55 protein-coding genes and 1 riboswitch (2 of these 56 only partly in view) are annotated in these 56,973 nt (G+C 62.1%); of the genes, 18 read left to right on the forward strand and 37 right to left on the reverse strand.

From position 1 onward, the window contains the following. From H9L06_RS05560 to H9L06_RS05585, 6 genes are all read right to left on the reverse strand, one after another. A protein-coding gene (locus H9L06_RS05560) for an SRPBCC family protein (RefSeq protein WP_187556204.1) crosses the window boundary here: on the reverse strand, nucleotides 1-331 show its 5' portion. It extends 662 nt beyond the left edge of the window; the window shows 331 of its 993 coding nt (coding positions 1-331); it begins with the start codon at nucleotides 329-331; its stop codon lies off the left edge, out of view. A 56-nt stretch (nucleotides 332-387) separates the two neighbouring features. After that, entirely contained in the window at nucleotides 388-714 is a 327-nt protein-coding gene (locus H9L06_RS05565; protein WP_246454516.1) for an ArsR/SmtB family transcription factor, read from the reverse strand. A 63-nt stretch (nucleotides 715-777) separates the two neighbouring features. After that, nucleotides 778-1,257: a hypothetical protein gene (locus tag H9L06_RS05570; RefSeq protein WP_223165223.1), complete on the reverse strand. Its 480-nt coding sequence runs from the start codon at nucleotides 1,255-1,257 to the stop codon at nucleotides 778-780. 180 nt (nucleotides 1,258-1,437) lie between these two features. Continuing rightward, nucleotides 1,438-1,920: an agglutinin cell wall attachment protein gene (locus tag H9L06_RS05575; protein WP_187556206.1), complete on the reverse strand. Its 483-nt coding sequence runs from the start codon at nucleotides 1,918-1,920 to the stop codon at nucleotides 1,438-1,440. 153 nt (nucleotides 1,921-2,073) lie between these two features. After that, nucleotides 2,074-2,232: a hypothetical protein gene (locus H9L06_RS11605; protein WP_223165224.1), complete on the reverse strand. Its 159-nt coding sequence runs from the start codon at nucleotides 2,230-2,232 to the stop codon at nucleotides 2,074-2,076. A 298-nt stretch (nucleotides 2,233-2,530) separates the two neighbouring features. After that, complete coding sequence (locus H9L06_RS05585) at nucleotides 2,531-5,050, reverse strand: DNA/RNA non-specific endonuclease (RefSeq protein ID WP_187556208.1); 2,520 nt, start codon at nucleotides 5,048-5,050, stop codon at nucleotides 2,531-2,533. Between the two features lie 205 nt (nucleotides 5,051-5,255). On the opposite strand from H9L06_RS05585, the gene H9L06_RS05590 reads away from it, so the two are divergent. Next, the gene (locus H9L06_RS05590) at nucleotides 5,256-5,867 is read left to right on the forward strand and encodes a hypothetical protein (protein WP_187556209.1); all 612 of its coding nucleotides are present in this window, start codon (nucleotides 5,256-5,258) and stop codon (nucleotides 5,865-5,867) included. Nucleotides 5,868-5,977: 110 nt separating this feature from the next. After that, the gene (locus tag H9L06_RS05595) at nucleotides 5,978-6,529 is read left to right on the forward strand and encodes an RES family NAD+ phosphorylase (protein WP_187556210.1); all 552 of its coding nucleotides are present in this window, start codon (nucleotides 5,978-5,980) and stop codon (nucleotides 6,527-6,529) included. 95 nt (nucleotides 6,530-6,624) lie between these two features. On the opposite strand, the gene H9L06_RS05600 is transcribed toward H9L06_RS05595, so the two are convergent. The 19 genes from H9L06_RS05600 to H9L06_RS05690 form a co-directional block, all read right to left on the reverse strand. Then, nucleotides 6,625-7,299: a DedA family protein gene (locus H9L06_RS05600; RefSeq protein WP_246454517.1), complete on the reverse strand. Its 675-nt coding sequence runs from the start codon at nucleotides 7,297-7,299 to the stop codon at nucleotides 6,625-6,627. A gap of 30 nt (nucleotides 7,300-7,329) precedes the next feature. After that, complete coding sequence (pilO, locus tag H9L06_RS05605; RefSeq protein WP_187556211.1) at nucleotides 7,330-7,911, reverse strand: type 4a pilus biogenesis protein PilO; 582 nt, start codon at nucleotides 7,909-7,911, stop codon at nucleotides 7,330-7,332. Then, the gene (locus tag H9L06_RS05610; RefSeq protein WP_187556212.1) at nucleotides 7,908-8,555 is read right to left on the reverse strand and encodes a hypothetical protein; all 648 of its coding nucleotides are present in this window, start codon (nucleotides 8,553-8,555) and stop codon (nucleotides 7,908-7,910) included. Before H9L06_RS05610 ends, pilO begins: the two co-directional genes overlap by 4 nt. A gap of 5 nt (nucleotides 8,556-8,560) precedes the next feature. Next, nucleotides 8,561-9,595: a type IV pilus assembly protein PilM gene (pilM, locus tag H9L06_RS05615; protein WP_187556213.1), complete on the reverse strand. Its 1,035-nt coding sequence runs from the start codon at nucleotides 9,593-9,595 to the stop codon at nucleotides 8,561-8,563. Between the two features lie 70 nt (nucleotides 9,596-9,665). Continuing rightward, nucleotides 9,666-10,508, reverse strand: a complete 843-nt coding sequence (locus H9L06_RS05620) for a prepilin peptidase (RefSeq protein WP_187556214.1) — start codon at nucleotides 10,506-10,508, stop codon at nucleotides 9,666-9,668. Next, entirely contained in the window at nucleotides 10,505-12,721 is a 2,217-nt protein-coding gene (locus H9L06_RS05625; RefSeq protein ID WP_187556215.1) for a polymer-forming cytoskeletal protein, read from the reverse strand. The genes H9L06_RS05620 and H9L06_RS05625 overlap by 4 nt, the downstream gene beginning before the upstream one ends. After that, on the reverse strand, nucleotides 12,721-13,314 hold the full coding sequence (locus tag H9L06_RS05630; RefSeq protein ID WP_187556216.1) for a PilW family protein: 594 nt from the start codon (nucleotides 13,312-13,314) through the stop codon (nucleotides 12,721-12,723). Before H9L06_RS05630 ends, H9L06_RS05625 begins: the two co-directional genes overlap by 1 nt. After that, a complete protein-coding gene (locus H9L06_RS05635; RefSeq protein WP_187556217.1) occupies nucleotides 13,311-13,739 on the reverse strand; it encodes a type IV pilus modification PilV family protein in 429 nt (142 codons plus the stop codon). The genes H9L06_RS05630 and H9L06_RS05635 overlap by 4 nt, the downstream gene beginning before the upstream one ends. A 121-nt stretch (nucleotides 13,740-13,860) precedes the next feature. Then, on the reverse strand, nucleotides 13,861-14,244 hold the full coding sequence (locus tag H9L06_RS05640; protein WP_223165225.1) for a prepilin-type N-terminal cleavage/methylation domain-containing protein: 384 nt from the start codon (nucleotides 14,242-14,244) through the stop codon (nucleotides 13,861-13,863). Nucleotides 14,245-14,425: 181 nt separating this feature from the next. Beyond that, nucleotides 14,426-14,650, reverse strand: coding sequence for a type II secretion system F family protein (locus tag H9L06_RS05645; RefSeq protein WP_187556218.1), 225 nt, complete (start codon nucleotides 14,648-14,650; stop codon nucleotides 14,426-14,428). Beyond that, nucleotides 14,635-15,666 carry a type II secretion system F family protein gene (locus H9L06_RS05650; protein ID WP_187556219.1) on the reverse strand — a complete coding sequence of 344 codons (1,032 nt, stop codon included), beginning with the start codon at nucleotides 15,664-15,666 and terminating at the stop codon, nucleotides 14,635-14,637. Before H9L06_RS05650 ends, H9L06_RS05645 begins: the two co-directional genes overlap by 16 nt. Before the next feature lie 2 nt (nucleotides 15,667-15,668). Then, complete coding sequence (locus H9L06_RS05655; RefSeq protein WP_281381725.1) at nucleotides 15,669-16,721, reverse strand: type IV pilus twitching motility protein PilT; 1,053 nt, start codon at nucleotides 16,719-16,721, stop codon at nucleotides 15,669-15,671. Between the two features lie 104 nt (nucleotides 16,722-16,825). Next, nucleotides 16,826-18,415 carry a GspE/PulE family protein gene (locus H9L06_RS05660; protein WP_246454518.1) on the reverse strand — a complete coding sequence of 530 codons (1,590 nt, stop codon included), beginning with the start codon at nucleotides 18,413-18,415 and terminating at the stop codon, nucleotides 16,826-16,828. A gap of 58 nt (nucleotides 18,416-18,473) precedes the next feature. Continuing rightward, nucleotides 18,474-19,379, reverse strand: coding sequence for a bifunctional methylenetetrahydrofolate dehydrogenase/methenyltetrahydrofolate cyclohydrolase (locus H9L06_RS05665; RefSeq protein WP_187556220.1), 906 nt, complete (start codon nucleotides 19,377-19,379; stop codon nucleotides 18,474-18,476). A gap of 4 nt (nucleotides 19,380-19,383) precedes the next feature. Next, entirely contained in the window at nucleotides 19,384-20,667 is a 1,284-nt protein-coding gene (gene glyA, locus H9L06_RS05670; RefSeq protein WP_187556221.1) for a serine hydroxymethyltransferase, read from the reverse strand. A 29-nt stretch (nucleotides 20,668-20,696) separates the two neighbouring features. After that, a riboswitch (ZMP/ZTP riboswitch) is annotated at nucleotides 20,697-20,776 on the reverse strand. Between the two features lie 164 nt (nucleotides 20,777-20,940). Continuing rightward, nucleotides 20,941-22,059: an extracellular solute-binding protein gene (locus H9L06_RS05675; protein WP_187556222.1), complete on the reverse strand. Its 1,119-nt coding sequence runs from the start codon at nucleotides 22,057-22,059 to the stop codon at nucleotides 20,941-20,943. Further along, nucleotides 22,052-22,867 (reverse strand): ABC transporter permease, encoded by an 816-nt coding sequence (locus H9L06_RS05680; protein WP_187556223.1) that lies wholly within the window; start codon nucleotides 22,865-22,867, stop codon nucleotides 22,052-22,054. The genes H9L06_RS05675 and H9L06_RS05680 overlap by 8 nt, the downstream gene beginning before the upstream one ends. Further along, nucleotides 22,864-23,847: an ABC transporter permease gene (locus H9L06_RS05685; RefSeq protein WP_187556224.1), complete on the reverse strand. Its 984-nt coding sequence runs from the start codon at nucleotides 23,845-23,847 to the stop codon at nucleotides 22,864-22,866. Before H9L06_RS05685 ends, H9L06_RS05680 begins: the two co-directional genes overlap by 4 nt. Next, nucleotides 23,844-25,025, reverse strand: a complete 1,182-nt coding sequence (locus H9L06_RS05690; protein WP_187556225.1) for an ABC transporter ATP-binding protein — start codon at nucleotides 25,023-25,025, stop codon at nucleotides 23,844-23,846. Before H9L06_RS05690 ends, H9L06_RS05685 begins: the two co-directional genes overlap by 4 nt. Nucleotides 25,026-25,195: 170 nt before the next feature. On the opposite strand from H9L06_RS05690, the gene H9L06_RS05695 reads away from it, so the two are divergent. Both H9L06_RS05695 and H9L06_RS05700 read left to right on the forward strand, forming a co-directional pair. Further along, on the forward strand, nucleotides 25,196-25,912 hold the full coding sequence (locus H9L06_RS05695) for a TetR/AcrR family transcriptional regulator C-terminal domain-containing protein (protein WP_187556226.1): 717 nt from the start codon (nucleotides 25,196-25,198) through the stop codon (nucleotides 25,910-25,912). Between the two features lie 75 nt (nucleotides 25,913-25,987). Beyond that, complete coding sequence (locus H9L06_RS05700; protein WP_187556227.1) at nucleotides 25,988-27,655, forward strand: amidohydrolase; 1,668 nt, start codon at nucleotides 25,988-25,990, stop codon at nucleotides 27,653-27,655. A gap of 1 nt (nucleotide 27,656) precedes the next feature. Here the strand turns inward: H9L06_RS05700 and H9L06_RS05705 are convergent, their stop codons facing one another. Both H9L06_RS05705 and H9L06_RS05710 read right to left on the reverse strand, forming a co-directional pair. Then, nucleotides 27,657-28,034, reverse strand: a complete 378-nt coding sequence (locus tag H9L06_RS05705; protein ID WP_187556228.1) for a cupin domain-containing protein — start codon at nucleotides 28,032-28,034, stop codon at nucleotides 27,657-27,659. Beyond that, nucleotides 28,031-28,345, reverse strand: coding sequence for a DUF2249 domain-containing protein (locus H9L06_RS05710; protein ID WP_187556229.1), 315 nt, complete (start codon nucleotides 28,343-28,345; stop codon nucleotides 28,031-28,033). The genes H9L06_RS05705 and H9L06_RS05710 overlap by 4 nt, the downstream gene beginning before the upstream one ends. A gap of 74 nt (nucleotides 28,346-28,419) precedes the next feature. On the opposite strand from H9L06_RS05710, the gene H9L06_RS05715 reads away from it, so the two are divergent. From H9L06_RS05715 to purU, 4 genes are all read left to right on the forward strand, one after another. Then, nucleotides 28,420-29,115, forward strand: coding sequence for a helix-turn-helix transcriptional regulator (locus tag H9L06_RS05715; protein WP_187556230.1), 696 nt, complete (start codon nucleotides 28,420-28,422; stop codon nucleotides 29,113-29,115). Next, on the forward strand, nucleotides 29,112-30,305 hold the full coding sequence (locus tag H9L06_RS05720) for a hypothetical protein (protein ID WP_187556231.1): 1,194 nt from the start codon (nucleotides 29,112-29,114) through the stop codon (nucleotides 30,303-30,305). The genes H9L06_RS05715 and H9L06_RS05720 overlap by 4 nt, the downstream gene beginning before the upstream one ends. Then, the gene (locus tag H9L06_RS05725; RefSeq protein ID WP_246454519.1) at nucleotides 30,302-33,016 is read left to right on the forward strand and encodes a multicopper oxidase domain-containing protein; all 2,715 of its coding nucleotides are present in this window, start codon (nucleotides 30,302-30,304) and stop codon (nucleotides 33,014-33,016) included. The genes H9L06_RS05720 and H9L06_RS05725 overlap by 4 nt, the downstream gene beginning before the upstream one ends. Before the next feature lie 64 nt (nucleotides 33,017-33,080). Then, complete coding sequence (gene purU, locus H9L06_RS05730; RefSeq protein WP_246454520.1) at nucleotides 33,081-34,022, forward strand: formyltetrahydrofolate deformylase; 942 nt, start codon at nucleotides 33,081-33,083, stop codon at nucleotides 34,020-34,022. Nucleotides 34,023-34,110: 88 nt separating this feature from the next. On the opposite strand, the gene H9L06_RS05735 is transcribed toward purU, so the two are convergent. The 4 genes from H9L06_RS05735 to lysA form a co-directional block, all read right to left on the reverse strand. Continuing rightward, on the reverse strand, nucleotides 34,111-34,917 hold the full coding sequence (locus H9L06_RS05735; RefSeq protein WP_187556232.1) for an amino acid ABC transporter ATP-binding protein: 807 nt from the start codon (nucleotides 34,915-34,917) through the stop codon (nucleotides 34,111-34,113). After that, a complete protein-coding gene (locus H9L06_RS05740; RefSeq protein WP_187556233.1) occupies nucleotides 34,917-35,873 on the reverse strand; it encodes an amino acid ABC transporter permease in 957 nt (318 codons plus the stop codon). The genes H9L06_RS05735 and H9L06_RS05740 overlap by 1 nt, the downstream gene beginning before the upstream one ends. A gap of 26 nt (nucleotides 35,874-35,899) precedes the next feature. Then, nucleotides 35,900-36,880, reverse strand: a complete 981-nt coding sequence (locus H9L06_RS05745; protein WP_187556234.1) for an ABC transporter substrate-binding protein — start codon at nucleotides 36,878-36,880, stop codon at nucleotides 35,900-35,902. Nucleotides 36,881-36,945: 65 nt separating this feature from the next. Continuing rightward, a complete protein-coding gene (gene lysA, locus H9L06_RS05750) occupies nucleotides 36,946-38,247 on the reverse strand; it encodes a diaminopimelate decarboxylase (RefSeq protein ID WP_187556235.1) in 1,302 nt (433 codons plus the stop codon). Between the two features lie 122 nt (nucleotides 38,248-38,369). On the opposite strand from lysA, the gene H9L06_RS05755 reads away from it, so the two are divergent. From H9L06_RS05755 to H9L06_RS05765, 3 genes are all read left to right on the forward strand, one after another. Then, entirely contained in the window at nucleotides 38,370-40,016 is a 1,647-nt protein-coding gene (locus H9L06_RS05755; RefSeq protein ID WP_187556236.1) for a PucR family transcriptional regulator, read from the forward strand. A 143-nt stretch (nucleotides 40,017-40,159) separates the two neighbouring features. After that, a complete protein-coding gene (locus H9L06_RS05760; RefSeq protein ID WP_187556237.1) occupies nucleotides 40,160-41,788 on the forward strand; it encodes an amidohydrolase in 1,629 nt (542 codons plus the stop codon). A 36-nt stretch (nucleotides 41,789-41,824) separates the two neighbouring features. Next, nucleotides 41,825-43,177: an APC family permease gene (locus H9L06_RS05765; RefSeq protein WP_187556238.1), complete on the forward strand. Its 1,353-nt coding sequence runs from the start codon at nucleotides 41,825-41,827 to the stop codon at nucleotides 43,175-43,177. Nucleotides 43,178-43,268: 91 nt separating this feature from the next. On the opposite strand, the gene H9L06_RS05770 is transcribed toward H9L06_RS05765, so the two are convergent. Together H9L06_RS05770 and H9L06_RS05775 are read right to left on the reverse strand one after the other, a co-directional pair. Beyond that, nucleotides 43,269-43,964, reverse strand: a complete 696-nt coding sequence (locus H9L06_RS05770; protein WP_187556239.1) for a TetR/AcrR family transcriptional regulator — start codon at nucleotides 43,962-43,964, stop codon at nucleotides 43,269-43,271. A gap of 28 nt (nucleotides 43,965-43,992) precedes the next feature. Further along, entirely contained in the window at nucleotides 43,993-44,877 is an 885-nt protein-coding gene (locus H9L06_RS05775) for a biotin--[acetyl-CoA-carboxylase] ligase (RefSeq protein ID WP_187556240.1), read from the reverse strand. Nucleotides 44,878-44,957: 80 nt separating this feature from the next. Between H9L06_RS05775 and H9L06_RS05780 the strand changes: the two genes are divergently transcribed. The 5 genes from H9L06_RS05780 to H9L06_RS05800 all read left to right on the forward strand — a co-directional run bounded on the left by H9L06_RS05780 (nucleotide 44,958) and on the right by H9L06_RS05800 (nucleotide 51,361). After that, nucleotides 44,958-47,066: a TPM domain-containing protein gene (locus H9L06_RS05780; RefSeq protein ID WP_187556241.1), complete on the forward strand. Its 2,109-nt coding sequence runs from the start codon at nucleotides 44,958-44,960 to the stop codon at nucleotides 47,064-47,066. A gap of 79 nt (nucleotides 47,067-47,145) precedes the next feature. Beyond that, nucleotides 47,146-47,880, forward strand: a complete 735-nt coding sequence (locus H9L06_RS05785; protein ID WP_187556242.1) for a PspA/IM30 family protein — start codon at nucleotides 47,146-47,148, stop codon at nucleotides 47,878-47,880. Nucleotides 47,881-47,975: 95 nt separating this feature from the next. After that, nucleotides 47,976-49,283 (forward strand): hypothetical protein, encoded by a 1,308-nt coding sequence (locus tag H9L06_RS05790; protein ID WP_343069266.1) that lies wholly within the window; start codon nucleotides 47,976-47,978, stop codon nucleotides 49,281-49,283. 168 nt (nucleotides 49,284-49,451) lie between these two features. Beyond that, nucleotides 49,452-51,056 carry an acyl-CoA carboxylase subunit beta gene (locus H9L06_RS05795; protein ID WP_187554326.1) on the forward strand — a complete coding sequence of 535 codons (1,605 nt, stop codon included), beginning with the start codon at nucleotides 49,452-49,454 and terminating at the stop codon, nucleotides 51,054-51,056. Next, nucleotides 51,053-51,361 (forward strand): hypothetical protein, encoded by a 309-nt coding sequence (locus H9L06_RS05800; protein ID WP_187554327.1) that lies wholly within the window; start codon nucleotides 51,053-51,055, stop codon nucleotides 51,359-51,361. Before H9L06_RS05795 ends, H9L06_RS05800 begins: the two co-directional genes overlap by 4 nt. 139 nt (nucleotides 51,362-51,500) lie before the next feature. Here H9L06_RS05800 and panB read toward each other — a convergent pair whose 3' ends face one another. From panB to H9L06_RS05815, 3 genes are all read right to left on the reverse strand, one after another. Then, entirely contained in the window at nucleotides 51,501-52,337 is an 837-nt protein-coding gene (gene panB / locus H9L06_RS05805) for a 3-methyl-2-oxobutanoate hydroxymethyltransferase (protein ID WP_187556378.1), read from the reverse strand. A 102-nt stretch (nucleotides 52,338-52,439) separates the two neighbouring features. Beyond that, nucleotides 52,440-53,342: a pantoate--beta-alanine ligase gene (gene panC / locus H9L06_RS05810; RefSeq protein ID WP_187554328.1), complete on the reverse strand. Its 903-nt coding sequence runs from the start codon at nucleotides 53,340-53,342 to the stop codon at nucleotides 52,440-52,442. Further along, entirely contained in the window at nucleotides 53,339-54,166 is an 828-nt protein-coding gene (locus H9L06_RS05815) for a Rossmann-like and DUF2520 domain-containing protein (protein ID WP_187554329.1), read from the reverse strand. The genes panC and H9L06_RS05815 overlap by 4 nt, the downstream gene beginning before the upstream one ends. 76 nt (nucleotides 54,167-54,242) lie before the next feature. Here H9L06_RS05815 and H9L06_RS05820 point away from each other — a divergent pair, with 76 nt between their 5' ends. Continuing rightward, nucleotides 54,243-54,920 carry an NUDIX hydrolase gene (locus H9L06_RS05820; protein ID WP_187554330.1) on the forward strand — a complete coding sequence of 226 codons (678 nt, stop codon included), beginning with the start codon at nucleotides 54,243-54,245 and terminating at the stop codon, nucleotides 54,918-54,920. 22 nt (nucleotides 54,921-54,942) lie between these two features. On the opposite strand, the gene H9L06_RS05825 is transcribed toward H9L06_RS05820, so the two are convergent. Further along, nucleotides 54,943-56,541, reverse strand: a complete 1,599-nt coding sequence (locus tag H9L06_RS05825) for a deoxyguanosinetriphosphate triphosphohydrolase family protein (protein ID WP_187554331.1) — start codon at nucleotides 56,539-56,541, stop codon at nucleotides 54,943-54,945. Between the two features lie 34 nt (nucleotides 56,542-56,575). On the opposite strand from H9L06_RS05825, the gene H9L06_RS05830 reads away from it, so the two are divergent. After that, on the forward strand, nucleotides 56,576-56,973 hold the 5' portion of the coding sequence (locus tag H9L06_RS05830) for a hypothetical protein (protein WP_187554332.1). It continues 166 nt past the right edge of the window; 398 of the gene's 564 nt are visible here — the first part of the coding sequence; its start codon is at nucleotides 56,576-56,578; the stop codon falls past the right edge of the window.

Below are 56,973 nucleotides of genomic sequence, written 5' to 3' on the forward strand. Positions count from 1 at the left end.
TGCGCATGTCGGGCATGTCGGTGTTTGGTGATCCATCGTCGTTCGAAAACCCGTCGCGCACCTCGAACGACCGGCCCTCTTCGACGGCGACCCACTTCCAGTACCCGCGGCTCACGCCGCCGTCGTCACCATTCATGACGTAGTTGCTGAGTCCACCGGGCGACCCGTCGTGGCGCGTGAACGTCGCCGGGTAGGTGGGCGGGCCCCAAAATCGCTCGATCTGACTCGGATCGAGATAGGCGTCCCAGAGCCTGCGCACGGGCGCCGTGAAGTCGGCGACGACCTGCAGGGTCAGTGCGTCAAGGTCTTTGTTGACGGCTGTGATTGGCATGATGTGTTCCCTCCGTTGGGTTCTTGCGTGTGTGGATCACCGCTGCTCTCTTCAGCTCAGGGCTCCGTCGAAAGCAGCGCGTCCAACCGGTCGATGCGGCCGCGCCACAACTGCTCAAACTGACCGAGCAGCCGCTGCGCGCGACGAATGGTCTCTGGGTTACCGCGCACGATGCGCTCCCTCCCACTCGGAATCTTCGCCACGAGATCTGCGGCCTCAAGCACCGCCACGTGCTTCTGCACCGCCGCGAACGACATGTCGTACTCCGCTGCGATCTCAGACACCGAAAGCTCGCCCACCAGCGTGCGGCGCACAATGTCGCGGCGCGTGGTGTCTGCGAGTGCTCGGAAGATCCGATCCACTGCCTCGTCTGAAAGATTCATATCTACAACCATTTGGTTGTATGTTAGATCGCGCGGATGCTGGCGTCAACCCCTAGTCCCGAACTACTGAGCTTCTGAAGCGTTCTTCCTTGCTTCCGCAAGCCGCTCCTGCAACCACACCGGGATATGCTCCTCGTCTCGAGGAAAATCTTCAAGATCAATGCCATACAACCCGGGGTGAATCGGATCTGACCATTCCGGCTCATCGTCATAGTTGAACGACACGTCTGCAGACACCTCGCCTGAAGCATCCTTCGTCAATGTCCACACCGCGGAAAACCATGTACCGACTCCAGGCCGGTACATCACTTTTCGCAGCTCGTCGATGAGCGGCAAAATGTCTCGAGGCGGAAGAGCGTACCCTTCTGTCGTATCAGGACGAACAACTTCGATCCGTCCGCCAGATAGTTTTGACAGGTTCCTATGCCTGAAATATAGGCGAGACCAGGCGCCTTCCACACGATCTGGTAGCCGAGGCGCGATCTCATCAATCAACTGCCCTTGCCTAATCATCGGGGGGACTTCGATTTCATCCGCGCTCATTATCAAACCTCATATAGTCAGGCACACCATCGATCGCATACTCGGCATCCATCGTTGTTGGGGTTCGGTTCAAGCCGTAACCAACGCACGGGTCGAATTTACCGTTGTCAGTGGGCCGAACACTCCGAATCAGGAAACTGAGCTCCACTCCGGAAACGCAGAGTCCACAACTGGATCGAACTACTCTGTCTCCGACGCGTTCTTCTCTGCTTCCGCGAGCATCTCTCGCAACCACACCGGGATATGGTCCTCGTCACGGGGGAAGTCCTCCAGATCGATGCCATACAAACCAGGATCGATCGGACGGCTCCAATCTGGCTCCTCGTCATAGTTGAACGACACATCCGCAGACACCACGCCCGAAGCATCTTTCGTCAACGTCCACAGCGCAGAAAACCACGTGCCCGTCCCCGGCCGATACATTACCTCTCGCAACTCTCGCACCAACTTTGAAGCTTCACGAGGTTCTAGCGCATACCCAGAAGTACCGTCAGAAAAAGCAACATCGATTCGGCTCTGCCCATACATCGAGAGCAATCGATGTGCGGAATCGAGACGGGACCAATCCCCTTTAACCTCCTGCGGCACAAGCGCCGTAATTTGTTCGATGAGTTCACCTTGACGAATCATCGGAGGAACCGGAAACTCACTTTCTACGGACATTCACAAATTCCTCTCTGTCCAGTACGCCGTCAACTTCATACTGAGCTTCGATTGATGTCGGTGTGCGGCCCGGATCGTTATTGGTGGATCGAATTCTCTGAGCAGGAGCAGTGAATCACAGCCCTAATCCGCTAAGCCCACAACCGGGTCAAACTACTGAGCTTCGCCCTTGCCCTCAGCTACCTTCTTACGCAACCAGGCAGGGATATGCTCCTCGTCGCGAGGAAAGTCCTCAAGGTCAAGCACATAATTGAATGCACGAATTGGTCGGCTCCAATCTGGCTCATCATCATAATTGAAAGTTATGTCCACAGCCGACTCTCCCGAAGGGGTCTTAGTTACTCTCCACGTAGTTGAGAACCAGGTTCCGCAGCCAGGCTGGTACATCAGGGAGCGCAACTCTTCAAGAAGATCGTTCTTACTCCGAGGTGCGCGAACACTTTCCCACGACCCATCAGGACGCTTAGCACGCATTTCACCCTGTCCATACATTGACAATGAGCGCTCAGTGAAGACCAACTCAACCCATTCTCCTGGCACCCGCTCCGGGAGCAACGTGGACAACTCCTGAATGATCTCACTCTGACGGACCATCGGAGGAACGGACATTTCAGAACCTTCTGACATTATCGAAACGCTCATCAAACCATTCTCCGTCGATACTGTATTCGGCATCAATTCGAGTAGGCGTGGTGTCCTCGTCGTACCGCACGTACAGATCAAGTCTGACATCACTCTTGTCGTTCAGGGCTCCACGCAGCAAACGTTCAAAATCGTAGTAATTTTCCGTCAGTTTATTCTCCGGTGAGACGGATCGGTTGAGTTCCTCGAGCATCGCAACGATATTGATCCGCTCACGGCCACCACCCGCCGCGTTCTGAATCAGATGGCCACCATCATGCCCAGGGCCAGCAGATTGGCCGACGGAACGCTGAATACTAGACGACCGCGGAGTATCCGGGATCAACTCCAATCGAGGCACATGCACCTCAACTGTGCGACTTAGAGCATCAGTGACGAACACGTGACGATCATTCACCACATACGTCGTATTCGGTGCCGGATGGTTCAGGTCAGGATTCGGCGCACTATTCGGACCATAGTCCGTCTCCACATGGGTGACGGTGCCACTCGCATCGGTGTAATACGTGCCGCGGCCCTCCACCACATAGGCCGTGTTTGGTTCCAGCCCATCATGCGGAAACTGGGTCCGGCTTCCCGGGTTCTCCACCTCGATACGATGGTTTGCCTCCGGGGGTGGGTACTCCTCCGAAGCGCTTCTACGCGGAGGCTTCTCTCCGTCATTAGTATCCGATGCCGAGGAATGATCTAGTGCAGATTCAGTGGGTGGACGAGCTCCGGCTTCGACCCCCGCCTCATCTGCGGGCTGGCCAGGTCCAGGGTGACTATGAGACTCGTTCGGGCTCTCAGGAGCATCGCCGCCCGGGACGTCGGATCCATCACCCGCAGTGTCGGGATCATTCACACCATCATTGGTGCGCACGCGACTATCGCCGCCATCCGGCCCGTCACTCCCGAGCGACGTGGGCACTTCAACATTGCTCTGCGGCACGCCCGGGCTGCCCGCACCGCTGGGGCCGCTTGCGCCACCAGAACCAGAAGCACTGCCAGATCCACCTGCTGTAGGTGCACCCGATCCAACGTCATCAGGTCCGATCGCGGGAGCTCCAGGGGCTGACGCGCCACCGCTGTGAGCACCACCGCTTGGAGCACCTGCGTTTGTAGTTGGGCTGCCGTTTAACGAGGTGCCACCCACGCTTGTCGTAGCCGGAGCGGCACCGCCAGGCGATGGAGCAGTGAATGCGTTTGTGAGGGAAGCGCTCGGGCCAACCGAGGGGTTCTTGATCGACGTCAGACCACCACCCGCAGCGCCGCCCGCAGCACCGACGAGCGTGGACATGAGGAGGTTGAAGTCTTGCCCAGTCACCTGCGATGCGGCGAACTCACCCGCAACACCACCCACCCCACCAGTAACCCCGTCAACGGTCGCACGGGTCGTAACCCGGGCACCACGGGAAGTGATGCTACTGCCAATATGGGAGAAGGGTCCCGCGATCGCACCACCAATCGCGGACGACACTGCAGCACCACCCACATCGTCCCAGGAGAAGTTCCCAAACGCGGCTGACGCGGTAGCGTTCGCGACCGCCCCTGACACTGCCGATTCGATCGCTTCGATCGACGCCCGGCGCATCGCCGCCATCGTGCGCTTCGCCGACTGAATCAGCGTCTTCAGCCTGTTAATCACGGCAATGAGTTTCGGTACCCACCTTGCGACCGTGAGCGCAGCCTTCCCCGCGGCCGCGACCGCGCCAGCCCCAAACGACACCAAGGACAGGACCGCCCCGAGTCCGATATCGAGCGCGATCTCGGCCGCTAACTGCCCGAGCATCTCGAGCAGCTCTGCCCGGATCTCCCCGACACTCTTCGCGAACGCTGCGCACCCCTCGCTCATTTCCCGAGCATCAGCGGCGAGATCATCGATAAGGCTCGACAGTTTCGTATGCACCGCCGTGACATCGCCGCGCTGCGGGAACTCCGAAGCAAGCGTGAGCGGGAGCGCCGCTTCAAGCTCTGCTTTTGCGGTGGTGAGTTCCCCAGCGTACGCATCCCACGCGTCTGCGGCTTGGGTGATTTTCCCGGTGTCTGCGGTTGGGATCACAATCCCCGCGGTGTCTTTCAGGAAGTTTTCAACCCACTCCATGATCTCGCCCTGCGGGGTACCACGCTGCTCATCACCCAAAGACGAACCAACCGACGGCGGAGACGCCGTGATCTGGGTTGGGGTCAGGGTCGCGTACGGGTTCGATCCACCACCTAAGCCCACGAGCTCCATCGCCCGGTACGCCGCGGCAAGACCCAGGACTCGCCCCTCAAAGGTCGCGACGGCTTTCGCGAGCGTGACTCCCGACTCCAGCATCGAAGCCGCCGACAGGTCGTAGCCGCCCCCGGTCTTCGTGCCGAGCGCGAATTCCTCGGCCATCGGATCGATGCCGGCCATGCCTGCGCACGAGAGAAGCGCAGACCCAGCTGTGGTTGTTGCAGTGAGAATCCTTGATGCGACCGCCCCGACCTGTTCGGCGTCAGACGCGAACGCTGCAGTATTCACGCGCACAAACACCAGAGGAGGCCTCACTCAATCACTTCACGAATTCACTCAACCCCCTCACTCGTAAACGTAATTGTCTTGCCCCGCCGAACCGCAGTCTCTGCGCAAATTGACCGACCCGCTGCAGTTTTTGCACCCAACACCCTCGAGATCCCGTTGCTTACAAGCACTATGGAGCGTAAGATTTGAAAGGAAGGAGGTTACGATGACCATCGCCGCACCACACGAGGAAGAAGTTCGACGCGCTCTCGAGATCCTTGAGCGCACAGACGCAACCTCGATCGAACGCGCTCTCCGAACCGCATCCGGCTCAGCCACAGGTTTTCTGACTTCACTGCGCGCCACCCTGACTTTCAACCGCTCAGTTGGATCGCTCGAGAACGCGCTTGCGTCACTCGACACCACCGTATCGCCCGAGATCGCTCGTGCAGCACAAGCAACCGAGAATGTGTGGCGCCAAATCGATAGAGAGTTCGGTCTACTCTCGTCTGCAGAGGTCGCAGCAATACTCGGTGCTTCGAAAGATAACCGCGCATACGCGGCTGCGCTCCGTAAACGCGGGGCACTCGCGGGTATTGAACGGAAGAACGCCTACGTCTACCCCGGCTTCCAACTGAACACCACCACCGGCACAGTTCACACCTGGGTCGCACCCCTACTGAAGCTCGCCACTGAGCACAACCGCTCAATGAGCGATGCGCTCCTCTGGATGGTTTCACCATCGACGTACTTCGACGGCGCTCGTCCCGTCGACCATCTGGATGATGCTGAGCGCATCCTCTCTGTCTCTGCCCGCTCCTGGGGCACCGAGTGGTGAACCCGATCCCCACTCTCCGCAGCCCAAGACCACCCACCAACGTTCCGTCGCCACCTGCACCCTTCGACGCACTGTCACACGTATTAGAGGCTGGAACCCTCCTACATCGCGTGCACGATCCACGCCGTGAGGGCAACGCTTTCAACCCAGGCATGGGTTCACCAACACGTTTCGCACATTTCTATGCTGGTGCTGGTGTCGTATCGTCGCTCTACGCCGCGGCAACAACGGAGGCAGCTATCTGCGAGTCCCTCCTTCACGACACTCCACTCACCGGCGGGATCCTGCCAATAGCGGGCTATGCAACTCGCACGATAACGGCCCTTCGTCTCAAACGTGAGCTCAGTCTCGCAATGCTCATGGGCCCTGGCCTTCGGCGCCTGGGCGTTGAGACGCAAGACATCATCGCCACCAATGGCGACGTCTACGATAAGACCGTCCTCTGGGCACAGGCAGCTCACACGGCAGGCTTCGAAGGCATCGCGTGGATGAGTGCCCGCGACAACACCGCTGAGGCATACATATTCTTCGGGGATCGCGTCAAAGAAAGCGACCTCACCGTAACTGACGAGGGCCTGGGGACATTCGCCCCAGGAAGTCACGGCTTCACTTGGCTTGAAGCATACTGCTCGCTCGTCAACGTCGAGCTACTGCTCGCCTGACACCAGCACCAGCATTCAGGCAGGAATTCCTAATTCAAACAGGAGGAACTGGCAAAAATGGTCCTGTTTGACTGCAGAAAACCGCGTGAGTGATGCTAGCCCTCGTTGGCGAGCTCGCGCTTGCGCTTCTGGTTGCGGATCACGCGGGCGACGATAAACCACACCACTAACAGTCCGATCACCACGAGCACCGCGTCGCTAATCACGCCGCTCCACTGCTCAAGGATCGGCTTGATTGCGGGGCCGAAGGCGAAGCCGAGGCCGATCCACAGACCATTCCATGCACCCGAGCCAATGAGCGTATACAGAGTGAACTTCACGAAGTTCATGCGCTCAATACCCGCAGGAATCGAAATGAACGAGCGCACGAGCGGCACGCAGCGGCCAAACAAAACGGCTGCCGCGCCCCACTTCGCAAAGAAGGCCTCGGCCTTGTCGAAGTCTTCGTGATCCATCAGTGGAATCTTGCCCACGACCCACCGCGTGCGGTTTCGGCCGAAGGCGTAGCCGATCCAGTACCAGATCCACGCACCGACCAGCGCGCCGAGCGTCGCGAACAGCCACGCCAGCCAGAAGTTCATGCGGCCGTCGTACGCCAGGAACCCGGCGCCCGGCAGGACCGCCTCTGATGGGATCGGCGGCACGAAGGTCTCGATCAAGACCGCGAGCCCCACCCCGACTTCGCCGAGGGTCTCCATCAGGTCGAGCACCCAGCCGATAAACCCCTGGTACTCGGTCTGCGCAAGGCGCGCGAAAATAAGTGCGATCACGGAATCACGCTACCAGCTATAGGTGACCGCTTATTCCCTCGTCGCTATCGAGAACACATCTCCCTCGACCACCGCAATCGATTCCTCTGGCGTGCCAGAGATCTCCACTGAGTGCACGAGCACGAATCGGGGACCGGTCTGGAGAGAATGCACGAAGTCAGCAACCTGTTGCTGTGTTCCGACCGCAACTAAGTTCACTGGAATCTTTACAATGTTCGCCGAGACCGATGATTGCGCTCCAGCACTCTCCGTCGCGGTCTCAACGTCGCCGCTCTGGGGATCTGAGAGTGTGAAATCAGAGACCGTCGCTCCTGACACCGTCTGCAACTGCCGCAACTCTCCAAGAAATGCCGCAGTGTCAGCGCTTACCGGGATTGCACCCACCAGATCCGCATACTGTTCATTGAGTATCGAGCTCCCGCCCTCAGCGGATTCAAGCTCGGCTATCTGCTCGCGAAGCAACTCATTCTGATCTTCTATGTCGCCAGCAATCGCCGTCGTCGACTGCGCAGTCACAACCTGCGGCATGAGTCCACCGAAAATACCGATGAACAGCATGCCCGCGCATACGACCACAGTGCCAAGCACCCATAATCTCGTCTTCAGACTCACGGGGTCTCCTCATCCGAGCGCGGCCCAGCTAGTGTGTCGTCAAACATCACCTGCACGGTGGCAATGACTGGTGCTTCAGCCGCACCTGACGAGAGTGACGTGAGCTCAGCGCAAACACTTGCCTCGAGTCCGGAGAGCGAGCCCACAAAGGCACTCGCCTCTGCAATACTCGACAGCTGGGCAGTTACCGTGACTGCAAAAGCCCCTGTACCGCACAGGGAAACTGCAGCGTCACTCAACGCAGGGGCTGCCTGGAAATCCTGAACCGTCGACGCCTCAGGGAGCACACCACGAACACGCTCGAACACCTCAACGTATAAGGCTTGACCAGCATCAGACTCTTCGAGAAACTTCGAGATCATCTCGATGTCTTGCCTCGTATGGTGCAGTTCTGAGTGCTCCGCGAATGCGAGATTCAGTTCTTCAGTCGCTTGCTGAGCCTGACTCAGCTTCGTGTCGGCGTGACCGGTGAACCACATTCCCGCCATAACGAGTGCCACCGCGACTATGCCCACAGAAAGCACCGCGATGAGCAGTTTTGGCAGCGTTCGATCATGAATAATTTCTGCTCGCTGCTGCATAGGCAGAAGATTGGCTTTCGGAGTTCCCCCGAAGACCGGTAGCTGTCGTGATTTCTTAGACATGTGAATCACCGCCCCCTCAACGCGAGACCAACAGGTACCGAGAGAAGCTGCGAAAACTCTTCAATAAGTTCTCCTGGCTCAGCACCAGTCAGATCGACGCCCCGTATCGGATCCCCTATCTCAACAGGAATATCGAACTCCTCGGCAATCAGATTCTCGACGCTGGTACCAATCGCACCGTATCCGAGTAGAAGCACGCTCGATATTTCCTCGCCAGTGTAGGTTGCGGAGTAGTACTCCACTGTGCTGCGAATTTGCTCGATCACTGGAACGATCGCGGCCGTCAGATCAGGATCCTGGTTCGTGTCCATGCGCCGCATTATTGCGATATATTCTGCGAGCGTCTCGGCCCGCGCAACCGCTTCGTTATCCATCTTGCGCAATGCGTCGAAAATGTGCCCAACGCCAAGAGGCACGATCCGCACAAATTGGGGCACCCTATCGCGCACCACGAGGATATGGGACACCCGCCAACCCAGCGACACTATGAGCCGCGTGCCAAGCAAGGTATCGCCCACATCTACACTGCGCAACACTGCAAACGAATTGAGATCGAAGCCCACAACCTTCAACCCGGCATTCGACACCGCCGCGGCTTCGCTTTCGACGCTCGATTTGAGTGCGGCGATGAGCAGCCCGTCCATCTGCGGCGGAACGCTGCCCTCGACCGGTGCGATTGGATAGAAGTCGAGGATCGTGTCGGTGACAGGCACCGGCAACATGTCTTCAACCTGATATCGAAGCGCTCGACTCAACTGTGCTTCACTCATTTGAGGCACGGTGTGATTGCGCACGAGAGTGCGCTGGTTGCCGATGCCACAAATCACTCGCTTCGAGGAGAAGCCGGCTTGCTCCCACAGTTGCACGAGTACGCGTGTCACAGCGTTCGCGTCACGAACCTCGCCGTCACTCACAACGTTCTCAGGCAGCTCGACCATTCCGACCCGTTTAAGCCTTGGCAGTTTCTTGCGACGGTGCTCTACCTCTGCGGCGAACACCGCCCGACTCGAAATGACGAGCCCCACCACGTCTTTCGCCATTACGCACCTTCCCCTTGGCACATCCAACGCCTCAGTGTAGCGGCAGCCAGACCCAGAGATCTCCGCGAAATCACGCCGACCACGCAAAGTCAATATAAATGTTCATAAGCGCGTCGCCCCAGACCAAACCAACCCATGCACCAATGAGCATCCATGGGCCGTAGGCGATAGCACTGCGCCACCGCGCGCGACGCCCGAACATCAACACAACTCCGACGAGCGCAGCAAACAAAAAGCCCGAAAATGCGCCAACACCCACGGCACTCCAGCCGAGATACCCGAGCACTCCGCCAACGAGCGGTGCCAGCTTGACATCACCACCGCCAATACCTCTCGGGTACACAAGTGCAATGCCGAAATACAATGCGAACAAGGCCGCACTCGCACCGAGCGTAACCCCGAGCCTCGACCAATCTCCGACGAGCAAAGATGACACGCTGAGTAGCAACAAGACGACCGCAGCACTCGGCAAGACAACTGCATTGGGCAGTCGCTGATGTTTGGCATCAATAGTGGTAAGAGCAATCGATGCGGCGCCAAACCACAGAAACGCTACAAGCGCAAACAACCCGGAGATGAATTGATTGCCGGCCGCGTTGGGCCACGCAAATTCTACACAGTACCACCAGGTAATGAGCACGAACGCAGCCGCGGTACCGAGTTCGATCAGTGGATAACGAATGCCAATGGCGACGCCGCAGTGTGCGCAACGACCCCTGAGCGCGATATATGACACGACGGGAATGTTGTGCCACGGTCGCACTGGTGCGTCGCAACTTTGGCAGTGACTCCCAGCCAGCAGTGACTCCCCGCGCGGCACACGCCAAATAACTACATTCAGAAACGACCCGATCGCGAGGCCAAGCACTCCAGCGAGCGCGAGGAGCCACCCGAATTCGGCCGAACCGATCATGCGACGGACTCCGACTCAATATTGCGAATGGAAAGTGGTGCGGCCGAAATGCCTCCGATGATCTGCGGAACGCTGCTCTCAGAATTATCTGATTCGGAACCGCCGTCACCATTGCCGTTGGAGCCACCGTCACCGCTATTGCCGCCGTCACCGATTGGCCCCCACGACGGGAGCCCCATTGGAGAAAACCACAGGGAGGTAGTGCCGCCAATACACACCGAACCAGAATAGACGTTTCCAACGAATGAGGATCCACTCAGCCTCGAACCTGCCGGGGTGTACACCATCGTGCGCAAGGAGTCGTCGAGGTGCACATTCTCGAGATTCACTGCTGGCCTATTACAACCCGCAGTCGCTTGGTTTTGCACCCCCGGATTCACCACCCAAAGACTCGGCGTCGTACCTGACTTAGCTGACCAGTCCATTCCGTTGAGATTCGCACGTTCAACGATCAGCGCGACATCGACACCGAGTTTCGGTCGAGAGTTTTCACCGCTCCAGGCGCTGTACTGCAGATCGCCGCACGCGCGCAGATCAATAACTGTGTTGGTATCGAGAGCGCTGAGCGAACCCCACCCGTCCCCCGGGTACCGTTTCCAATCATTACACTCCGACCCGGTCACGATCTGCGAGGCAAATCCGAGCCAATCACTCTGTGCAAACTCATAATCACGCCAGGGTTCGATTTCAGGTGGGTTCACACTTGCGACCGGGTTCACGGTCGGAATGCTCGGGAACACCGGGAAGCGTGACTCATCGCACACAGTGTGTCCGTTGGAGGCTCCATTTTGCGACCACGGAGACCCCTGACCCGACCCACGAGTTACGTGGCAATCGGTGCCCGGGCGAGTACCCCGCACTTTGGTGTTGTTAAAGGCCACCGTCTTGCCCGCCTGCACATAGCCACGGAACGTGAGCCCCCAGCCATCTACCTTCATCGCACCGGTGACCTGAACGTTGCCGTTCGGCGCGGTTCTAAAAGTGTTCTCGCCCGCACCAAGCGCGACAATGTTTCCCTCAACCCGACTTCCATGGTCGAGGAGCACGGTTCCGTCGGTACGAATATCGCCGCTCACCGTGCCTGTAATGCGCAACACACCTGTGCTGCGCGATTCGATGTCGCCATGCACGGTACCCGTCACCGCAAGGGCGCCACTCGTGTGTACGTTGCCCTTCACGGTGCCGGTGATCTTCGAATCACCCGACCCAAGTGCAGTGAAGTTACCCTCAACCGTGCCAGGGATTTCGGCTGTACCGTTCGTCATGAAATTGCGCTTCACCGTGCCGTTAACGTACGAGCGGTCGGTGCCTGCCACATTCAAATCGCCGTACACAGTAGACGCACCGTCATGAAGTTTCACATTGCCATTTGCATAGACGTTGTTGCGACCAATTGCGCTCGCATCACCCATGGCGCCACTCAACACATGCGAAACAGCCGGATGGTTCCCTGAGACCTTCTCGCTCCCCGCAAGATACACATTGCCAGTTATCTGGTTCGTATCAGAGTTGTTCGTCTTCAGCTGTCCCCCGATGTGCAGATCTCCATTCACGACACAGGGCGTCGTGAACACATCGTTCGCGGCGAACACTGTGCCGGGTATGACCAGCCCGTTGCAGGTGAAAGTTGGTTCGCGGGTCACCACACGGGTCGGTTTGCCGTCAATCGTCGCGAGCTTCAATTGTGGGCCATTTGCGAAGCCACCATCACCGCCCCCGACGCTCACGATCGCATTGCCCGCGGAGCCCACGGGTTGCTCTACTTCGTCGTTACCGTCAGCTGGCGGGTCAATCGCAAATACTGCTTCGACGGTAGCGGTGTCACCATTTTGCGCTTCACCAGCAGATGTTATCGTCAAGGTTGCCGGTGTCGATGTGAGGTCGCACGAGCCTGTCACCGAGAACCTCGGTTCGTTCGTGCTCTCGAGCTGCGCGGTGGGAAACGACGAACAGATATCCACACCATCCGCTGCCAGTGTTGGAAGCTTCACCTGCGCCGCCGCGATTCCAGCCTCAGCTGCCGCATGTGCTTGAATGTTCGAGCGCGTCGTTTGACTCACCTGCGCCGAGCTCAGGATCGCGACGAGAAATGACGATACAAGCGCAAACCCAACAAGAAAGATGACGAGCACAAGTGGAAGCGCAGCGCCATCTTCGCTCCGACCCAGCACGCGGAATCCCCGGCGCCTCAGTCCGTGCATGAAGCGAATCATCACGCACCTTCCCAACACGATGTTCCCGCAGACGAGAGCCGGTTAGTCACCTGGCCAGCAACATCAATCGAGTGCTCATCCGATGTCGCGATAGTAAAACGATACTCGAGCGTGCCCGTCGTGGATCCACTCGCAGTTGATGACGATCCACCCGTAAAGAAATCTTCGGTGCCGAACGCGCCGACGCCCTGAGCCAGTACACCTGATGCCGGAGCTGCGGCCATTCGGGCCCCACTCTGCGCTCCATCGGGCCACCGCTCGCGAACGAGCTTGCCCGATGCAGGATCAATTTCCCAGCGCACGCACTCCCAGCCCATCTGAGCCTGTGAGGTACTCACGGACGCAGTGACCGAAGTAGGTGTAGTGATGAAGCTGCGCGCGTTTCGCATGTCATCTGCGATCGCGAGCGTGACAACCTGGCTGTCATTCGACGACGCCGAGATACCCTGTACTGCCTGTTCACTGCGAAATATCGAGACCATAAATGTCGAAACAATCAATGCAATGATGCCGAGCACCACCATGGTCACCGAGAGCTCAACCAGGCTGATACCGTCGTCGCGGCGCAGCCCGCGCATGATGCGAAGTTTCACGATGCAGTCACCACCTGTGTCGTCGCGCTGACGAGCGGGTCAGGTGCCGCGCTGGTTGCGTTCCTGTCAAACACCGAGATCGTCACGGTTGCCAGACGATCAGTACAGGTCACGTCGCGCGTCACTCGCAGTTTGTGGATCGCGCCTTCGGCGCCTCCACCAGTTGAAATGGCGAGATCTGAAGCATTCAGATCTGCCACTGACTCACACGCCGCACCTCGCACGACCGAACGTGTTTCGTCGAGCTGCGCTGCGGCAACCCGATTCGCCTCACCGACGTTCGCGTTCTTTTGTGCGAGCAGCACCGAATTCACCATGAGAGGTGCGAGCCCAGCAATAACCAGGCTTAGCAATACAATCGCAACAGCGAGCTCGGTCATAGTTAACCCGGTCTCGCCGCGCAGTACACCAGCGACCCGACGCATTGGTATCCCTTTGGTACTCAACGAAAAGGCATGTCTGCGGCAACACCGCAAGACGGGCACGGTGGGTGCCTTAGAGTGACACCCACCGTGAAGAGTGAGTCCAGCGACTCAGCGTTGCTCTTTAGGCGCAGCCCGGGCCGCTTGTTGCATCACCTGCAGTGACGCAGTAATTTTCGAGTGTGACCGCTTCTGTCGCAGGCGCCGTGAGTTCCACGGCCTCGGCGCTGTCCTTGACCTCGAGCTTCTCCAAAGCCGCTTCCGCATCGGCGACAGCAAGCGATCCACCCGATGAGTTCGCGACGGCGGCCGCAATCATCGAGCTACCGTTCGCAGCATTCGCTTCGTTTGTCGCTGCGGTCGCGTTCGACTGCATGTTTGCAAAAACAGGAACGGCGATCGCGACGAGAATGCCAATGATCACAATGACCACAGCGAGCTCAACGAGCGAGAAGCCCTTCTGACCCTCTTCGCGGTTGTTCAGAACAGCTTGAATACGTGTACGCAAAATAATCCCCCTAGAACAGTGCTCCCCCCAGAGCACAGAATATTGCAGTAAAAAACCCTCGAGCGTTCAACAACGAGGGCTGCACTATGAATACTGCCACACTATAAAGCTCGGTCTCTAGATGAATTCTCAAACGTGCATTGAACCTACAAGCAACCTGGGGGTTTATGTGAACTTTATGTCAAATCCCTTGTACTGCGGTGCTCATCGTGAGGATCGGGAGATAGAGCGCCACCATCATGCCACCGATAATGATTCCTATTCCCACAATGAGCAGAGGTTCGATCATGCTCGTGAGCTGTTCCGAGGTCGATTCAACCTCAGAATCGTAGTAGTCACCAAGAGAGGTCAGCATCACGTCGAGCGACCCAGATTCCTCACCTACCGAGATCATCTGAGTGACCATAGGGGAAACACTTCGTGCTCTGCGAGCGGGCCTGCGAGGCTCCGCCCATACCGCACCGAATTCTCTGCGTCACGAAGCGCTTCTTCAACCACCCAGTTGCTGGAAACCCGGCGAACAAAACCGAGGGCCTCGAGCAGAGGCACCCCCGCCTTGATCATTACCGCAAGGTTGCGGCTCACTCGGGCAATTGCGACTTTGCGAAATAGCGGACCAAAGACCGGCATGTTCACCTTGAACGTCTCAATCTTGCGTCGCACCGCATCTTCGCGTTTGTGGCGGGAATACCAATACCATCCAGCGAACACGAGTACTGCGAGTGCTGGCACCCAGAACACCGCAGCACGCGAAATCGACACGAGAACCTGGGTGATAAACGGGAGCTCTGTACCGAAACCCGCAAAGAGCTCTTCGAAGATCGGGACAACGAACAGCATCATCGCTACCACCGCGATGATGGCAACAATGAGCACAACGATTGGATACGTCATCGCTGCCTTAACTTTTTGCTGCAGTCGCAACTCGGTCTCAAAGTTCGTCGTTACCGAGCGCAAGGCCTGAGCCAGGAATCCGCCGACCTCACCGACACGAATGAGATTCACCATGAGCTCCGGAAACACCTTCGGGCGAGTTTCAAGTGCGGCCGACAGTGATAGCCCCTGCCCTACCTCGCGGCTCACCGCATCGAAACTTTCGGCCAGTACACGGTTCTCGGTCTGATCCGCCGCCACTTCGAGCGCACGCAAGAGGGGAACCCCAGCGTCGATGAGTTCACCCAGCTGCCTCGAGGCAATGGCAAGATCTTGAGTCGTCGGAGGTTTAGCAACACCGAAATCTAACTCTCGATTAAACAAACCAAGGCTCGCATTATTGCGCACCGCAAGTGGAACTAAACCCTTTGCCTCAATCGCCTGAACCGCTGCCGACTCATTCGGCGCACTTACCGTTCCGCGCCTTACCCGGCCAGAAGTATTCAACGCTCGGTACGAGAAGAGCGGATCTGTCTGCGTCTTAGCCACGGTCAGTACTCCCACATATTATTCGTCACGGCAACCTGCCGATTCACACCATTCGCCGCCGCGGATTGCACCGAGTCATCGAAGGAACGTGCGTGTCCAGCGTATTCACGCGCCTCAGAGGCCTCAACCTCACCCGTGCGCACGAGTTCGAGTAGCGACTGATCAAGCGTATGCATATGATTCTCAGACCCCGACTGCAGAACCGAGTAAATCTGGTGCGTCTCACCCTCTCGAATGAGATTCGCAATAGCAGACGTCATGCGGAGCACTTCGGTCGCAACCACTCGACCGCCCTGCTTCCTACGAAGTAGCGTCTGAGAAACGACGGCCTTCAAGCTACCTGAGAGCTGCACGCGCACCTGATTCTGCTGGTGTGGTGGAAACGCGTCAACAATTCGGTCGATCGACTGCGCCGCATCAACGGTGTGCAGAGTGGCGAACACAAGATGGCCCGTCTCCGCAGCCGTCAGTGCCGCCGAGATGCTCTCGGGATCGCGAAGCTCGCCGATAAGAATCACATCAGGATCCTGCCGGAGTACATGTTTTAAGGCCACCGCAAAGCTGCGCGTGTCAACACCAACTTCACGTTGATGAATGAGGCTTCGCTTCGGTTGATGCATAAACTCAATCGGGTCCTCGACTGTCACGATGTGGCAGCGACGCTCAGAATTTATGATGTCGAGAACCGAGGCGAGGGTCGTGGATTTTCCAGAGCCCGTGGGTCCCGTAACGAGCACAAGACCCCGCGGAAGGAAGGCGAGGTCACGAATATGGGCGGGCACACCGAGCGACTCAAGATCGCGCACTTCATTGTCGATACGACGAAACGCTGCACCGATCATTTGTCGCTGCATGTACACGTTTACTCGAAACCGACCCACCCCGGCGAGTGAGTGAGCGAAGTCAAGCTCAAGGTCTTCGCTGAATCTACGCTTCTGCTCGCCCGTCAGCATGCCTTGAATCACATCGTTCAGGGCGTCAACCGTAAGCAGAGCATGCGCGCCCGGTATTGGTGTCAGATCACCATCAATACGAACAATCGGCGGTGAACCCACACTCAAATGCAAATCTGAAGCCCCAAGGGCCTCCAGTTGCGCCAAAGTAGCGTCGAGCACAAATCCAGGCACCACATGACCTTTCGGGTTGGAATACAGTCGGGTCACACAGTGACGCGCAAGACTTCTTCAATCGAAGTCGCACCCGCGAGTACCTTACGCCAGCCGTCCTCACGCAGCGGCACCATACCCTGCTCGATGGCGACGCTTCGTAGATCCTGATTCGAGGCTCCAGCGACGATGAGTTGCGCAATCTGTTGGGTCACTCGCATTACCTCGTGGATCGCGACGCGCCCACGGTATCCCGTTCCCGAACACCGCGAACACCCCTGCGGTTCACCGACCTGAGCCATGCCCCCTGGCACCACGAACCCTATACTCTCGAGTACTTCAGGACTCGGCTGTCGCACTATCACGCAGTCTTTGCACAGCCGTCGCGCGAGACGCTGCGCCATCACAGAATCGAGGGCAGAGGCAACCAGGAACGGTTCGATACCCATTTCGACAAGCCGGCTGGCGGCGCTCGGCGCATCGTTCGTGTGCAGAGTCGAAAGCACAAGGTGCCCCGTGAGTGCGGCCTCGATGCTTGTCTGCGCGGTTTCGGAATCGCGGATCTCTCCGACTAACACCACGTCGGGATCGCTACGCAATATTGACCGGAGAGCACTATCGAAGGTGAGACCAGCGCGAGGATTCACCTGCATCTGGTTCACACCATCCATGCGGTATTCCACCGGGTCTTCAACTGTGATCACATTGATCTCGGGACGCACAATTTCATGCAATGTCATGTACAGCGTCGTTGACTTACCTGACCCAGTGGGACCGGTCACAAGCACCATACCGTGGGGTTTCTTGAATGAGGCCTGAAACACGTCGTAATTGCGTTCCGACATCTCGAGGTCGGTGAGGCGCAATTGTTCGGCTGGTGTGTCAAGAATGCGCATCACCACCTTCTCACCCCAGAGGGTCGGAAGTGTTGCAACGCGAAGATCAACCTCACGGCCACGATGCTTCACAGTCATGCGGCCATCCTGCGGCAAACGGCGCTCTGAAATATCAATATTGCTCATGATCTTCATACGCGAGACCACTCCGCTTGCAATCGATGCCGACGCATTCTGCACTTCCCGCAACACTCCATCGATGCGATAGCGCACTCGCAGCACACCATCAGCCGGTTCGATATGAATGTCCGAGGCCCGATCCTGAATTGCCTGCGAAATGATGAGGTTTACAAACTGAACGATCGGGGCGTCTTCAAGCGCGCCACTGTTCTCATCTGCCGCACGGTCGAGGTCAAGTGCAGCAGCCTGTGCACTCAATTCACTTGACAACTCAGCGATCTGCTGGTCGAGCCTCGCAAAGCGAGTGAGCGCATACTCCATAGCTTCCGCTGACGCGACGAGCGGAGTAACGGTGCGCCCAGTCGCACTCGCAACATCGTCGATTGCGATGATGTCGCTCGGATCCACCATCGCCAATCGCACCCGGTGCTCTGAAATCGTCACAGGGATCACACGATGGCGTCGACAAAGATCTGTGGTCACCAACTCAACCATCTGCAGATCGATGTCAGTCTCGAACAAATTCACGTATCCGAGACCACGGTCCGTTGCCAATTGCTCGGCAGTCGACACTGGTGCCGCACCATGCGTTCCGCGCGGGTGTTGCCACCCCTCAGCAATGCTCACAGCTCCCCCTTAGTCGATCGACCCCTCGCCCCCACGAGAGTAATCGCTTACTTCGGGATCATATCTGATAAGCCGCGCGCTCAGCCATCTCGACGACGTTCTTGAGCAGCAGCGCACGCGTCATGGGGCCGACGCCGCCGGGGTTCGGCGAGATCCACGAAGCTACCTCGGCGACAGCCGGGTCGACGTCGCCGACAACGCGGCTCTTGCCGGTTTCGGGATCGACCTTGCGCGACACACCCACATCGAGCACGATCGCGCCGGGCTTGACGTTCTCAGCCTTCACGATGCCCTCGACACCAGCGGCGGCAACGATGACGTCAGCGCGACGCAGTTCGGCCGCGAGGTCAGCCGTGCCAGTGTGGGTGAGCGTCACGGTCGCGTTGTACTCGCGGCGCGTGAGCAGCGGCCCGATCGGGCGGCCAACGGTCACACCGCGGCCAACGACGACCACGTGCTTGCCAGCCCACGAGAGGCCGTTGCGTTCCACGAGCTCAATCACACCGCGCGGGGTGCACGGCAGTGGGCTCGTGATCTCGGTGTTCGCGTTCAACACGAGTCGACCGAGGTTCGTCGGGTGCAGCCCGTCGGCATCTTTGTCAGGGTCGATGAGCTCAAGAATTCGGTTCGTATCGATGTGCTTCGGCAGCGGAAGCTGCACGATGTACCCGGTGCACTCGGGATTGCCGTTGAGCTCGTCAATGACGGCCTCAAGCTCTTCCTGCGTCACCGACTCAGGCAGCTCGCGCTTGATCGACGCGATACCAACCTCAGCGCAGTCACGGTGCTTGCCCGCAACGTACCACTGTGAACCCGGGTCTTCGCCCACGAGCACGGTAGCGAGCCCAGGCACGACGCCGCGTGCAGCGAGGGCCGCAACGCGCTCGGCGAGCTCGGTCTTGATGGCTGCGGCAGCCGCGGTGCCATTGAGCTTTTGCGCGCCGGATGTCGACTGTTCAGTCACCGGCCTACCACTCCTCGAGGCCGGGATACAGCGGGAACGCGTCAGCGAGCGTCTTCACGCGCGCCTTCAGCGATTCCACGTCGCCCGACTCGGTGAGCGTCTGCGCGATGATGTTTGCAACCTCGGCAAACTCGGTGTCGCCAAACCCGCGGGTAGCGAGCGCGGGCGTACCAATGCGCAGGCCGCTCGTGACCATCGGCGGGCGTGGATCGAACGGAACCGCATTACGGTTCACGGTAATGCCGACCGCGTGCAGTGCGTCTTCGGCCTGCTGACCGTCGAGCTTCGAGTTGCGCAAGTCTGCGAGCACGAGGTGCACGTCGGTGCCACCGGTGAGCACGTCGACGCCAGCCGCCTTTGACGCCTCCGAGGTGAGCGCTGCAGCGACGAGCTTAGCGCCCGAGAGGGTGCGCTCCTGACGCTCCTTGAACTCGTCTGTCGCGGCGAGCTTGAACGCGGTCGCCTTTGCTGCGATCACGTGCATGAGGGGACCACCCTGCTGACCCGGGAACACGTTCGAGTTGAGCTTCTTGTGCAACTCGAGGTCGTTCGTAAGGATGAAGCCCGAGCGCGGGCCACCGATGGTCTTGTGCACGGTCGACGAGGTGACGTGTGCGTGCGGCACCGGGTTCGGGTGCAGACCCGCAGCGACGAGACCGGCGAAGTGCGCCATGTCAACCCACAGCGTCGCGCCAACCTCATCAGCGATCGCACGGAACGCAGCAAAGTCAAGCGTGCGCGGGTACGCCGACCAGCCCGCAATAATGACCTTCGGCTTGTGCTCAAGCGCCTTCTCGCGCACCACGTCCATGTCCACGAGGAACGTCTCCGGATCCACCCCATACGAGACCACGTTGTAGAGCTTGCCCGAAAAATTGAGCTTCATGCCGTGCGTGAGGTGGCCACCGTGCGCGAGCTCGAGACCGAGAATCGTGTCGCCCGGCTCAGCAATCGCGCTGAGCACCGCGGCGTTCGCCGATGCGCCCGAGTGGGGCTGCACGTTCGCGTACGCCGCACCGAACAGGCTCTTCGCGCGCTCGCGCGCGAGCTCTTCAGCGATGTCGACGAACTCGCAGCCACCGTAGTAGCGGCGGCCCGGGTAGCCCTCGGCGTACTTGTTAGTGAGCACCGAGCCCTGTGACTCGAGCACTGCGCGAGGAACAAAGTTCTCGCTCGCGATCATTTCGAGTGTGGATCGCTGACGCCCAAGCTCGTTCTTGAGCACCTCGGCGATCTCGGGATCGACGACCTCAAGTGGCTCGTTAAAGAATGCTGACTGGTTTGACATGTGCGGTTCCCTTGTGTGGTGTTGCCAGGATCTGCGGCCCAGGCGAGCGGCCTATCAAAAATGTCGCTCCCCGATGGTTTCCATCTGCACGCCAGTCACGACGAGTTCATACTACCAGCAGCGCCGAATCACTAGCTCGGGTTAGGAGAAGGCGTGTGGATCCACACACAAGTCGACCCGGCAGTTGTGGCTGCTTCAGCTCGCGCGAAACAGCCACAACTGCCGGGTCAACTCGGGTTGATCAGCCCTCACCTGGGTAAGAGTGGATCGTGACTAACCCTTGAAGGTCTCGAAGATCTTCGTGTAGTTCGTCATCTCCTCGTTGTTGCACGGGGTAACCGGCAGAGCGAGGTCGTAGCCCTCAGGGATCGAGATCGCCGGGCTGTTGCGCAGCTCGTCGCTCATGAGCTCATCGGTTCCGGCAACACCCGAGGCGTAGGCCTGGAAGTTGACCGCAACGGCCATGTTCTCTGGTTCGAGCATCCAGTTGAGGAATGTCTTGGCCTGATCCACATTCTCTGCCCCAACCGGGATAGTGAAGTTGTCTTGCCAGAGCGCGATGCCCTCTTCTGGGTACACGTACTTCAGCGATGGGCGCTCGAGAGCAGCGCGGTGGCCAGCGCCGTTCCAGATCATCGCCATTGCCTGCTCGCCGTTCGCGAGGCGCTCAAGAATGCCGTCGCTGTTGATCGTGCCGACGCGTGGCTTGAAGTCGAGCAGCAGATCTTGCGCCGCCTGCAGCTCCGCGCCCTCGGTCGTGCAGAATTCGCCGCCGGTGACGCGCAGTGCCGAGTTGATGACCTCGGTCTGGTCGTTCATCGTGCCCACGCGGCCCGCCGACTCTGGTGGATTGAAGTAGTCAGCCCACGAGGTGAGGTCTTCTGAGATGACGTCGGTGTCGTACATGAATGACGTCGTGCCGTAGAGGTACGGGGTCGAGTACATGCGGTCCTGATCGAAGTAGACATCAAGGAACTCGGGCTTGATGTTGCCGCCGTTTGGCAGGGTCGACGAGTCGAACTTCAGCAGTAGGCCGTCGTTCGCGAGGATCTCGACCATGTAGTCGCTCGGAACCACGACGTCGTAGCCCGCACCGTTCGACGCACGGAGCTTCGCTTCGAGGCTCTCGTTGGAATCAAAGTAATCAACGTTGAGCGTGATTCCTGTGTCGTCGGTGAACTTCTTGATGAGTTCTTCTGGGTAGTAGTCGCTCCAGGTGTAGAGGTTAACCTCGCCACTCGTTGCTTCTACGTACTCGCCGGAGGCAGTGTCGTCGGCGACCTCGCCTCCGCCGTCGGTGACTCCCCCGCCGCAGCCGGTGAGGGCGAGGGCACCTGCGGCCCCTAGCGCGAGCACTGAGGCGGCTCGTCTTGTCCATCGGGTATTACGCATTCTGCTTACTCCTTCGTTGTGATTGCAGGAATGTGATGGTGGTGACGACGATCGCGAGCACGAGCAGGAGCGTCGCCACGACGTTCACCGCAGGGCTTGCGCCGCGTCGGATCAAACTGAACAGGAACACCGGAAGCGGGGTTGCGCCCGCAGCCGACAGGAAGTTCGAGATGATGAAATCGTCGAGCGAGATCACGAACGCAAGAATTGCGCCCGAGATGATGCCCGGGGTGAGCAGCGGCAGCGTGACCCGGCGGAACAACTGCCAGGAACTCGCACCCAGATCGGTCGCGGCCTCGAAGTAGTCCGTGCCGAGACCCTTGAGCCTCGCCCTCACTGGCATGAGTGCGAACGGAATACAGAACGAGGTGTGCGCGAGTATCAACGCGAGCATTCCGGGCGTGAGGCCGATCATGCGAATGAACCCGAGTGTTGCGACCGCGAGCACGATCTCCGGGATCACGAGTGGGGCGGTGAGGATCGCCGTCGTGAGACCACTGAATTTGGAACGCAGGCGATCCACTGCGAGGGCGAACAGGATCGCAAAGATCGTCGCGCCCGTCGTCGCTACGACCGCGATCTGCAGCGACACCCACACCGCGCTCAGCAGGTTCGCGTTTTGCGCGACCTCGCCGAACCAGCGCACGCTGAACCCGCGCCAGATTAGGGCCGAATCGCCGTCATTGAACGCGTAGATCGTGGTGATGATGATGGGAATGTAGAGGAAGACGATGCCGAAGATCGCGATCGGCCCGATGCCCGGGAAGTCGCGCAGGCGGAGCACCCGTGAAGGCTTTTTCATGGTCATAGCGAGATCTCCACCTTCTTGCCAGATTTCTTCGAATAGAACGCGATGAAGATGAGCGCGATCATGAGCATGATGAGGATGATCACCGAAAGCGCAGCACCAAACGGCCAGTTGCGCGAGTCGCCAAACTGCGAGGCGATGAGGTTACCGATGAGGAGCACCTTGCCGCCACCGAGCAGCACGGGCTGCACATACGAGCCGAAGGCCGGCATGAAGACAAGCAGGATTCCCGACACAATGCCGGGGGTGGCGAACGGGAGGATGATCCGCCGCACAACCGTGGTCTTCTTCGCGCCGAGATCGTAGGCCGCCTCGGCGAGCCTGAAATCGAAGCCCGCGAGCGCCGAGTACATCGGAAGCACCATGAACGGGAGGAACGTGTAAATCAGACCGAGCTGCGACGCGAGCGGCGTGTACAGCAGTTCCATCTTCGGCAGCCCGAGCGCCGCGAATGCATTGTTTACGATGCCGTTGTCGTTAAGAATGAGCATCCAGGCGTAGGTGCGCACGAGGAGGTTCGTCCAGAACGGAATCGTAATGAGCAGCACAAGCACGTTTTGAATCTTCTCGGGCCTCGTCGCGATCCACAACGCGATAGGGAACGACAGCAGGAGGCACACGACCGTGGTGACGGTGGCTTGGAACAGAGACGTGCCAAACACCTCGAGATAACGCGAATCGAACGCGACGTTACCTAAAAAGTCTGACTGGAACAGAAAGTTCACATACGGCTCGAGCGTGAACTCGTAGATCACGCCGCCGCCTTGTGGCGGACGTGACATGAACGAGAAGATGACGATGACCACAAGCGGGCCAATCGTGAAGAGCGCCGCGACGATGAGCGCGGGAATGACTGCGAACCACGGGAACGAACCCGGTGTGCGCAGGCTCTTTCTGGGCCTGGTCACCGGCACCATGTTGACGCCGGTGCGGTCTGGGTCGGTGCGATTCAGATCTGCACGGTTCAGTTCGGTGGTCATGCTTGTGCCTCTGGGGCGAGTGGCCTGAGCGACTCAGCATCGGCGTAAAGTTTGACCTCAGAGCCCGGGCGGTACCCCTCGTCGAACGGGGGCGGCACCCGCAGCGCGAGCTCGGTGCCGTCACTCAGGGTCACAGTGCACCGCAGGTCGGTGCCCATGTAGACGAGGCGCGAAATCTCACCGGTCGCGAAGTGCACGCCGCCCGGGGTGAGTCGAATGCGCTCGGGGCGGATCGTGAGCGTCACCCGGTCACCCGGCGTGGGCACGGTCTTCGTGAGGGTGACTGGATCGCCACCGGGAAGCGTGACCACGAGGCGCTCGCCCTCGGCATTCTCGGCGCGCTCTGCACCGACTGCTCCAGCCTGGCGCTCGACCTGCGCTTCGACGAAGTTCGTCTCACCGATAAAGTCGGCGACGAACCGGCTCGACGGCTTCTCGTAGATCTCCTCAGGAGTGCCGATCTGCTCAGGGCGACCCTGGTTGAACACGGCGATGCGGTCACCCATACTCAGTGCTTCCTCCTGGTCGTGGGTGACAAATACGAAGGTGATGCCCGTGGTGCGCTGCAGGCGCTTGAGCTCGGACTGCATGCCGCGGCGCAGCTTCAAGTCGAGCGCCGCGAGCGGCTCATCAAGCAGCAGTACCTGCGGCTGCTTCGCGAGTGAGCGCGCGAGTGCGACGCGTTGCTGCTGACCACCAGAGAGTTGCGCAGGCTTGCGGTTCGCCATTTCTTGCAGCTGCACGAGTTCCAGCATCTCCTGCACCCGCTGGTGCACTTCTTGCTTCGGGCGCCGCTCCATTTCGAGCCCGAACGCAATGTTCTCTGCGACCGTGAGGTGCGGGAACAGTGCGTACGACTGAAACACAGTGTTGACCGGGCGCGCGTGAGGTGCGAGGTTGTCGATGCGCTGTTTGCCGAGGTGGATCTCGCCCTCGTCAAGCGAGTCGAGGCCCGCGATCGTGCGAAGTAGAGTGGTCTTACCGCAGCCCGAAGGGCCGAGCATCACGAAGAATTCACCCTGGTTGATCGAAAACGACACGTCGTCGATCGCGTTCACATGCGTTTTCTCGGGGGTGACAAACGTTTTACGTGCGCCACTGATCGTGAGTTTCGTCGAGGGTGAATCCGCCGGGTTGATCCGATCATGCCCGCTGATTGTCGGGATGGGCGTGGTCATGCAATGGCCTGCTTCCTGAAAACCCGAACTTGCGCCGATGCAAGCTCTTGTGAAAGCTAAACCTAATAGGGTTAGATTAATAGCGCAAGAGTCGGGACTTCGGCTTTGCCGTGAGTTATCAAATTGAAACTTTAGAAACATTTACGCAACGTTGCGAGGGGAGGTGCGGGGTGCAGACCAAGCAGGGCAACGCCGCCGACGCCACCGGCATCACCGGCACCACGGCCGCTGCCATCGCTGCAGACACGGCCCCGCGGCGTCCCGGCCGCCCATCACGCCCCGCACTCACCGAAGAGGCGATCGCCAAAGAAGCGCTCGCGATCATCGACGAGCTCGGCTGGGCCGCTTGCACGATGAAGCTGCTGGCCTCGAGACTCGGCGTGCGATCCCCCTCGCTCTATCACCACATCGATGGGCAGCACAGCCTCATCGACCTCGTGCGCATCCTCGTGGTTCGTGAGTTCCACGACCCCGCTATCGTCGACATGCCGTGGGAAGATGCGTTCAGAACCTTTGGAATTGGTTACTACCGCGCCTTCGCACGACACCCGAATACGATCCAGGTGCTGTCAACGACCCCCGTGCGCGACGGCCTGACGCTCGAAATGTACGAGACGTTCTTGCGCTCCATGGTCGACCACGGCTGGGACCCATCGAAGGCGTTCGAGGCGATGCTCGGCCTCGAGCATCTGGCACTCGGCTTCGCCTACGAGTGGAACGCGGAAGACCTCATGCTCGATCCGGCATATATCGCAAACCATGGCGCACCGCTGCTCGCCGAGGTTACTAAAGAACGCACCGACCAGGCGGCGAGCGCTGAGACGACGTTCATGGCGCTTCTCGGTCGCCACATCGATATGTATCGCAACAACTTCGACTCCCCCTAAGCCCCGATCCACTCGAGACTCAGCCCACACATTCTTTCCCACACATTCCGATCCACCTCTTGAAAGGCACCCAGCGTGAACGACACCGCAGTCCCCACCCCCGCCGACCTCCTCATTCACTCAGCGAAGCTGTGGTCTGACGGCTCGTACCTTCCGCACAGTGTGCTCGTCGCTAAGGATGGCGCAATCGTCGCGCTCGGCGGCGACGAGCTGCGCGACGCCTACGACGCGGCGCGGGTCATCGATGCGGGCGGCGGGCTCGTTACGCCGAGCTTCGTCGACTCCCACGTGCACATGACGCAGGGCGGCATCGAGCAGCTTCGCTGCGACCTTACCGAGTGCACCTCCGCCGAAGAGGTGTATGCCGAGATCAAGGCGTACGCTGCCGCGAATCCAGATGCCGAGTGGATCCTCGGGGGCGGCTGGCGCATGCCGCAGTTCCCGGGTGGCAAGCCGACCAAGGAAGCCCTCGACGAGCTCGTACCAGACCGGCCCGCGTACCTCATCAATGCCGACCACCACGGCGCGTGGGCGAACTCGCTCGCACTCGAAGCTGCTGGCATCACTGCTGACACGCCTGATCCCGAAGACGGGCGCATTGAGCGCGATGCCGACGGCAATCCGATGGGCACGCTCCAAGAGGGCGCGGCCGACCTCGTGGGCCGCGTGCTTCCTGAGGTCACCGACGAAGAGATTCGAGCGGGCCAGATCGCTGGCGAGAAGTACCTCTTCAGCTTCGGCGTGACCGGCTGGCAGGAGGCCATTCTCGGCGACTTCCTCGGGTATGAAGATTTCACCCCCATGTTCCGCCGCCTCATCGACGAGGGTGAGATTCAGGGCCGGGTCACCGGTGCACTCTGGGTGTCACGCGGGTTTGAAGGCATGACCATTCCCGAGTTTGTCGCCGATCTCGAGCGACGCCGCGAGGAGTTCGGCGGGCGGGGCCTCACCATCAACACTGCGAAGATCATGGTCGATGGCGTTGCCGAGAACGAGACCGCCGCGATGGAAGAGCCCTACCTCAAGGCGTGCACCTGCGGTGACAGTGGATCGGGCGAGGGCAACACCGGCCTCGCCTATTTCAGCCGCGAAGAGCTGCTCGAGGTCGTGCCGCTGCTCAACGAGCGCGGGTTCAATGTTCACTTCCACACGATCGGCGACCGTGCCGCCCGCTATGCGCTCGACGCGGTTGAGCAGGTGCCCGCCGAGACCCGCGCGAAGATGCGCAACCACATCGCCCACATTCAGGTAGTGAACCCAGAAGATGTGGGCCGGTTTGCCCCACTCAACGTGACCGCTAACATGCAGGCGCTCTGGGCGAGTTACGACGCTCAGATGCTCGACCTCACCGTTCCGATCATGGGCGACGAGCGCATGAAGTGGCAGTACCTGTTCCGCTCGCTCGAGAAGGCCGGCACGACGCTCGCCTGTGGTTCCGACTGGCCGGTGTCGACGCCGGATCCGTGGCAGGCGATCCACGTCGCAGTGAACCGTCGTACCCCCGGCGTCACCGACTTACCGCAGTTGCTCCCCGAGGAGGCACTGTCGCTCGAGTCGATGCTCACCGCGTACACGCGCGGGTCGCACGAGCTCATCGGCATTCCGGGTGGCGTGCTTGAGGTGGGCGAGGCGTGCGATCTCGCAATTGCGGATCGCGATCCATTCACCGCCGACCCCGCCGACATTTACCGCACCACCAACGTAGCGACGGTGCTCGCCGGCGAAGTCGTGTACGAGGCGTAAGCTAGACCGCCAGCGTGAGCAGCAGGTGGGCGTCGGTCACGGCCTCGAGCTCGTGAAGCTCGCTCGGTTCGACGTGCAGGATCGCGCCCGCAGGCAACGTGAGTTCCTCGCCTGCGATGCGGAACGCGACCGTGCCCTCAAGCACCTGCACTACGAGGGGCGCGTTCGTCGAGTGCTCGCGCATGGTCTGCCCCGCGGCAAACGTGAGGCGGATCATGCGCACCCCAGTGCCCTGAAAGATGCGCTTGATCTGAAACTTCTCGCCTGAGACCGGCGCCGCAGCGAGCAGGTCATCGAGGTTTGCCGCGGCGAGGGTGAACGGCTTCGGGCCGTTCACCGATCTACCGTTCACGTCACCCGCGCCACTCACGGCGCTCACGCGACCCGGCGAATCAGAATGCGCCAGCGCTCAGGCCCCTCGTCGAGGTACTTCGTGTTGTAGGCGTCACCGTGCCGATCTGCGAGCTGCTGCAGCAGCGGCAGCGGATTGTGCGTCGCCGAAATAATCATGCCCGCATCGAGCAAGAGCGACTCGATCGCACCGAAGATCGATGCGTGGCGGATCGCATGGGGAATCGTCTGCACGTCGAGCTCGGGCAGCCCCTCGTCGTGTTCACCGCACGCACAGCCACCGGTTGTTGTTTGATCTACCGCTTCTTCACGCGAACGGTGAATGTCGATGTGGGCCATGTGCGCTCCTTTGAATCACGAGTGTTGATCTGAAACGAATGTCGATCGCTCGTAATTTTACTACAATTAATCCCGTGGATAAGTTTTCAGAGAACGCGGGACCAGATGTCCCCCGTCGAACGGCGAAGGATCGGCAGCACTCGGCCAGCCGAGAGCGCATCCTTCGCGCGCTCGAACTCGGTGGATCGGCGACGGTGAGTGCGCTTTCGCGATCCACCGGGCTGCACGAAAACACGGTGCGCGGGCACCTCACGCGACTCGAGGCCGATGGGTACGCTCGGCGCGAATCGGGCGCGCAGAGTGTGGATCCGCTCCCCGAAACGGGTCGCGGTCGCGGTCGCCCGACCGTCACCTGGAGCGCCGTCGCACCCGAAGAGCTCGGGCCGTATGCGGGGCTCGCTGCGACGCTCGCCGACGCGCTCGCCGAGACCGGCGACGATGGTGCCGCACTCGCCCGCGAGGCAGGTGAGCGCTGGGGCGCGAAGCTTGCTGAGGGCATTGGCGGCACGCGATCCGCCCGCGAGGCAGTGCTCAGCGTCATGCGCGAGCAGGGTTTCGCGCCCGAAGAGACCGACGACGGCGACATCGTGCTCACCCGCTGCCCGCTGCTCGCCGCGGCGGCGAAGCGCGCCGACATCGTGTGCGCGGTGCACGCGGGGATGATCGCGGGCATCTCGCGGTCGGCAGGTAACGAAGCAGTCCCCGCCTCGAGCCTGCTGCCATTTGTGACGCCTGACAGTTGCCAGATTCACCTGAAGTTCGCCTCATGAGCCGATCCACTGAGCGCGCCGCGCAAGCACCCGGCACCTCGAGCACACCGGCCGCGCCGGCACCGAGCTCGCCTGGCCCTACTCGAGACTCGGGCGCGCCAAAACGCAAGCTCCCCTCGAAACGCCTGCTCTGGATGCTCCCCGCCGGCCTCGCCCTGCTCGGCGGCCTCGACGCGGGGCTCCTGCTCATGGGCCTCCCCGCGCCGATCACGACCCGCCGCCTCCCTGAGGTGCACGGCGCCCTGCTCATTCTCGGTTTCGTCGCAACCCTCGTTTCGCTCGAGCGGGCGACCGCGCTCGGCAGGTGGTACGGCTTCATCGCACCCGCGATTCTCGGGCTCGGCGCGATTCTGCTCGTGACCGACCCGGTGCCGCTCGTCGCCGCAAAGTGCGTCGTCGCAGCGGGCCTCGCGGCGTTCACCGCGCTCTACATTCCACTCTGGCGGCGCCAGTACGACGCTTCGACGCTCACCCAATTGCTCGGCACCGGGCTCGCCCTCGCGGGCGCAATATTGTGGATCGGCGACGCCCCCTTCAGCCGCATCGTTCCCTGGCTCATCGGGTTTCTCGTGCTCACCATTGCCGCAGAGCGGGTCGAGCTCGGCAGAATTACGATGGGGCCAAACGCCGGATCGCGGCTGCTCCTCCACGCCTGGGCGCTCACTGCGGCTCTCATGATCGGGATCGTCTTCGAAGACGCTGGCGCAATCGCCCTCGGCGTGGTGCTGCTCTCGCTCGTCGCGTGGCTCGCAAAGCACGACATCGCGCGCCGCACGATTCGGACGACCGGTGTCACGAGGTACATGGCCGCGTGCATTCTCGCGGGCTACGTGTGGCTCGCGGTCGCGGGGGCGCTGCTGCTCTTCGGGTTCCCCAATGAGCAGCCGTTCTACGACTCCATCGCGCACGCCGTGTTCCTCGGGTACACGTTCTCGATGATCATGGCGCACGCAACTACGATCCTCCCTGCGGTGCTCGCGATCAACCTCCCGTACCGGGGACTGTTCTGGGTTCCCGCGATGCTGCTGCAGGTCGCGCTCATTGTGCGCCTGGGAATCGGCAACGCGTTTGGGGTACGCGAGGCCTGGCACCTGGGCGGGTACCTCGGCGTCGCGGCACTATTACTCTTCGTACTCACCGCTGTCGGCAGCGCGGTGGTCGGCAAACCCCGGAAAGGCAATCGCGCATGAGCCTGCTTTCCTACTCGAGCAACTCGGGCAAACCGAACGCAGGAGCCGGCCAGGCTCCCGATCCTGACTCCGCCGCACCCCGTGGCTTCTGGCCAATGCGCGACCTACCGACTGCGGTCTGGCTGATCCTCACGGTCGTCGCAGTGCTCTTCCACCGGCAGATTCCGATGGCTCGCTGGCTCATGATCCACCTGCTTCTGCTCGGCGCGATCACCCACGCGATTCTCGTGTGGAGCCAGTACTTCTCGTTCGCCCTGCTCCGCAGCCGCGCGACGCTGCGCGATCGGCGCACCCAGAACATCAGGCTCGTGCTCGCGAACGTCGGCGCGGTGCTCGTCTTTGTCGGCGTGCCGACTGGCGTGTGGGCGCTCACCGTCGCGGGCGCCGCCGCGCTCGTCACCGCGGTCGGATGGCACGCCGTGTCACTGGTTCGCAGGGCGCGCAAGAGCATGCCCGGCAAGTTCGGGCGCACCACGCGCTACTACATCGCATCGAGCGGGCTCCTCATCGTCGGCGCATCGCTCGGCGCGATCATCGCACGAGAGGCGACCACTGCGCTCGTGCTCGCGCACACGCTCGTGAACCTCCTCGGCTGGGTGGGACTCACCGTCGCAGGCACGGTCGTCACCCTCTGGCCAACGATGCTCCGCACCCGCGCCGACGAACACGCGGCAGGCGGGGCGGCACGTGCGCTTCCCGCTCTCGCAATTGGTGTGCTCGTCGCCGCGGTTGGCGCAGCAGGCATGTGGATCCCGATCCTCGCCCTCGGCCTCGCCCTTTACGTCGCCGGGCTCGTCATGATCGGGGTGTCGCTCGCGCGCGCCGCCCGCCGAGCGGCACCGTACAGCTTCGCGGCGCTCTCGGTGGCGAGCGCGCTCGTGTGGTGGTTCGGATGTGTCGTGTACGCGCTCGTTGGCACGGTCGTCGCGCTCGTCCAGGAGGCTGAGTTTGCGGGCGTCGCGACGCACATCAGGTCGATCGCTCCGTACCTTGCGGCGGGCTTCGCCGCGCAGGTGCTCGTCGGCGCGCTGAGCTACCTCGTTCCCGTCGTGCTCGGCGGTGGCCCGACTCCCGTTCGCGTGGGCACCGCAGCGTTCGACCGGCTCGGCGTGCTCCGCGTCGCGACCGCGAACTCTGCCCTCGCTGTGTGCGCCCTGCCGGTGTCGAGCATCACGCGCGTCGCCGCCTCGATGCTCTACCTCATCGCGATTGCTTCATTCCTCGTCATCATGGTGGGTGCGATGCGGGCTCAGCGTCGCGCGAAGGCGGCGGGGGCGCGGCTCGAGGAACCATCGCGCGGCCCGATCGTGCCGGAGGGCGAGCAGCCGCGCGGGCGTCGAGCGGGGCAAGCTGTTGCGGGTTTGCTCGCGGTCGTGCTCACCGTCGTTGTGAGCGTTGCGGCCGACCCTGTCGGGTTGCAGACCGGTGCGGCGCCGACGGGTGATGCGAACGCGCCCGTGCTGGTCGTCGAAATCGAGGCCGCAGACATGCGGTTCACCCCCGACCGTGTCGAGGTGCCCGTCGGCACCCGGCTCGTCATAGAAGTGACGAACACCGACGTTGAACAGTCGCACGACCTCGTCTTCGAGAACGGCATCACCGGCGGACGGCTCGCCCCCGGCGAGTCCGAGTCTCTCGACGTCGGCGTCATCACCACGAGTCTCGACGGCTGGTGCTCGATAATTGGGCACCGGCAGATGGGCATGACATTCGAGGTCGTTGCCGTCGACGTGAGCGGAAACCCTGTGGCAGGCGACGAGGGCAATGACGCTTCCGAGTCAGGCGGTGGATCCGAGCACGCCGGTCACACGAGTGGCGAGATCAACCTTATGGCCGATCCTGGCCCAGACTTCACCCCGTTCGACGCGGTGCTCCCGGCGCTCCCTCCCAACACCGGGCCCGTGACGCATGAACTCACCCTCAGGGCACAGGACACGCTCCAAGAGGTCGCCCCCGGGGTGACTCAGACACTCTGGACGTTCGGTGAGACCGCACCCGGCCCAGTACTTCACGGCCGCGTCGGCGACACGTTCGAGATCACACTCGTGAACGACGCCTCGATCGGGCACTCGATCGATTTCCACGCGGGTGCGCTCGCTCCCGACGAGCCCATGCGCACGATCGCTCCGGGAGAGTCGCTCACCTATACCTTCACCGCGACACGTTCCGGCATCTGGATGTACCACTGCTCGACCATGCCGATGTCGGCGCACATCGCAAATGGCATGTACGGTGGCGTCGTCATCGAGGATCCCGATCTCCCACCCGTCGATCGCAGCTATGTGCTCGTGCAGGGCGAGTACTATCTCGGAGATCACGACGGGGGCGAGGTTGATGTCGACAAGATCGCAGCACGCAACCCAGACCTCGTTGTCTTCAATGGTTACGCGAACCAGTACGATCACGCGCCGCTCGACGCCGTCGTCGGTGAACGGGTGCGCGTCTGGGTGCTCGACGCGGGCATCGAGCGGTCCTCGAGCTTCCATGTCATCGGCGGCCAGTTCGACACCGTCTGGGCAGAGGGTCGCTACCTCATCAACCGAGTCGAGGGCACCGGGTCGCAGGCGCTCGGGCTCTTCCCCGCGCAGGGAGGCTTCGTCGAACTCACCTTCCCCGAGGCGGGCCACTACCCCTTCGTCTCTCACTTCATGATTGACGCCGAACGCGGCGCGCACGGCATTTTCAAGGTGACAGATCCACTAGGTAATTGACTCGCTGGCACAACTGAGACCCGGGCCCGCCGGTCCGTCGGCTGATCCACTACCCTTGAGAGTTGTGAATACGACTGTGACGAACGACAACACTCAGTGGGTGCTCACCCTCAGCTGCATCGACGGGCCCGGCATCGTGCACGCGATCAGCGGTGCGATCGTGGCCGCGGGTGGCAACATCGCTGAGAGCCAGCAGTTCGCATCGGCCGACACCGGCCGCTTCTTCATGAGGCTCCAAGTTGAGATTGCGAACGTTCCCAGTGGATCGGCATCTGTAGGCCAAAACTCCGACAGCGTCACGGGCACTGCAACTACCCCCGAGAACTTCGAAGCGCGGTTCCGCGAATCGCTCGCCCCGGTGACCGAACGCTACGACATGAACTGGCGGCTTGACCGCGTCGGTCGCCCTGTGCGCACCCTGATTCTCGCGTCGACCGCGACTCACTGCGTGAACGACCTGCTCTACCGCCGCCGTGCGGGTCAGCTTCCGATCGAGGTTCCGCTCGTGCTCTCAAACCACGAGACCGTGCGCGACATCGCCGAGTTCTATGGGGTGCCATTCGAATACAAGCCCGTAACCGGCGCCGAAGAGAAGGCTGCGTTCGAAGCGCGCGTACTCGAGGCTGTCGAGCAGCACGACATCGAGCTCGTGGTGCTCGCCCGCTACATGCAGATCCTCTCCCCCGAACTGTGCGAGGCACTCGAGGGTAAGGCGATCAACATTCACCACTCATTCTTGCCCGGGTTTAAGGGTGCGAACCCCTACAAGCAGGCCCATGAGCGTGGCGTCAAGCTGATTGGTGCGACCGCACACTTTGTCACCACTGACCTCGATGAGGGCCCGATTATCGAGCAAGACACCACTCGGGTGGATCATGCCTACACCCCTCGCGAACTCGTACAGCTGGGGCAAGACATTGAGGCCCGCGTGCTCAGGCACGCGGTGAACTGGTTCGCCGAGAACCGAGTCCTCGCCGACGGCGACCGCACCATCATCTTCCGCTAGGCGCCCGGCAACTACCACTGAGCACCCACCGGAGGCTGCCACCCCACTCCGCCTCAATGCAAGTGCGCGAAGCGCACGCGGCAGCCACCTACAGCACGCTGTCGAGGAACCCCTTCGTGCGATCACTCTGGGGGTTGTCGAAGACATCGTCGGGGCTACCGGATTCGACGACGACGCCGTCATCCATGAACACGACCGTGTCGGCTGCGCTCCGCGCGAATCCGATCTCGTGCGTCACCACAACCATCGTGGTCCCGGCCTGAGCCAGGTCACGCATGACCTCGAGCACGTCACCGACGAGTTCAGGGTCGAGCGCACTCGTCGGTTCATCGAACAGCATGATCTTCGGTTTCATTGCGAGCGCGCGAGCGATCGCGATCCGCTGCTGCTGCCCACCAGAGAGCTGGGCGGGGTAGTGATTCGCCCACTCGCTGAGCCCGACTTTCTCGAGCAGTTCGAACGCTTCCTTGCGCACCTCAGCACGTGGGCGTCGCGCGACACCGAGAGGCGCCTCCATGATGTTCTCGATTGAGGTCTTGTGCGGAAAGAGGTTGAACCGCTGAAACACCATGCCGATCTTGCGGCGCTGCTTCGCAACCGCCCGAGGGTGCATCTCATAGAGTTCACCGTTCTTCTCGCGGTAGCCGACGAGCTCTCCGTCGACGTAGATCTTGCCACCGTTGATCGACTCGAGGTGGTTGATGCATCGAAGCAGCGTCGATTTCCCAGACCCAGAGGGCCCGAGCAGGCACGTCACTTCGCCCTCGCGCACATCCATGTCGATGCCTTTGAGCACTTCGAGCGGCCCAAACCGCTTGCGCACGCCACGCAACCGCACGAGCGACGTATCGTCGAGCACCTGGTCATTCACCCGGTCAAGCACCTGGTCACTCATCAGTTTCCCCTTCGCTTACGCTTGTGCGCGCGCTGCACCTGAATTGACCCGGTGTATTCGCGGGCCTTCTCCATGAGTGTCTGCGGCTGGTTCTTCGTGCTTCCTCGCCCGAAGTACCGTTCGAGATAGTGCTGCGGAACAGACAGCACAGACACGATCGCGAGATACCAAATACTCACGACAATGAGTAGCTCGACCTGGCGCAGGTTCTGCGCCGAGATCTGGGTCGCCTGAGTGTAGAGCTCGAGCACCGCGATGAGCGAGAGCAGCGAGGTGTTCTTAATCATCGAGATCAGCTGGTTGCCCATGGGCGGAATGATCACGCGCATGGCCTGTGGCAGGAGCACCCGCATGAAGCAGTAGGCGGGGCTCATGCCGAGCGAGGCTGCGGCTTCTCGTTGCCCCTCGTCGACAGAGAGCATTCCGGATCGCACGATCTCTGACGAATACGCCGCCTCATTGAGTGTCAGCGCAATAATGCCCGCGACCAGCGCTGTGAGCAGGGTGTTGGTGTCGGCCTGCCAGAACACGATGTCGGTGAACGGGATACCCAGCGTGATCTTGTCGAAGATCAGCCCGAAGTACCCCCAGATCACGATCTGCACGAGCAGTGGCGTGCCGCGGAATGCCCACACGTAGATCGCCGCGACCGCGACAAGTACCGGGTTTCCTGACATGCGCATCGAGGCGATGATGACGGCGAGAATCGCGGCCGCCACCATCGAGATCACGGTGATCACCAGAGTGAGTTGCACACCTGAGAGGATGCGCTCGTGAAACATGAACTCGCCGATGGTCGGAAAGTCGATGTTCTTGTTGGTGGCGATCGCTTGCACGAACGCCACCAACAGAAACAGAATCACGACGGTGCTGACCCAACGGCCGGGGCGCCGAAGCGGGTGAACGACGTTGTCGAACTCCCGGCTCGGCGCGGCCGTGGCTACCTTCGTTGCCATAGTGAGTGCCTTACTTGGTTACTTGTTTAGCTTGTTGCGGCATTCACGAGAGCCGATTCAATTGCGAGTGAGCCCATGCCGTGCTCGTCAAGAATTGACTGGTAGATGCCCTCGTCGATGAGCGACTGCATTGCGGCCTGCAGTGCGTCAGTGAGTTCGGTGCGCTCCTTGAGCAGTCCGAATCCGCTGTAGACGGGGTTGAATCCCTGTGGGTTTTCGGGATCCTGCACGAGCTCGAAGTACTCTCCGTCACCAGCGGTTTGAGCTGTGTAGGCGGCGACCGGAGCGTCAACGATATAGGCTTGCGCACGTCCAGCGCGCACGGCGGTCTGCGAGTCCTGCGCTACCGGCAGCGCCTGCACGTCGATGCCTTGTTTGCCGTCTGCCTCGCACTCGTCAGAGAGTTCGTAGAGCAGCTCGGCCTGAACGGTTGACTTCTGCGTCGACGCACTCAGGCCGCACAAATCTGTGAGCGTTGTTATGCCCTCGGGGTTGCCCTTCTCCACCACAATCGCAAATCCGGCGTTGATCTCCTCGATGAAGTTCAGGGTGCCTTGGCGCTCCTTCGAATCGTTCATTCCCATCATGATGAGGTCGTGACGGTCTGACTGCAGTGACGGAATCACTGATTCGAACGGCTGGTGTTGCACCGTGAAGTCGATGCCGAGCTTCTGGCCGAGCGCGATGGCCATGTCGACGTCGAGACCGACAAGATCGTCGGTTTCGTTCACCGCGACGAACGGTGGGTAGGGAACACCCATCGCGACGCGAACGGCGCCGCGATCGGTAACGTCGCCCGGAAGCATCGCTGCAGCGGCCTCGTCGACCTCGGTCGAGAAATCGGTCGTCTGCTGCAGGCTGAGGCCAGCCTGGCTTGAATCGGAGGTCTCCACATCGCCAGTGTCAGCCCCCTCCGCCTCGCTGCCTCCGGCACTGCAGGCTGAGAGCGCGAGCGCGGCGGCCGCGGTGAGCGCCAAGACGTGTGGGATTCGATTCTTCTTGAACATACTGTTCCTTTCGGTGAGAAACTTCTTCGTTTCGTGTGTGGCTTGGTTTGTGGGTATGGATCGGGCTAGGGCGCGCTCCAATCAATCTCGAGCGCAGGTTCGTGTGGCGCGAGGTACTCAGTCATGGTCTGCCGACGAACCGCAAGGTTTGCCACTCCGTCTCGGCAGAACACCACGGCCGGATGCAGCGCTCCGTTGTAGTTGTTCACGAAGGTATAGCCATACGCTCCGGTTCCCGCGATCACGATGGTGTCACCCTGCTTCGGGTCCTGCAACTTGGCCTGATCCACCAGCAAGTCACCAGATTCGCACTGGCGGCCCACGAGCTGGGCCGTCGTTGAGGGTGGGTCGGTGACGCGATCCGCCACAACCGCGGTGTATTGATCGTCAGTCAAAGCAATATTCATCTGCTCGGACATGCCGCCGTCGACGGCGACAAACGTCGCATGTGAGCGCTTGATATTGCGCACCCGGTACGCGGTGACCCCGCTTCGCGCGACGAGCGAACGACCTGGCTCCACGAGCAGCTGTGCCCCCTCAGGCAGCACCTTGGCGGCGGCCCCGCACACAGCATCGAGGTAGTCCTCGATCTCGGGTGCAACGTCGTCGTCTGAGTAGTTCACGCCGAGCCCGCCACCGACGTTGTAGATGTCGAACTCGCCTGCGTTCGCAATGATGCCGAGCGCCTCGACAAACGGGTCGATGTCGAGAATCTGCGACCCGATGTGCACGTGAACTCCGCGCACACGCACGTTTGGGTGACCATTGAGCTGCTCAATGAGCTGCAGTGCCTCATCAAAGGGAAGGCCGAACTTTGACCCGGCACCACCGGTCTGAATCGACGGGTGTGTGTCGGTCTCGATGCCGGGCAGAATGCGGATTAGTACATCCTGGCGCGGCCCACCGTACGCCGCGATCATTTCGATGTCTGTCTCGTTGTCTACGACGATGAGGCCCACACCCATAGAGCGCGCGAGTTCGATCTCTGCGGCGCTCTTTGCGTTTCCGTGGAGCACGATGCGCGAGGGATCCACCCCCGCTTCGAGGGCAAGTTGCAACTCGCCCTCGCCCGCGACGTCGACCGAGATGCCTTCCGCCTGCGCAATCGCGTACGCGGCAATGATGGGGAGCGACTTTGAGGCGAAGCACACGCGCGAGTTCGGCCAGCGCTCGGCGAGACCGTCGCGGTATCGGCGCATCGTCTCGCGCAGGTTTTGTTCGTCGAAGATAAAGAGCGGGCTCCCGTGCTCGGCCGTAAGTTCAGGCACCGAGCACCCACCGATCGTAAGCGCTCCCGACCCGTCAACACCTATGTGCGCGGGCAGCACTCTGGCAAGAGATTCGGGTATCGAGTGCTGACTCTTCACTTGGTGTCCTCGTCTTCATTGGCGGGTGATCTCGGGCCTATGTGCAATTGCACGGTGCCCGTGTAATCCACGCTAGAGGTGTGACCCTTTCGCATTCTTGTCGAATCCGATAAATTTCTGGAATGGTTCGTTTGAATTCGATAGATACTCGGGTCAACGACGGCCACTACGGCGTATCGCTTCGTCAAATCGAGGGTCGGCTCGGCAGCGATGTCGTGCGCATTGAATACGCCGCAGATGCCCCTGACCCGAACGTGCGCGCGCTCGACATCTATGACGCGGCGAGCAGCGAAGCGTCAGGCGAGGTCGGCGCCGAGGGCATGCTGCTCTGCCTCGTTTCAGCCGACGCGATGCGCCCCGAAGAACTCGAGCGAGCACTGGCAGCGGCCGCGAACAACAGTTGCGCGGGCGTTGCGATCAAGGTCGCAGCGGGGAGTGAGCGCGAGTCCGAGCTCATCGCCCAGATCTCACGCATGCAGCTCGCGACCGTCATTCTCAGCCCCGAAGTCAGCTGGCGCGAGTTCGACGCACTCATCACGGGCACCCTCGGCGAGAACGCACAGTCACTCAACCTCGCACCATCGGCTGGCGACAAGCTGTTCGCGCTCGCGAACACTATTGCGCGCACATTCGGTGGATCGGTGGCGATCGAAGATCACCAGCGCAGCATTCTCGCGCACTCCTCGGTCACAGGGCAGGCGATCGACGACCTGCGAACCACCGGCATTCTGTTTCGCAGGGCCGGCGACGCACCTGTGAATGAGGCCCGGTACCGCGAGGTGCTCGAGGCTGAGGGGCCGATCCGCTTCCCTCGATACGGCGATTATCTGCCCCGTGCCGCGATCGCGGTGCGAGCCGGCACGATTCCGCTCGGCTCGATTTGGGTGTTAGATCCAGACGGCGACGCAACCGGCGACACCGACGGCACGCAACTTTCAACAGAGAAGGCCGAGGTGCTCGAGCGCGCGGCAGCGATGGCCGCTGGGACACTGCTCGAGGCCTGGAAAGCGAGTAGCCGCTCGGGGTCGAGGCGGGAGTCGGCGCTTCGACGGGTGCTCATCGCGGCGGCGCAGCAGGGTGACCGGGAGGAGCTCGATCCAACCGGCGACGCCGTCGGCGTGATTCTCGCGGCGACCGTCGCGGCGGGCCCCCGATCCGCTGGCCGGATCGCCGAGGCGCGGGCCGTATTCGCGCGACACCTCGCGATGTACGTGCCCAACGTGGTCATCTCAGCAGAGGCGAACGAGATCATCGCGCTGTGCCCCACGCCGCTCGTCGAGCAGGTGCGCGAGTGGGCACTGTCTGCACTTGCGGATCTCTCTGACGACACCTCCGCCGGGATTCAGGTGGGCGTGAGCGACGCGCACAGCATCTCGAACCGACTGCCGTTTGCCGCGAACGAGGCGCGCGATGTTGCGCGTCATTCCCGCTCGACCGGTGAGCCCGTCGGAACCGTTACCCGGGTGCGCACGCAACTGTTTCTCGCGGCCTGCCGGTCGCAGCTCGAACTCGACGACCGCCTCCTCCTGCCCGAGGTGCGCGAGTTACTTGAGAGCGGCGAGAGCAAACACCAACTCGTCGACACGCTCGAATGCTGGCTCTCCGAGGTCGGCAACGTGGCCCGAACCGCTGAGCGGCTCCTCGTGCATGAGCAGACTGTGCGGTACCGACTCAAGCGACTGCGCGAGCTCTTCCCTCTCGAGGGCGCTGAGCCCGACTACCTCGTCACCTTGTGGGCCCAACTTCGCGCCATGCGCGACCGCACCTAGATCCAACCACTTTGGCATCTACGCGCAACATGCCTTATCCTTGCGGATGGATAAAAAGAACTCTGTTCATTTCTTTGAAATGCACAGTCAGGGCACAACAACGTACCTGAGGCGTAGAGTTCATTGCAGCAAGGAGGCTCAGCATGGGCGTGACAATTTTTACCGGTGGATCAGTACTTATTGCTGCCAATACAGCGGCTAGCTCACTCGTGACTCACGCGCTCGCGGTGCGCGACGGGGTCGTCGTTGCACATGGTGACGAAGCGCTCGCCCTCGCCGAGGAAAGCAATAGCACCGCAGAAATCATCGACCTTCAGGGCGGCACGCTCGCACCAGCTCCGGGCGACGGCCACGCCCACCCAATGTTCGGGGGCCTCGAGGCACTCGGCCCAAACATTCGCGCCGCCGAAGATCTGCAGGGCATCCTCGATGCGGTCGCTGAGTGGAAGGCCGCGAACCCCGACGCCAAGTGGATCGTCGGCGGCAGCTACGACTCGACCTTCACCCCGCGGGGCGAGTTCGATGCCCGCTGGCTCGACGAGGTCACAGGCGACACCCCGACGATCTTGCGCGCATGGGATTACCACACTGCGTGGGTGAACTCTGCAGCCCTCAAGGTCGGCGGCATCACGGCAGACACGCCAGACCCCGAGCTGGGGCGCATCGTGCGCCGCGAAGACGGTTCACCACTTGGCACCCTGCAGGAGTCGGCAGCGAACAACTTCCTCGCAAACGTCGTTCCGTCATTCACCCTGGAACAGCGCGTCGGCGCAATCGAGGCAGCAACACAGAGGTACGCAGCCCAGGGCACCACGTGGGTGCAAGACGCGTGGGTCGAGCCCGGCGACCTCGAGGTGTACTTCGAGGCGGCGAAGCAGAACCGCCTGCACGCTCGAGTGAATTTGGCGTTTCGCGCCGATCCACTCACCTGGCGTGACCAGGTGACCGACTTCATCGCAGCACGCAACAGAGTGCGAGAAACAGGCGCCGAACGCCTCACCGGCGAGACCGTCAAGTTCTTCCTCGACGGGGTGGTCGAGAGCCACACTGCGGCAATGCTCGAACCCTACGCAGACCGCCCAGACGAGCGCGGGCTACCCAACTGGACCCCAGACGAGCTCACCGAAGCGCTCAAGGCTTTCGATGCCGAGGGCTTCCAACTGCACCTGCACGCAATCGGCGACGCAGCAAACCGCTACGCCCTCGACGGCCTCGAGGCAGTGCGAGAGAGCAACCCCAAGCGCGAGCATAACCACGTCATTGCGCACGTCGCGGTGCTCTCACCCGAAGACGTCGAACGCTTCGCGAAGCTCGACGTCATCGCGAACTTCGAGCCCTACTGGGCCCAGTGCGACGCGGTGATGCTTGAGCTCACCACCCCGCACCTGGGCCACGAGCGCGAGCATTGGCAGTACCTCATCGGCTCGGTGTCAGGCAGCGGCGCGACCGTCTCGTTCGGCAGCGACTGGCCTGTCACCACGCCCGACTGGCGCCCGGCGCTCGCAACGGCGGTTACGCGTCATGACCCAACCGACCCCGAGGCAGAATCGTGGATCCCAGAAGAGCGCGTCAGCGCCGCAACCGCCTTCGCCGCTTACACCACCGGCATCGCGCGCCAGGCACTCGCGCCAAACCGCGGCACCCTCGAGGTTGGAAAGACCGCCGACCTCGTGTGGCTCTCGGCCAACCCGCTCGAGATCACACCAACCAACATTCCCTCCATCGAAGTTCGCGGCACCTGGCTTGCCGGCAACGCCACGTACCGCGCATAAACACCCCACCATTCCCTCCACGCAGAAAGTAACCTCATGTCAGATACCAGCCAACCGAGGCTCAAGCGCTCACTCGGGGTCGTCGGGCTCACCCTGTTCGGCGTCACCTACATGACCGTCATCACTGTGTTCACGACGTATGGCATCGTGAACCAGGTCACCGACGGGCACCTCCCCGCGGCGTACGTCATCGCCGTCATCGCGATGCTCTTTACCGCGGGCAGTTACGCCGCCATGGTGCGCCGGTATCCGGTCGCTGGATCGGCATACACCTACACACAGCAGTCGTTCGGCGGCTCGGCCGGCTTCTTGACCGGCTGGGTCATGCTCCTCGACTACCTCTTCATTCCGATGATCAACTTCATGCTCATCGGCATCTACCTGAACACGCAGTTCCCCGCGATTCCAGCCTGGCTCTTCACGCTCGTCGCACTGTTGCTCGTACTGCTGTTCAACATTCTCGGCATCAACCTCGTGAACCAGGCAAACTTCGTGATTGTTGGCCTGTCGGTGATCCTCGTCATCGTGTTCATGGCGCTCGCATTCAAGCAGTACCTTGGTGGCGACGTGTCGATTGGCCTCATCGAGCCGTTCACGTTCGGCGAGGGCGGCATCGGCGCAATCGCATCGGGTGCTGCGATCCTCGCGCTCTCGTTCCTCGGGTTCGACGCTGTTTCGACACTTTCTGAGGAGGCGAAGAACCCCCGCCGCGACATTCCTCGCGCGATCATCGGCGCGACCCTGCTCGGTGGCTTCTTCTTCATCCTGGTCTCGTGGACTGGAGCGCTCGCGTTCAACCCAGACTGGTCAACCCTCACCGACACCCAGATCGATGCGGCGGGCACCACGGTCATGGACAGCCTCGGTGTGAGCTGGTTCACCTCGTTCTTCGTCGCGATCTACGTTGTCGGCGCGTTCGGCTCGGGTATGACCGGCCAAGTCTCGGTCTCGCGTATTCTCTACGCGATGGGCCGCGACGGCATGCTGCCGAGGTCGCTCTCGAAGCTCGGTCGGCGCTTCGGCACCCCGATTGTCGCGGCCTGCGTCGTGTCGATCTTCGCGCTCTCGGCGCTCTTCCTGTCGCTCGATGTCGTAGCATTCATGATCAGCTTCGGCGCGCTCGCCGCCTTCGCAATGGTGAACCTGTCGGTGATCCGCACCTACATCTTCCCGAAGGGCGGCAGGCGTCAGCCCCTCACCGCGAAGAACGTGGTCCTTCACCTCATTTTCCCGCTCATCGGCTTCGCCCTGACGATCTGGCTGTGGACCTCACTCGAGGCCCTCACCTGGCTCGTGGGTGCGATCTGGATCGCCATCGGTGTCGTGATCATCGCGATCGTCACCGGCGGATTCAAGCGCCCGGTACCGAAGCTCGACTTCTCCGAGTAAGATCCGACGACCGAGCAGATCGATCAGCTCGCCGAGGATTACCCGCTCGAGGGCGACCGCAGCTAGCGGCTCACGCCACGCGCTCGGCCGTCTAGTGGGGCTCTCGATTCGATTGTGGATCGGGGGCCCCACTCGCGTGCGCACCGAGCTGCGCCCTGAGCCCGCCAATAAATATGCTGAGCCCAAGCTCAAAAGCCTGATCTGCGGGGCTCTGTCCCTGCTCGGCGAGGGTCTCCCCGCGCTCGCGGTACGCGGCGGTGAGTTCTGGAACGTCGTCGCGGTCTCCCGGATCCATCATGTCGGGAGCTGCCGCGGCGTCGAGCGCCGACCCGAGGATGAATGACTCGAGCGCTACGAGCACGCTCAGCGCTTCGCCTCGGGGCCACCCCTGCCCCACCAGTGTCGAGATGACTCGGTCGTAGGCGAGGCCCACCTGTGACGTTGGGTCGAACGGCATCACTGCGAGCAGAGCGATGGTTGGCGGGTGCGCCGCAAATGCGTCTCGGTAGTTGCGGGCCCAGGCGGCAATCCCTTCGTCCCAGGGCAGACCGTCAAAGATGCCGGGCGCGATTTGCTCGCCGATGAGCTCGCGTATGCCGCGGGTGATGTCGTCTTTGCCCGACACGTGGTTGTACAGCGCAGACGGTCGAACGCCGAGGCGCTGCGCGATGTCGCGCATGCCGTAGCCCTGTTCCCCGTGCTCATCGAGGAGCTCGAGCGCGGCCTCCACAATCTTGGTGCGCGAGAGCACCTGCTTGCTCGGGCGCCCCACTCGCCGATTCGCCATCTGTGTCACCTCCACTCACCACACCCCACTATCGCAGGTGTTCGATGTCGGCGGCGTTCACCTCGAGCGATCCACCGGTTGGCAGGTCGATGATGAGCGCACCGTCAGCTGCGAGCGCGCGTGCGCGACCGTCGACGAGCTTGCCGCCCGGTAGGTGCGCGCGCACCTCGGTTCCGAGTGTGAGTGAGTTTCTCGCGACTCGATTGCGGATCGCCTGAGGGCTCTCTGCCGCAAGCTTTGTGAGGCGCAACAGGTCAGACACGATGCCTTCGATCACGCGGTCGGCGAGATCCGCCCCTGCTTCGTCGGCGAACGACTCGGCCCCGCCCACGTCTGCTCCCGACGCGAGGAGCGAGGTCGCGCGATCGGTCGGTAACTCCCACTCGGGAATGAGCAGGTTGAGTCCCATGCCGAACACTGCGCTGCCGTCTGGCAAGAGTTCGCAGAGAATGCCGCAGAGCTTCTTGCCGGGGCGCCCCTCAATCGCGTCATCTTCGTCGCGAACGTGCACGTCGTTCGGCCACTTCGTGCCAACTCGCAGTGCTTCGTGATCATCAGTCGCCCGATACAGCGGCTGCAGGCCAGCGGTGACCGCCGATCCCGCGATGAGCGGCAACCAGGCCGGTCCGAGTTCGCCCCAGTCTGGTTTCCCCGTCGCGTCACCAATTTCTGCACCGAATCCCCGCACGAGCACCGACACCGCGAGCGCCTGGCCCTTCGGTGTCACCCAGCCGCGCTCGAGCCTTCCCTTACCCGCCGTCTGCTGATCTGTCACGAGTAGGATGCCGTGCGGCAGCGGCGATCCACTGCGAACTGCAGCCTGCGCCATCTCGCGCAGTTCGGCGTTCGTCGAGGGTGATTCTTCGCGCCACTCAACGCGTGGAAGCAGGGCGTGAGTCCGATCGAGGTGCATGCAAAGAGGCTACCGCGGCAGCGGCGGCAAAACGCCCAAAGAATAGACCGGTACCGCCCCCGGGCAATACACTGCGAAGTGTGGAACACTCGCAACCGAGCAACCAACAGCACAACGTCCGATCGATTCTCGCAGCGGCGACCAAATGGCTCGCTACTGCGGCCATCGGTGCAGCCTGGATGCTGGGGTCGAGTGTCGCGGCGAGCGCAACCGAGCCAGTGAGTCTCGACAGTGGGTACGTCACCGACTCGGCGGGAGTTCTGTCGGCCGACGATATTGAGTCGGCGAATGATCGACTCGCCACGACGTATGGCGAGACCGGCATCGACCTCTACGTCGTGTTTGTCGACGAGTTCACGAACCCGTCGGATCGCATCGAGTGGACGAACACGACCGCCGACATGAACGGCCTCGGCGAGACACAGTACCTGCTCGCGGTTGCCACAGAGGGCAGGCAGTACTTTATTTCGGGCTACACGAGCGGGCCGCTGAGCGACTCAGACCTCGACAAGATCGAGCAAGAGATACTTCCGACACTGCGAGATTCGAACTGGCTTGGCGCGGTGAGCTCTGCCGCCGCCGCTATCGAAAGCCAGCACTCTGCGCCGGGCCGGAATGCCGCCGTCGCGGTGGGCATCGGTGTCGGCGCGGTCGGGCTCGGCGGCGCAGCCTGGGGCGTCACCCGAATTGCGCGCAACAAACGCAAGCAGGCGTCTGCACAGGCTGACCTCACCGAACTCGATCGCACCGCGGGCGCAGCACTTGTCGCGGCCGACGACGCAGTGAAGTCGAGCGCGCAGGAGCTCGAATTTGCACGCGCGCAGTTCGGCGATGGCGCGGTTGAAGACTTCATCGCAGCACTGGAGAATGCAAGATCCGAACTGTTGCGGGCATTTGCTCTCAGGCAACTCCTCGACGATTCGGCGCCAGATACACGTGAGCAGAAAGTGGAATGGCTCGAGGAAATCATTGAGCTTTGTGACGCGGTTGACACCACGCTCGACGCACAGGTCGATGAGTTCGACGCGTTGCGAGCCATCGAGCAGAACGCTCCGGCAGTGCTGCAGAAGCTTACCCAGCGCCGGCAGCAGGTCGAGGGTATGGTTCCGCAAGTTGAGGCCGAAGTCGCGCGACTCAACGCGACGTACGCGTCGAGTGCGCTCGCGTCGTTCAGCGGATCGACCGAGCAGCTCGCGAAGCTCATTGCTTTCGCGACCGAGCGCGAGACCGAGGCGCAGTCAGTGCTCGATACACGGGGTGACGCTCCAGCCGCGCACCCGGCGGCCGTGCCCACCACGCCTGATGCGACCGCCACACCCGGCGGATCCGTAGCGATCACGATCCGTGAGGGCGAGGCCGCGATTGGCCAAGCCGAAGAACTCGCCCGCACCATTACTGAGCATGGCGAGCGACTCGCAGAGGTCGAAAAGCGATGCGCGGAACTCATCACTGAACTCGAACGCGATGTCGCGACCGCGCGTACGCTTGGCGACCCCGACGGGAGCGTGGCCGGCGCGATCGCAGCGACCGAGCAGCAGATCGCGCAGGCACGGGTACAGCTCAGCGGTACGGGCCGCGATCCTGACCGTGCCCTGCAAGAACTCGATGCAGCGAACACTCACATCGATAGCGTCGTCGAGGCCGCGCAGCAGGCAGTGCGCAACCAGCAGTTGCTCGATGCGCAGCTTGCTCAGGCTGGTGACCAGGTGCGTCAGGCTGAGGCATACATTGACGCACGGCGAGGAGCGGTAGGTGTAACTGCCCGCACGCGAGTAGCAGAAGCTCGGGCTTCGCTCTCACGAGCGATCGCGCTTCAGGGTGGGAACACTCCGGGAGCACTTGTCGAAGTGCGACGCGCATCGAAGCTAGCTTCCGAGGCTCTCTCCTCAGCCCAGTCCGACGTTTCGGGGTTCGGCGGCGGTTACAGCGGCGGTTACGGCGGGGGCTCATACTCGAGCGGCGACGCCACGCTCGGTGCGATTCTCGGTGCAATCCTCGGCAGCGGTGGATCCGGCGGCCGATCCTCAGGCCGCGGCGGAGGCTTCGGCGGCTACAGCGGTGGCTTCGGCGGCGGATCACGTAGCGGTGGCAGATCTCGCAGCGGGGGCTTTGGTGGCAGCTCGAGAAGCAGCGGCCGTCGCAGCGGCGGTGGCGGCGGACGCCGATCCCGCGGAGGAGGGCGTTTCTGATCCATCGCAAACTGACCCAGCAGACTCATTGAGTTCTCGAATACACTCTCAACACCCGCCTCGGCGAAAGGAAAACACTATGTCAAAGCAGTCCATTCTTGGTCGTGTGACCACCCTGATTCGCGCAAACATCAACTCCATCATCGACTCCGCAGAAGACCCTGAGAAGATGATCGATCAGCTTATTCGTGACTACACGAACAACATCGCAGACGCCGAATCGGCGATCGCCGAAACAATCGGTAATTTGCGACTCCTTGAGCAAGATCACGCGGAAGATGTGAAGACCGCAGGCGAGTGGGGTCGCAAGGCTCTCGCCGCGAGCGCGAAGGCTGACGAAATGCGTGCGGCCGGAAACGCGACTGACGCCGACAAGTTCGACAACCTCGCGAAGGTTGCACTGCAGCGTCAGATCACCGCTGAGAACGAGGCAACCGCTGCCGCGCCGATGATCGCAACGCAGCAGGAAGTCACCGAGAAGCTCAAGAACGGGCTCGCGGGAATGAAGGAAAAACTCAAGCAGCTGCAGACAAAGCGCGCCGAACTCGTCGCGCGCGCGAAGACCGCAGAGGCGCAGAACCGCGTCGCCGACGCTGTGAAGTCGATCGACGTGCTCGACCCGACGAGCGACCTCGGCCGCTTCGAAGAGAAGATTCGCCGCCAAGAGGCGCTCGCCCGCGGCAAGCAGGAAGTCGCTGCGTCGTCGCTTGACTCGCAGTTCAACGAGCTCGAGAACTTCGAGGTTGTGACCGAGGTTGAGGCGCGTCTCGCTGCCCTCAAGTCGGGCAACGCACCGCAGGCGCTCGAGCAGTAGTACGAAACACCAGACAGCTGTGAGGGTGTGGAATGGTCCGCGGGATTGATCCACACCCTTCGCAGTGATGACTTGACACCGGAGTAATTTGCATCGTGGGATTTTGGGGACGCCGCAGTCGCGAGGCCAACGCGGCACAAGACGCCGCCGACACTGAGTTGTCGCGGAAAGCACAACTTGCGCTCGTGGCAGCTGACGAGCGTATTCGGGTGGCGAGCGACGAACTCGCATTTGCAACAGCTGAACTCGGAGACAGCGCAACTGCGAACCTCAAGGTTGGGTTGGATGCGGTGCGCGAGCACATGACCGAAGCGTTTCAGCTGCACCAGTTGAACCACGATCACATTCCCGACACGGCAGACGAGCTTCGCACCAGAAACGCGCGCATCGTGCAGCTGTGCGAGTGGGCCGAGTCGGTGCTCGACGAGCGCACCACAGAGCTCAAGGAACGCGTCGAACGGGTGCGGCGCGCGCCCGAAACGCTCGCTCGGGTACGCGCGACCGCCGAGGCACTGCGCTCCAGGTTGCCCGATATGCAGGGCACGCTCGAGCGACTGGCCGCCATGTACTCCCCTGCTGCATTACAGCGGGTGCGCCTCAATGCCGACGATGCCGAGCAGTTGCTTGACTTCGCGGTGCGATCTGCCGACCTGTCTGAGCGGCGCCGAGCCTCGGGGAAGCTCGAAGATGCGAACCTCGCACTCGAGGCCGCTACCGAGACTCTGCGGCGCGCGGAGTCTATCTTCGACAGCATCGACGGCTTCGAAATTGAGGCACTTCGCACCCAGACCACACTTGCAGACGTCATCGAGGACTCCCGCGGCGATCTCGTCGCCGCTCGAACCGAGCGCCGCACCCCCGAGGTCGAAGCAGCGATTGAACGGCTCGACGCAGCACTCGCTGAGGTTTCAGGAAGCAGACAGCGCGATCCCTTTGCCGATCTCGCTCTCGTCTCAGCGGCGAACGCTGCTCTCGACGAAGCTCGCGAGAAAGCTGCAAAACCCGTCATCCCCCTCGAGCATGTGCGACATGCAATCTCTGCCGCAGATCACTCGATCGGCATCGCTGCGGGAGTCATCGATGGCCACCGCGGGTGGATCGGCGCAGACGCCCGCACCCGTCTCTCTGAAGCGCGACGCATTCGCTCCGACATCTCGGCGCTCCCCTCCTCCGAAGGCACACGTGAGGAGGCGCTCAGGCTCGCGCATCGAAGCTCGGCACTCGCGGAGGACGCGTTGAGTCTCGCTCAGCGTGACATTGACTCCTCGCGAAACGGCCACGGCGGTGGCGACTGGGGTAACTGGGGCGGACGTAGCGGGAGATCCGGTGGAGCTGGAAGCGTGCTCGGCCCAGTAATCGGCGGAGTCATTCTCGGCGGGCTACTCGACGACATCTTTGACTAGGGCACTCTGCGGACTCTGATCCACCGCGAACCAGCTACCGACGTCGCGCGCACGCTCACGCACGCGCGCACCCCGCGCCGGCGATTTGGCGGGTTTCGACCAAAGAAACGCAAACCCGTTGGAGGTGTTCTTACGCGAACTGAATATCTTGCGCGCTAGGCTGATCTCGTGACCCAAGAGAACACTCAGACTCCAGAGTCCCTCGCAACCACGGCTGGTCGAATCGCCGACCACCGACGCAAGTATCAGGAGGCCGTTGGAGACCGCGACGCCGCGGCTGCCGAGAAGCAGCACGCCCGCGGAAAGATGACCGCGCGCGAGCGCATCTCGAGCCTCCTCGATCCCGGCTCGTTCGTCGAGTTCGACAAGTACGTGAAGCACCGTGCCACCGCGTTCGGCATGGACAAGCACCACCCGTTTGGTGACTCGGTGGTAACGGGGGCTGGCACGATCCACGGCCGCCAAGTCGTCGTGTACTCACAAGATTTCACCGCGTTCGGCGGTTCGCTCGGCGAGGCTGCCGGCGAGAAGATCGTGAAGGCGATGGAGTTCGCACTCAAGACCGGTGCCCCGATCATCGGCATGCTCGACTCGGGCGGTGCGCGTATTCAAGAGGGCGTGTTCTCGCTCTCGCAGTACGCGAAGATCTTCAAGCGCAACACGATGTCTTCGGGCGTCATTCCGCAGATCTCGATCGTCATGGGGCCGTCGGCCGGTGGCGCCGTGTATTCGCCAGCGCTCACCGACTTTGTCATCATGGTCGACAAGACGAGCAACATGTTCGTCACCGGCCCAGACGTCATCAAGACCGTCACTGGCGAAGAGGTGGGCTTCGAAGAGCTCGGCGGCGCGCTTACGCACAACAAGACGAGCGGTGTCTCGCACTATCTCGCGAGCGACGAGCTCGATGCGCTCGACTACGCGCGCACGCTGATCAGCTACCTGCCCGACAACAACCTCGCCGAAGCGCCGGTGTACGACAGTGACACGGTGTACGAGATCACTGAGGCGGATCGGGCGCTGAACACCATCATCCCCGACAGTGCGAATCAGCCCTACGACATGAAGACCGTCATCGAGGCGATTCTCGACGGTGGCGACTTCCTTGAGGTGCAGCCGCTGTTCGCCCCGAACATTCTCATCGGCTTCGGTCGCGTCGAGGGCCGCACGGTCGGCATCGTCGCGAACCAGCCAAACCAGATGGCTGGCACGCTCAACATCGACGCGAGCGAGAAGGCTGCCCGCTTCGTGCGGTTCTGTGACGCGTTCTCGATCCCCATCCTCACCCTTGTCGATGTGCCCGGGTTCTTGCCCGGCACTGACCAGGAATACCAGGGCATCATTCGCCGCGGCGCGAAGCTGCTGTACGCCTACGCTGAGGCGACCGTTCCGCTCGTCACCATCATCACCCGCAAGGCCTACGGCGGCGCGTACATCGTGATGGCGTCGAAGGAGATGGGTGCCGACTTCAACATCGCGTGGCCCACCGCCGAGATCGCGGTGATGGGTGGCGCGGGTGCCGTCAACATTCTGTACCGCAAGGAGCTCGCTGCGGCCGAGGCTGCGGGCGAAGACGTCGAAGCGCTGCGCGCCAAGCTCACCGCCCAGTACACGGCTGATGTGACGTCGCCGTTCTTGGCCGCCGAGCGCGGCGAGATCGATAACGTTCTCGAGCCAGCGGGTACCCGTCTCGCGGTCATCAAGGCGCTCCGCGGCCTGCGCGGCAAGCGCCAAGAGGGTCCCGCCAAGAAGCACGGAAACATTCCGCTATGAGTCCCGCAGTGCCCGCGGTTCCACCCGTGCCCGCCGACGAGTCGCTTCCACCCGACGCGCTCAAGCGAGACGCGCTCAAGCGTGAAGAGGTCGGCGAGGTGTCAGATGCGCTCACGGGCGACGACATCCACTTCGTCACACGCAAGGTGAGCGACGAAGAGCGCGCGGCGGTCATCGCGGTGCTCACTGAGGCGCGGGCCGAAGAGACGAGACGCGCGAAGCGCATCGCCCGCAAGGATCGCGAACCCTGGGCACGCTCTCAGCGCGTGAACGACCGCATCATCGACATGCTCAACGAGCGGTAGGTAGCGCTCACCCATCTGTGAGCACCAGGCGAAATTTGAGCACCAGGCTAACTCCCAGTCAAAAATCCTTCGCATGATGCCGATTTTCGCCTGACGCTAACTGGGCGGATCAGCGCAGGTGGATCGGGACTGCGCCCGCTCAGCGCAGGCGCTTGAGCGCAGCGCGGGCGGCCTCGACGACCTCGTCGTCGGCACCGTACTGGTGCTCCGCCCCTGGGAATACCCCAGACCGCACCTCCGAGGTGTACGCCTCGACCGCGGCATGCAGCGCATCGCCCACCTGCCCAAACTGCTTCACAAACTTGGCCGTCTTGCCCTCGGTGATGCCAGCAAGATCGTGCAGCACAAGTACTTGACCGTCAGCTGGTCCGGCACCGATCCCAATCACGGGGATCCGCAACTCTGACGCAAACACCTCAGTAATCTTCGTCGGAACAGCCTCGACGACAACCGCAACAGCACCCGCCTCTTCGACGGCGAGCGCCTCGGTCACCGCCCGCTCGGCGGTTTCAACCGTGCGACCCTGGGCGCGCAGGCCGCCAAGTGCGGTCGCGGTCTGCGGAGTGAGACCAATGTGCCCAAAGACCGGAATACCCGCAGCGGTAATCGCGCGAATGCGGCTCAGGCGATCGGGCCCGGCCCCTTCGATCTTCACCGCGTCCGCACCGGCCTCCTTAACAAAGCGGATCGCCGTCTCAACCGCCTGCGCGTCTGAAACCTCGGTCGACCCAAACGGCACATCACACACCACTAAAGCGCGACTCACTCCCCGGCGCACGGCACCCGCAAGCACGAGCATCTCGTCGGTCGTGACCGATACCGTAGAGCTGTGGCCGAGCACCACCTGCGCGCCCGAGTCGCCGACGAGTACGAGGTCGACGCCCGCGCGATCCACAATGCGGGCTGTCGGGTAATCGTAGGCGGTGACCATGACAAGTTGTTCACCCTGCGCCTTCATTTCGGCAAGACGCAGCATCGTGAGTGGGGCACTAGACACGGGAGACACCCTTCGGGTCGAAGTGATTGACCCGGCACGACACCGGGCAGCTTGCCTTCCAGAGTACCCCGCGCATCATGCCTAGGCTGATTCGGCTCCGTCACGCAACTCAATGTTGTCGATGAGTCGCACCTCGCCGACGCGCGCGGCGAGCGCAAAAAGTGTCGGCTGGTGGGTACTCGTCACGGGCACGAGCGACTCGGGGTCGACGAACGCCAAATACTCGGCCTCGATCTGTTCGGCCGCGAGAATCTCGGTCGCAAGCGCACGCAATCGTTGTGGATCGAACTCCCCCGCCCCCACCGCAGCAGCAACCTCTGTGAGGGCTCGGGGTATGGCGAGGGCGCGCGAGCGATCTGCTGCGCTCAAGCGCACGTTGCGGCTCGATCGCGCGAGCCCGTCGGCGTCGCGCGAGGTCGGGCACACAACCACGCGGGCGGGAATGCCGAGGTCTGCAACCATGCGCTTGACGACGACGACCTGCTGGGCATCTTTCGCACCGAAGTATGCGTTGTCGGCGAGCGCGGCGAGCAGCAGCTTCGCGACGATTGTCGCGACCCCGTCGAAGTGTGAGGCTCCGCGCGAGGCGCCCTCGAGTGTTTCGGTGATGGATCCGGTCACGCTCACAGTCGTCGCGAACCCTTCGGGGTACATCTCTGCCGCACTCGGCGCAAAGACGATGTCGGCACCGGCGTCTGCCGCGAGTCGAGTGTCGCGCTCCTCGTTGCGGGGGTATGCGTCGAGGTCTGCGGGTTCGTTGAACTGGGTTGGGTTCACAAAGATCGAGACGACGACGACAGCGTTGTCTGCGCGGGCCGCCCGCACGAGCGAGAGGTGTCCCTCGTGGAGCGCACCCATGGTCGGCACGATGCCGATGCTGCCAGCCGAGCCAGTGGGGCCCGAGGAGCCGGCAGAACCGGCCGCACCCGCCAGCAACTCCTTGGTCGCGGCTCGAAGCTCGGCGACTGTGCGTACCACTCTCATGCGGTTCCTCCGTTGGCGGTGTCTTGGGCTTGATCGACACCGATGTCAGGTTCGGAATCGTGACCCTGGACCAGGGAGTCGCTGGCCGATTTCGACCTCGCGGCAAGCTCCCGCGTCGCTGCGGCGAGCGCGTCAAAAAGTCCCACCTGCTCAGGCAGCCGCTCGGCAACCGCCGCACGCTGCCGCTCTACGGTGGCCTCATCGCCCCGCACGATCGGCCCGGTGAGCGCTCCTTTGGCACCGCGCTCAGCCCAGTTCTCGACGGCGGCACGAACGAGCGGCAGTAGCGCCTCCCGATCCACCCCTGCCGACGCAGCGAGTTGTTCGGCGAACCCCTCAAGTGTGACGAGAAAATTCGACGCGATTGAGGCTGCTGCATGGTAGGCGGTGCGATCCACATCGCGAACCTGAAACGCAGTCATGCTTAGGGCGCCAGCGAGCTGCCGCGCAACCGACAGCGCGCGCTTGGTGCCACCATCGACGGCGGCGTATCCGCCAGAAAAGTCGTGCCCCGCACCGGCGACCGTCGTGAGCGGGTGCAGGCTGAAACTCTCGTGCGGCGACAAAGGCGCAAGCTCGGTCGCCCCCGAGAGGTGGCCCACGAGCCGACCCGGGGGAATGAGGCTCGCAGCCGAGGCAATCGCCGAGTCAGGCACGGCAAGTAGCACGACATCGGCGCCTTCGCCTGTCGATCCACGCCCCTCGGGCCCAAGCACATCGACACCCGCGGCGCGAAGCGCACCCGCGATGGCCGACCCCATGCGACCCGCGCCAACCACAAGCACACGCCCGATCTCGGACACTCGCTGCGACGCAGTTGACATGCGCACAAGAATAGCCCGAGTGCGGCGCTCGCCCCGAATCGCGCGGAATCACCCGGCCGACGATTATGGTTGAACTATGCCTCGTACCGCTGCCGAAGCCAGGGAAGAGCTCAGGCAATTGCTCGACCGCGGCGTCGACCTCGATTTCATGACACAGGGTCCGCTCGCAAATCTGCCGTCGCGCAGGTCGGCCGTTCTCATTCTCTTCGGCGCCCTCGATCGTGTGCCCGCCATCGCCGCCGATATGCCCGTGCCGCCCGAGCTCGATGTGCTGCTCATGCGCCGCGCCAACACGCTGCGGCACCACGCGGGCCAGATCTCGTTTCCGGGCGGCGGCGTCGAGCCCCAAGACGACGGGCCGGTCGCGACCGCGCTGCGTGAGGCGAACGAAGAGACCGGGCTCGACCCCGCGGGCGTCGAGGTGCTCGGCATGCTGCCCGAGGTGCATGTCGCGGTGAGCAACAACGTCGTTACCCCGGTTGTGGGGTGGTGGACGAAACCGACCGCCGTCGAAGCCGACGAGAGCGAATCAGTCGAGGTGTTTCGCACGCCGATTGCCGAGATGCTCAACCCGGCGGCGCGCGGCACGTCGGTCATCACACGCGGTGGATCGACGTTTCGCGGCAAGGCGTTCGTGCTTCGGCAGGGGCACGTGGTCTGGGGGCTCACCGGAATCCTGCTCGCGAACATCTATGAGCAGGTTGGGTGGGAGCTTCCGTGGGATAAGTCCCGGGAGATCCCCGTGAGCGCGTAACGCGCGGGCCGCACCTACGCCCCTACGCCCCGATAAACGTCTGGTGCGTTGCGATCGCCTGTTGGTCGCTCAGCGATGACACGTAGTCGAGAATCGCGCGCGACCGCCCCTGACGTCGCAGCGCGGCGTCGCTCGTGTCGCCGAGCAGCAACTCGGGGTGTTCGCCGCGCGCCCGAAACGACTCCTCAGTTACTTCCTCAGCCCACTCGATGATGCGGCGCGGCGCGCGAGGCGCGTCCTCCGGATCCGACAGCCAATCGTCGAACCCGAGCGCGAGATCGGTGATGACCTTCGCCATTCCCCGCTGAGGCAGGGCAAGCTCTGGCCGTTCAAGCACGAAGTGCGCGTGCACGAACTTCAGCACCATCACCTCGTGCCACGCCTGGCGGTCGAGCCTCACGTGTCCGCTGCGAATGTGCGGCCGCTCTTCGACAACGATCGATGTGCGCAGGTGCTCGATCCACCGTCTCGTGAACCCCGACATCGCGCGCTCGCTGTCAATTCCGCCGTCATACGGGGTCGCAAGTAGCGACTCTCCGAGGTCGTCGCTCACCCGCTGCACCGCTACGATGAAGGCGTCGCGGTCGGCGATCCAATCGTCTTTCATGTGCAGCCGTCGCCACAGCAGCTCGAGCGAGGCGCCGGGGTTGCGACGTCGCATCTCGAGTGAGGGCGTCGCCTCATCGGCGAACTCGCGCGACCCCGCAAGCCAGGTGCGAAACTCGGCAGCCACCGCCGCCTGCTGCAGCACCCCTGCCCGCGCAAAGTCGTCAAGGTCGTGCACGGCGTAGGCGATGTCGTCTGCGAGATCCATCACCGCGCACTCGACCGTCTGCCGCCCCTCGCCGATGCCAGGAAAGGCGGCGAGCGCCTGATCCATCGATGCTTTGTCGAGCGCGTAGACCGAGAACTTCTCGGCACCCGTGGCCGGGTCGAGGCCGACGCCGCGAGGCCGCTCAGAGACCGGAATGTCGTCTGCGCTCACGCCGATCCACTTCGCGCGCGTCCACGGGTACTTGAGCGTCGCGGCCCGCGTCGCCGCCGTGAGGTTAAGCCCCGGAAAGTCGCGGCCGAGCGTGTCGAGCTGCACAAGAATGCGAAAGCTCTGCGCGTTGCCCTCGAAACCCTCTGGCAGGCCGAGTTTCTCGCGCGCCACCCGGTCGAGCACGCGCTCGCCGAGGTGCCCGAACGGCGGGTGCCCGAGGTCGTGGGCGTGCGCGGCCGACTGCGCAATCACGGTGTCGCAGCCACCAAGCTTCGCAACGATCGCGCCGGTCGCGTCGTCTTCGCGCGCCTCGCCGCGCACGAACGCACGGTGCCGGGCCTCTGCCCCCGCGAGATTCGCCGCAATCACGCGCGCCACGGCGCTCACCTTGAGCGAGTGCGTGAGTCGGTTGTGCATGACCGGGCCGACGCCCGACTGCGGCACGACCTGCGTCACATCAGACAGGCGGGCGAAGTATGACGAGAAGCGGATCCGCTCAAGATCAATGCGAAACTCATCTGCCGCAGAGCCACTGGCCTCGACATCGTTTGCGTCAAGCGAGCCCCCGTCGACGTTCAACGCCGCATGTTGTGATGACTCAAACTCGGCGTGTGCCCTCGTGGTGCGCTCGGTCATGACTCCATTCAATCACTCGGCATACACTGAAGCTATGAGTGGCACGAGTGGTAATCAGACGCGCGCGACGAGCACACAGGCAAACGAGCGCGCGACGGGGCGTTCGTGGGGCGAGTGGATCGAGCACTTCGAATCGCACGGTGCGCAAAAACTTGGCCACCCCGAGATTGCGAAGCTCGCGCTTTCTGCGATGCCCGCGACTCTCGAGAACCCCGAGTGGTGGGCGCAGGGCACCGCGATTGCGTTCGAGCAGCACGCGGGGTTGCGGGTGCCGGGCCAATCGTCGACGGGTGACTTTCGCGTGAGTGTGAGTCGCACACTCCCAGTGGATCGCGACGCCGCACTGGAGGCCTGGAGCGAGCGATTCGGGAACACCGAATCACACCAGGACCACGCCGTCGAGAATGTGCGCGAGTCGCGCACAGAGAAGCG

It is taken from the genome of Leucobacter denitrificans (assembly GCF_014396385.1).
Classification (GTDB): domain Bacteria; phylum Actinomycetota; class Actinomycetes; order Actinomycetales; family Microbacteriaceae; genus Leucobacter; species Leucobacter denitrificans.

What these genes read in the sequence shown, in the direction of transcription:
- H9L06_RS05565 (WP_246454516.1), bottom strand. Translation starts at nt 714, where the DNA reads ATGAATCTTTCAGACGAGGCAGTGGATCGGATCTTCCGAGCACTCGCA.
- H9L06_RS05690 (WP_187556225.1), bottom strand. Translation starts at nt 25,025, where the DNA reads ATGACCACGCCCATCCCGACAATCAGCGGGCATGATCGGATCAACCCG.
- H9L06_RS05685 (WP_187556224.1), bottom strand. Translation starts at nt 23,847, where the DNA reads ATGACCACCGAACTGAACCGTGCAGATCTGAATCGCACCGACCCAGAC.
- H9L06_RS05620 (WP_187556214.1), bottom strand. Translation starts at nt 10,508, where the DNA reads ATGATCGGTTCGGCCGAATTCGGGTGGCTCCTCGCGCTCGCTGGAGTG.
- H9L06_RS05710 (WP_187556229.1), bottom strand. Translation starts at nt 28,345, where the DNA reads ATGGCCCACATCGACATTCACCGTTCGCGTGAAGAAGCGGTAGATCAA.
- pilM (WP_187556213.1), bottom strand. Translation starts at nt 9,595, where the DNA reads ATGGCGAAAGACGTGGTGGGGCTCGTCATTTCGAGTCGGGCGGTGTTC.
- H9L06_RS05740 (WP_187556233.1), bottom strand. Translation starts at nt 35,873, where the DNA reads ATGGCAACGAAGGTAGCCACGGCCGCGCCGAGCCGGGAGTTCGACAAC.
- H9L06_RS05775 (WP_187556240.1), bottom strand. Translation starts at nt 44,877, where the DNA reads ATGCACCTCGATCGGACTCACGCCCTGCTTCCACGCGTTGAGTGGCGC.
- H9L06_RS05765 (WP_187556238.1), top strand. Translation starts at nt 41,825, where the DNA reads ATGTCAGATACCAGCCAACCGAGGCTCAAGCGCTCACTCGGGGTCGTC.
- H9L06_RS05755 (WP_187556236.1), top strand. Translation starts at nt 38,370, where the DNA reads ATGGTTCGTTTGAATTCGATAGATACTCGGGTCAACGACGGCCACTAC.
- panB (WP_187556378.1), bottom strand. Translation starts at nt 52,337, where the DNA reads ATGCTGCGTCTTGCCGAAATGAAGGCGCAGGGTGAACAACTTGTCATG.
- H9L06_RS05575 (WP_187556206.1), bottom strand. Translation starts at nt 1,920, where the DNA reads ATGTCCGTAGAAAGTGAGTTTCCGGTTCCTCCGATGATTCGTCAAGGT.
- H9L06_RS05610 (WP_187556212.1), bottom strand. Translation starts at nt 8,555, where the DNA reads ATGTCTAAGAAATCACGACAGCTACCGGTCTTCGGGGGAACTCCGAAA.
- H9L06_RS05680 (WP_187556223.1), bottom strand. Translation starts at nt 22,867, where the DNA reads ATGACCATGAAAAAGCCTTCACGGGTGCTCCGCCTGCGCGACTTCCCG.
- H9L06_RS05590 (WP_187556209.1), top strand. Translation starts at nt 5,256, where the DNA reads ATGACCATCGCCGCACCACACGAGGAAGAAGTTCGACGCGCTCTCGAG.
- H9L06_RS05785 (WP_187556242.1), top strand. Translation starts at nt 47,146, where the DNA reads ATGTCAAAGCAGTCCATTCTTGGTCGTGTGACCACCCTGATTCGCGCA.
- H9L06_RS05745 (WP_187556234.1), bottom strand. Translation starts at nt 36,880, where the DNA reads ATGTTCAAGAAGAATCGAATCCCACACGTCTTGGCGCTCACCGCGGCC.
- H9L06_RS05770 (WP_187556239.1), bottom strand. Translation starts at nt 43,964, where the DNA reads ATGGCGAATCGGCGAGTGGGGCGCCCGAGCAAGCAGGTGCTCTCGCGC.
- panC (WP_187554328.1), bottom strand. Translation starts at nt 53,342, where the DNA reads ATGAGAGTGGTACGCACAGTCGCCGAGCTTCGAGCCGCGACCAAGGAG.
- H9L06_RS05625 (WP_187556215.1), bottom strand. Translation starts at nt 12,721, where the DNA reads ATGATTCGCTTCATGCACGGACTGAGGCGCCGGGGATTCCGCGTGCTG.
- H9L06_RS05725 (WP_246454519.1), top strand. Translation starts at nt 30,302, where the DNA reads ATGAGCCTGCTTTCCTACTCGAGCAACTCGGGCAAACCGAACGCAGGA.
- H9L06_RS05570 (WP_223165223.1), bottom strand. Translation starts at nt 1,257, where the DNA reads ATGAGCGCGGATGAAATCGAAGTCCCCCCGATGATTAGGCAAGGGCAG.
- H9L06_RS05645 (WP_187556218.1), bottom strand. Translation starts at nt 14,650, where the DNA reads ATGGTCACTCAGATGATCTCGGTAGGTGAGGAATCTGGGTCGCTCGAC.
- H9L06_RS05675 (WP_187556222.1), bottom strand. Translation starts at nt 22,059, where the DNA reads ATGCGTAATACCCGATGGACAAGACGAGCCGCCTCAGTGCTCGCGCTA.
- H9L06_RS05720 (WP_187556231.1), top strand. Translation starts at nt 29,112, where the DNA reads ATGAGCCGATCCACTGAGCGCGCCGCGCAAGCACCCGGCACCTCGAGC.
- H9L06_RS05825 (WP_187554331.1), bottom strand. Translation starts at nt 56,541, where the DNA reads ATGACCGAGCGCACCACGAGGGCACACGCCGAGTTTGAGTCATCACAA.
- H9L06_RS05635 (WP_187556217.1), bottom strand. Translation starts at nt 13,739, where the DNA reads ATGCGTCGGGTCGCTGGTGTACTGCGCGGCGAGACCGGGTTAACTATG.
- H9L06_RS05735 (WP_187556232.1), bottom strand. Translation starts at nt 34,917, where the DNA reads ATGAGTGACCAGGTGCTTGACCGGGTGAATGACCAGGTGCTCGACGAT.
- H9L06_RS05800 (WP_187554327.1), top strand. Translation starts at nt 51,053, where the DNA reads ATGAGTCCCGCAGTGCCCGCGGTTCCACCCGTGCCCGCCGACGAGTCG.
- H9L06_RS05820 (WP_187554330.1), top strand. Translation starts at nt 54,243, where the DNA reads ATGCCTCGTACCGCTGCCGAAGCCAGGGAAGAGCTCAGGCAATTGCTC.
- H9L06_RS05760 (WP_187556237.1), top strand. Translation starts at nt 40,160, where the DNA reads ATGGGCGTGACAATTTTTACCGGTGGATCAGTACTTATTGCTGCCAAT.
- glyA (WP_187556221.1), bottom strand. Translation starts at nt 20,667, where the DNA reads ATGTCAAACCAGTCAGCATTCTTTAACGAGCCACTTGAGGTCGTCGAT.
- H9L06_RS05815 (WP_187554329.1), bottom strand. Translation starts at nt 54,166, where the DNA reads ATGTCAACTGCGTCGCAGCGAGTGTCCGAGATCGGGCGTGTGCTTGTG.